This window comes from Buchananella sp. 14KM1171 (assembly GCF_041380365.1).
Lineage (GTDB): Bacteria > Actinomycetota > Actinomycetes > Actinomycetales > Actinomycetaceae > Buchananella > Buchananella felis.
This window is the reverse complement of record NZ_CP159981.1, coordinates 1730146-1786848: the sequence shown is the minus strand read 5'-3', so window position 1 is coordinate 1786848 and position 56703 is coordinate 1730146. Positions and strand designations below refer to the sequence as shown.

Here is a 56703-nt window from a genome sequence, read left to right as displayed (position 1 = left end):
GATCTTGGTGATCACGAAGGCACCGGTGTGCCAGTTGAGGTTGGGCTCAGAGATCTGGGCCTCGTTGAAGACCTGCGGGTTGGCAACCGCGTCGCGGTGCTGCACCTGGGAGAACGGGGCCTGCCAGTCCGGGTAGGCGGCGGCGAAGGTGGCCACGACCTCGAACTCGTTGGCGCCCTGCTCGATGGACTCGATCTGGTCAAAGCCGTCGGTGGAGGGGACCACGAACTCCGGGTTGGAGCCGTTGGAGGCCTTCCAGGTGGCGACGTAGTCGGCAACCGTGATCGGGGTGCCGTCGTTCCAGATGGCCTTCGGGTTCAGCTTCAGGGTGACGACGGTCTTGCCGTCCTTGTCAGCAGCCTCAGCGGACTCAAGGAAGGTCGGGTTCGGGGTGAACACACCGGCGTCGGTCACGGTGAAGTTCTGCGGCAGAACGGGGTCGATCAGATCGCCCACGTCGCCGGTGTTGCCGTTCAGGTGAGCGCGGTTCCACTGCTCAACGTCAGCAGCGATGGCCATGCGCAGGGTGCCGCCATCCTTGAGCTCGGAAGCTTCCTTGGGGTTGATGTTGGAAGCCGGGTGGCCCTCAGACCCCGCAGCGCCACCCTCGGTGCTGCCGGAGCAGCCGGCCAGCAGCAGGGCACCGGCGGCCGCGAGAGCAAATACGCCCTTGTTGAGTCGCATGTGTTGCTTCTCCTTCGTTTTTTGGGACTACGCAGCGACGCTGCGCGTACGTAAGGCAAAGCCAACCACATCAGTTCTCGTTTGCTAAGACGCGGGTGCATAAAGATTCCAAACCGTGACCTTCGTCCGGGGTCACGAAGGGCGGGAACTTGTGAAGCGTTCCGCATGTTTATGCACATACGGGTCAGTTTCGGGCGGAGTTTCGGGCGCCACACCCGCGCGGCGCACGCGCCACTGCTCACCCGCCACCACCCCACTGAAGGACTGCTATCTACGTCACACCGCAAGGCGTGTCCCAGATGCTGAGAAAGACGGGAGGAGGTCAACGCCGCACCAACAGCAAGCCCTCCACCGACACCTGCACGCCAACGCGCCACCAAGGCCAGTCCACACCCCCACGCCAATGCGCCGCGCTCCCCCAGCCACACCACTGCACCCTCCGCAGCCACGACCGGTCCACGCCCGAGCCTCAATGCCGGCCGGTTGGGGCCCGAACAACGCCAAGCGGCCCAACACCCTGCATCTCACCCCAACAAAGCACGGCCAATCTCGACGTTTGCGGCTTCAACTCGACGAAGGGAGGTGAATCTAGACGTTTGCCTGGCCTGGAACGTCGAGTTGAACACCTCAACGTCGAGTTGAAGAGCCAAACGTCGAGTTTCAACAACCCAAGCACCAGCCCCCGCCGCCACGCTCCCCCAGCCACACCACTGCACCCTCCGCAGCCACGCCCGGTCCACGCCCGAGCCTCAATGTCGGCCGGTTGGGGCCCGAACAACGCCAAGCGGCCCAGCCCCCTGCATCTCACCCCAACGAAGCATGGCCAATCTCGACGTTTGCGGCTTCAACTCGACGAAAGGCAGCGAATCTCGACGTTCGCCTGACCCGAAACGTCGAGTTGAAGAGCCAAACGTCGAGTTGAAGAGCCAAACGTCGAGTTTCAACAACCCAAGCACCAGCCCACGCCCCACCCCCACACCAGCGTCCGCACACCCGCGCGCGCACAAAGGCGGGGCGGGGGATCTTCTCCCCCGCCCCGCCGAGCTTTCCCATCAGGGACCTAGATGACGGAGACAACCTCCGGGTAGTGGCAGGCCGTCTGGTGGTCTGCTTCCGCCTGCTGGCTCAGGTCCGGCATGGAGCCGAGGCACGCCTTGCGCTCCTCCTCGCCCAGCATGAGGAACTTCTGGCAGCGGGTGCGGAAGCGGCAGCCCGAGGGCGGGTTGGCCGGGGAGGGCAGGTCGCCCTTCAGCACGATCCGCTCACGCGAGCGCTCCTTCTCCGGGTCCGGGAGCGGAATGGCGGAGAGCAGTGCCTGCGTGTAGGGGTGGGTGGGGGCGTCGAACACGGAGTTGACGTCGCCGATCTCCACGATCCGGCCCAGGTACATGACCGCGACGCGGTCGCTGACGTGGCGGATCACGGACAGGTCGTGGCTGACGAACAGGTAGGACAAGCCCATCTTGGACTTCAGCTCTTCGAGCAGGTTGATCACACCGGCCTGGATGGAGACGTCCAGGGCGGAGACCGGCTCGTCCAGGATCAGCAGGCGCGGCTCGAGCGCCAGGGCGCGCGCGATACCGATGCGCTGACGCTGACCACCGGAGAAATTACGCGGGTAGCGGTTGACGTGGCTGGCCTCCAGGCCCACCAGCTCCATCAGCTCCTTGACGCGCGACTCGATCTTCTCCTTGGGCACGCCGTTGTAGCGCATGGGCTCGGCGATGATGTCGAAGATAGGCATGCGCGGGTCCAGGGACGCCATCGGGTCCTGGAACACCACCTGCACGTCGCGGCGCACCACGCGGCGCTCGGAGCGGGACACGTTGGCGGTGTCGCGTCCCAACACCACCACGGTGCCCTCTTGGACCTTGGTGAGGTTGAGGATCTCCAGCAGGGTGGTCGTCTTGCCACAGCCGGACTCGCCCACCAAGGCCAGGGTCTCGCCGGTGCGAACGTCGAACGAAAGCCCGTCCACGGCGTGCACGGTACCCACGCGGCGCTTGAACACGGCCCCCTTCATGAGCGGGAAGTGCTTCTTCAGCCCCTCCACCTTCAGCACCGTTTCGCGCTCCTCGCGCGGCACGTGCTCGATCTCCGACTCCGGGATCTCCGGCACGGGGTAGATGTCGGTGTAGGTCAGCGAGTTGTCGCCGATCTCCTTGGCGCGCCTACAGGCCACGGCGTGGCCCTCGCGGCCCAGCGCCGGCGTCAGCTCGGGCTCCTCGGTCAGGCACTCGTCGGTGGACATCGGGCAGCGCGCGGCAAACGGGCAGCCCGGGGGAAGAGCCAGCAGCGAGGGCGGGTTGCCCTCGACCGGGGTGAGGACTTCCTTGTTGCCGTCCAGGCGGGGCAGGGAGCCCAGCAGACCGATGGTGTAGGGCATCTGGGAGCGGTAGAACACGTCGCCCACGTCGCCGGTTTCCACCACGCGGCCCGCGTACATGACGGCCACACGGTCGGCGATGCCGGCCACGACACCCAGGTCGTGGGTGATCATGATGATCGCCGCACCGGTCTCCCGCTGGGCGGTGCGCAGCACGTCCAGGATCTGCGCCTGGATGGTCACGTCCAGTGCGGTGGTGGGCTCGTCGGCGATGATCAGCGACGGGTTGTTGGCGATCGCGATGGCGATGACGGCGCGCTGGCGCATACCGCCGGAGAACTCGTGCGGGAAGGCCTTGGCACGCACGTCGGGGTTGGGGATGCCAACCAGGTCCAGCAGCTCTACGGCTCGCTTCCAGGCGTCCTTGTCGCTGATCTCCTGGTGGACCTTCAGGGCCTCCACGATCTGGTCACCGACGGTGTAGACCGGGGTGAGCGCGGAGAGCGGGTCCTGGAAGATCATGCCCATCTGGGCGCCGCGCACGTGGGAGAGGTAGTTGTCGCTGCGGCCCAGTAGCTCGGTGCCGTGCAGCTTGACGGAGCCGGAGACCTGCGCGGTCTCGTCCAGCAGGCCCATGACGGACATGGAGGTGACGGACTTACCGGAGCCGGACTCACCTACGATGCCCAGCACCTCGCCGGGGTTGACGGTCAGGTTGACGCCACGGACGGCGTGAACAACGCCGTCCTCGGAGGGGAAACGGACGTTGAGGTCCTTGATCTCGAGCACCGGCACCCCCGGGGTGGGGGTAGGCAGCTCCAGCCGAGAGATGGTTGCGGCCTTCTTGCTCATGCGTTGCCTCCGGCAGACTTAGAGGACGGGTCGAGTGCGTCACGCACACCATCACCAACGAAGTTCACGCACACCAGGGCCAGCGTCAAGACGGCGGCCGGCGGCATGAAGAGCCACGGGTGGGTGGTGGCACGCGCCTGTCCGTAGGAGATCAGAGTACCGAGGGACACTTCCGGGGCCTGCACGCCGAAGCCGAAGTAGGACAGCGTGGTCTCGGCCAGCACTGCGGAGGCGACGCCCAGGGTGGCGTCGATGATCAGCAGCGAGGAGATGTTGGGCAGGATGTGCTTGGTGATGATGGAGAACGCGGGCACGGACATGTACTTGGCGGCCGTCACGTAGTCCAGGGTGCGCACGGACAGGGTCAGGGAGCGCACCACGCGGGAGGAGAGCATCCAGCCGAAGGCACCGAGCAGCAGGATCAGCATCCACACGCTGCCGCTGGCCTTTCCGGTGGAGTGGGCCAGCACGGCGATGATCAGGAAGGAGGGGATCACCAGCAGCAGGTCGACCACCCAGAGGGTGACGCGGTCGAACCAGCCGCCGAAGTATGCGGCGGAGGCGCCCACGAACGCGGCGATGGTGGTCTGGATGGCGGCGACGGCGAAACCGATGAGGAGCGACTTGCGCAGGCCCTCGATGGTCATGGCGAACATGTCGAAGCCGCCGGGGTCGGTGCCGAACCAGTGCTGGGCGCTGGGGGGCTTGAGGAAGGCGGTCTGGTCCGGGACGGTGTAGTCCCACTTGGACAGGTAGGGCGCGAACAGGGCGATCATGACGATGATGCCCAGGCCCACGGCGCCCACGAGGGCGGTCTTGTTGCGGCGGAATCGGCGCCACAGGATTACGCGGCGGGACAGACGCGCCGGGGAGTTCGCGTCGGCCTGCTTGCCGCTGCTGGCCTTCTTCTTGGCCGCAGCCTGGGCGACCACACTCTTCTTTTCAGTCATTTCAGCTCACCCTGACTCGCGGGTCGATGATGGCCACGAGCACATCTGAGAGGAAGGCACCGGTCAGCGTGGCGGTGCCGGAGAAGGCCACCACGGCAACCGTGCCGTGCACGTCGTGCTTTTGGATGGACTCAACGCCGTAGATGCCCATGCCGTGCCAGGCGTAGACGCGCTCCGTGATGGAGGCGCCCAGCACCATGGAGGTGATGGCGAAGGCGAAGTAGGTGCCCATCGGGATGAGCGCGGTACGCAGGGCGTGACGGCGAACGGCCACTCCCTTGCGCAGTCCCTTTGCGCGGGCCGTGCGCACGTAGTCGGCCCCCAGGGTGTCCAGCATGAGGTTGCGCTGGTAGCGCGAGTAGCTGGCGATACCGCCCAGCGACATGGAGATGGTGGGCAGGAGCAGGTGCTGGAGTCGGTCGACGATCGCCGCACCCGGGTAGTCACCTATCTCGCCGGTTTCGCCGGAGAACTCGAAGAACTGGGAGTCGAAGGTCTGGTTGAACCGCACCGCCAGGACCTGCAGGAGGATCGCGATAACCATCGCCGGGGTGGAGATGATGATCAGCGAGATGATGGAGATCACGCGGTCTGAGACCTTGTACTGGCGGGTTGCCGTCCACGCGCCTAGCGCCACGCCAACGCCCATGCCGAGGAAGGCGCCGAGCACCACGAGGCGCAGGGAGACGAACACGCGTCGTCCGATTTCCTCGTTAACGGAGCCACCGAAGGGGGACTTGCCCCAGTCCCAGTGCATCACTACGCCCCTGGCCCAGGTGACGAATCGTTCGAAGATCGGCACCTGGTCGCTGAGGTTGTAGTTCCGCAGCGAGGTCTCGATTGAGACTGGGTCCAGCGGCGGGTTGCGCAGCTCGTAGAGGGAGCGGGGCTCCAGCTGGCTGGCCGCCAGGAAATACGCCAAGGTCACGGCAATGAGCAGCAGGATCGCGTAGTTCACGATCCGCCTGGCTAGGTAAAAGAACATTTGCAGGACTTCCTGAGAGTGGGACGGCTCCCGTACGAGACATGCGTGCCCCGCGAGGACTGCCGGCTTGCTGGCCACCACTCCTCTAAGGACACACAAAGCTACGGGTCAGGCCCCGACGCTCGGGCAACCTTACCGCGCCACTTGTTTGGACTCATCCCGGCGGGTCCTTGCGAGGAACTTGCCGGGCTTTTGACCGGGGCGGGACGCATGATTATGCACCCACACGACACCCGATTTTGACAACCTTCTCCTTTCTTATTTTCCGAAGGGGGTGAATGTCAACCCCGTCCCACCCCTCGGCAAGGGACGCACCGTCTGCGCGTAAACAGTTTGGAAAATCAGGGTGGTCGACGCCCCGCCGGCCCCGTCCGCCAACGCGCCGCCCCCAGCGCGGCCGCATTGCCCCTTTCGCCACCGCGCTTGCGGGGATTGCGTGCCCCGGTTCCGCTAACCTGGCCGGGTGCACAACAGGGTGCATGTCAAGGGAAGAAGGGCCCGCGCAATGTCCCGGATCATCTACACGTACACAGACGAAGCCCCCGCTCTGGCCACCGCCTCTCTGCTCCCGATCGTGGAGGCCTTCCTGCGTCCCGCCGGCGTCGAGGTAGCGGTGAGGGACATCTCTCTGGCGGGCCGCATCGTGGCCGCGTTCCCGGACTACCTGAGCGCCGATCTGCGCGAGGACGACGCGCTGGCTGAGCTGGGCCGCCTGGCCAAGGAGCCGGACGCGAACATCATCAAGCTGCCCAACATCTCCGCCTCCGTCCCGCAGCTGAAGGCCGCCATCGCGGAGCTGCAGTCCAAGGGTTACGCCGTGCCGGACTACCCGGACGCGCCGGCCGATGGGGCGCAGGCTGAGATCAAGGCCCGCTACGACGCGGTCAAGGGCAGCGCCGTGAACCCGGTGCTGCGGGAGGGTAACTCTGACCGCCGCGCCCCGCGGGCCGTGAAGGACTACGCCCGCTCCCACCCGCACCGCATGGGGGCGTGGAGCCCGGAGTCGAAGACGAACGTGGCCACCATGACGGCGGAGGACTTCCGCGCCAACGAGGAGAGTGTGGTGCTGGCCCGGGACACCGCGTTGACGATCCGTTTCACCGGCACGGACGGCGCCCAGCGCACGCTGGCAGGCCCGATCGCTGCCGTGGCGGGCGAGGTGGTGGACGCCACCGTGATGCGCGCGGCCGCGCTGGATGAGTTCCTGCGCGCCCAGGTGGAGCGGGCCCGGGCCGAGGGGGTGCTGTTCTCGCTGCACCTGAAGGCCACGATGATGAAGGTGAGCGACCCGATCCTGTTCGGACACGCGGTGCGCGCTTTCTTCCCGGCTACCTTCGCCCGCTTCGGGGAGGACCTGCGGGCGGCCGGCCTGAGCGCCAACGACGGCCTGGGCACCATCCTGCCGGGCCTGGAGAAGCTGGAGAACGGCGCGGAGATCCGCGCCTCCTTTGAGGAGGAGCTGGCCAGCGGCCCGGCGCTGTCGATGGTGAACTCTGACAAGGGGATCACGAACCTGCACGTGCCGAGCGACGTGATCGTGGACGCCTCGATGCCCGCGATGATTCGCGGCGGCGGAAAGGCGTGGGGGCCGGACGGGCAGGAGGCGGACACGTTGGCCGTGATCCCGGACTCCAGCTACGCGGGCGTCTACCAGGCGGTTATCGACGACTGCCGCGCCCACGGCGCCTTTGACCCGACCACGATGGGCACGGTCCCGAACGTGGGCCTGATGGCGCAGAAGGCGGAGGAGTACGGCTCCCACCCCACCACCTTCCAGATCGACGCCGACGGCTTGGTTGAGGTGGTGGACGACGCTGGCGCCGTCCTGCTCTCTCACGCGGTCAGCGGCGGGGACATCTGGCGCTCTTGCCGCACCAAGGACGCGGCGATCCGTGACTGGGTGGCTTTGGCGGTGCGGCGGGCGCGCGCGACCGGCGCACCGGCCGTGTTCTGGCTGGACCCCGAGCGTGCGCACGACCGCGAGGTGGAGAAGCTGGCCCGCACCTACCTGGCGGAGCACGACACCGACGGGCTGGAGATTCACTTCCTCTCCCCCGTGGAGGCAACGAAGTTCTCCGTGGAGCGCATCCGGCAGGGCCTGGACACGATCTCGGTGACCGGCAACGTGCTGCGCGACTACTTGACCGACCTGTTCCCGATCCTGGAGCTGGGTACCTCGGCCAAGATGCTCTCCATCGTGCCGCTGATGAACGGCGGTGGCCTGTTCGAGACGGGCGCGGGCGGCTCGGCCCCCAAGCACGTGCAGCAGCTGGTGGCGGAAAACTACCTGCGGTGGGATTCGCTGGGTGAGTTCCTGGCTTTGGCGGAGTCGCTGCGCCAGGAGGCGGCCACGAGCGGCAACCAGCGCGCCGCCGTGCTGGCCGACGCGCTGGACGAGGCCACCGGGCGGGTGCTGAACGAGGAGCGCTCCCCCGCCCGCCGCCTGGGCAGCATCGACAACCGCGGCTCCCACCTGTGGCTGGCGGTCTACTGGGCCCAGGCGCTGGCAAACCAGCGCGAGGACGCCGAGCTGGCCGCCGTGTTCGCCCCGGTGGCCGCAGCCCTGAGCGAGCGCGCCGAGGAGTTCGCCGCGCAGCTCGTGGCGGCGCAGGGTAGACCGGTGGACCTGGGCGGCTACTACCGTCCCGATCCGGTCAAGACGGCCGAGGTCATGCGCCCGGTGACCGGCTTCAACGAGATCCTGGCCTCCCTCTAGGTTCCCGCCGGGCCGGGGCGGGAAGCGGCTTAGCCGCCTACGCCCCGGCCCAGAAGGCCGCCAGCGCCCGCGCCAGCGCGGGCCCGTCCTCCACGCCCGCCATCTCGCGAGCCGAGTGCATGGACAGCAGCGGCTGGCCCACGTCCACCGTGAGCATGCCCAGGCGGGTGGCGGTGATCGGGCCGATGGTGGAGCCGCACGGCACGGCGTTGTTGGAGACGAAGTCCTGGCTCTCCACCCCGGCCGCCTCGCAGGCCCGGCGCCACAGTGCCGTCCCGCGCGCGTCGCTGGCGTAGCGCTGGTTGGCGTTCAGCTTCAGCAGCGGACCGCCGTTGAGCAGGGGGCGCACCCCAGGGTCGTGCATGCCCGCGTAGTTGGGGTGCACCGCGTGTCCGGCGTCGGCGCTCACGCAGGCCGAGCGGGACAGGGCGGCGCGGGCGGCAGCGTCGTCCCACCCGAAGCAGGCGGACAGGCGGGTCAGGACGTCGGCCAGGAAGGGGCCGGCGGCACCCGAGCGCGTCTCGGAGCCCACCTCCTCGTGGTCGAAGGCGGCCAGCACCAGCACGTCGCCCTGCGCCGCGCCGCTCTCTCCCCGCGCGGCGGCCAGGAAGGCGCTCAGGGAGGCGAAGACGGAGGAGAGGTTGTCCAGGCGGCTGGAGGCGAAGAACTCGCCGCTCAGCCCGAAGCGGGCCGGGACCTCGGTGGCGTAGGTGAGCACGTCGAATCCGCCCAGCTCGGCTGGCGCGATCCCGGCCAGCTCGCACAGGTGCTCCTCCAGCTGGCGCGGCCCGGCCACGCCGACCGTGAAGATGGGCAGCATGTGGCCCTGCTTGTCCAGGTGCAGGTTCTGGTCCACGGAGCGATCCAGGTGGGGGGCCAGCTGGGCGGTGCGTGCGATCGGCCCGGTGCGCACCAGGTGGGAGCGGCCGTCCTTGGTGACCAGGCGGCCGGCCAGCCCCACCTCCCGGTCCAGCCAGGAGTTCAGCAGGGGGCCGCCGTAGACCTCCGCGTTGACCATGCCGTAGCCCTCGCGGTCCAGCGCCCCGGCGGGCTTGAGCTTCAGCGCGGGCGAGTCCGTGTGGGAGCCGACCACGCGAAAACCGGTGCGCTCACCGACCTCGGCGGGGAGAATCCAGGCGATCACGGCGCCGTCGCGGACAGTCAGGCCGCGCGCGGGCAGGCCGCTTCCCTTCCACGGCTCCTCCTCCACCAGGCGCACGAATCCGGCGGCCTCTAGCGCGCTCGCAACCTGCTGGGCGGCGTGGTAGCTGGAGGGGCTGGCCTGAACGAAGGCCGACAACTCATCACAGTAATTAGATGCATCTATATGGAAGGACATACCTGCCATTGTGGCACTGCCGCCGCCGCGCCACCCGGTGGCACAATCGCAGCGTGATCGAAAAGCGCCCGTTTCGCCGCGGCAGCGGCCCCTACACCCTCGACTATCGCGGCTGGGACCAGGACCGCGTGGTGGTGCTCCGCCTCCGCCTCGACAGCCATGGCCCGCACGACGCTGCCGCCGTGGCCGCCGCGTTCAACACCTGGCTCAGCGAATCCACCTTCCCAATGGACGACGCCCCTCACGTCAGCAAGCAAGGTGCACCTTCCTCCGGGGAGGCAGGGGAACCACGCGAACGCGCGTGCGGCGGGTGCCGCCTGACGTGGTTCTTCCACGGCGATTCGATCACCGTTTCCCTCTGCTCTGGCGGCGAGGACGGCCTGGATTCCACCTACTGGTGCAGCCAGGAAATAGTGGAGGCGGCGCGCTCGGCGGCGGGCGGAGTGCAGGTGAGCTGGCAGGAGTGGCGCGGCAGGCAGTTCGGGCAACTGGAGGAGATCTACTTCCGCGCCCCTGGGAGCTAGGCCCGCGCACTTACTGACGCCCTTACCCGGGCGACCTATTGGGTTGCCCACACTTTCCCCAAGAGCGATTCATCAAGCACCTCACCTTAGGTTAGGTTGCCCTCGGTTAGGGCGCGTCTGTTCCCAGGCGCGCCTTAGTTCTTGAAGGAAGGATTCTTAAGTGAACAACGCCCTGCGGCGACTCACTCTGGCGGCCGGTTTCTCCCTGCTGGCTGCGGCGGCGCTGAGCCCGGCGGCCCACGCGACCGAGGCCACCGTGACCGTTGACAACGTCACCTACACCTATGACCCCGCCGCCCCCGCTGCCGGTGCTAAGGTGACCGGTTACACCCGAGGCGTCTCCAAGGAACTGGAGATCCCGGCCAGCATCACGGCGGAAGGCGCCCAGTACGCCGTCACCTCCGTCGGGCAGGGGGCGTTCGAGTTTGCCTCCCTCAGCTCGCTGACCCTGCCGGCCAGCGTGACCACGGTTGGGGACAACGCCTTCAAGTACGCCGGTTTGAAGACCGTCTCGCTCCCCGCCGGGCTGACCAGTGTTGGCGCGCGCGCCTTCGCCAACAACAAGCTGACCGCGCTGGAGCTGCCCGTCGGCCTCACCACGCTGAAGACTGAGGCTTTTGCCTCCAACAGCCTGACCAGCCTGACCGTGCCTGCCACCGTCACCGAGCTGGGCCAGGGCGCCTTCCAGTACAACGACCTCGCCGAGGTCTCGCTGCCGCAGACGCTCGCGCAGATCCCGGCCAGGGCCTTCAAGAACAACAAGCTCACCGCCCTGGCTCTCCCGGCCGGCCTGACCGAGCTGGGCGAGAGCGCCTTTGAGTCCAACAAGATTGGGGCGCTCGCCATTCCGCAGGGCGTAACCGCCCTGGCGGCCAACGTCTTTAGCGGCAACTCGCTCACCAGCGTCACGCTGCCCGCCGGCCTGGAGTCGATCGGCGAGAAGAGCTTCTACAGCAACCAGCTCACCGCTGTGGACCTGCCGGCCTCGCTGCGCACGGTCGGGAAGTCCGCCTTCTCCTCCAACTCCCTGCAGACCGTGACCATCAACGGCCCCGGCCTGCAGATCTACGTTTCCACCGGCTTCCTGAAGTCCAACTCCTCCTTCGACAACCCGGCCGACGGCGTAGTGCTCAAGTTCCCCGCCAAGTACGGTGCGGACGTGTTCGAGGGCGGCTACACCACCCCCAAGTGGAACGGCTACACCACCGAGGCATTCGGACAGGCTCCCCCGGCCACCTCGCCGCAGCCCAACCCCAGCGCCAGCGCCTCGGCGTCCGCCTCGGCCGGCGCCTCCGCCTCCGTGAGTGCCAGCGCCGGTGGCGCACCGTCGGTCTCGGCAAGCGCGTCGGCCAGCGCGGCAACGTCGTCCACCCCGAGCGCATCGGCCACGCCGGCGCAGACCGAGACGACCATCGACAACGTCATCTACGCCATCGACCCGCAGGCCCCCACGGCGGGTGCCAAGGTGGTCGGGCACGTGCGCGCCGGCATGCCCAAGTCCATTGCGATCCTGGACAAGGTCAACATCGGCGGCACCGAGTACCCGGTCAAGACCATCGGTGAGAGCGCCCTGCACCGCTCCGGCATCACGGCGGTCACCATCCCCGCCTCGGTCACCGAGATCCAGGAACGCGCCTTCTACATGACCTCACTGGCCGACGTGACGATCCCAGACTCCGTCACCGTCATCGGCAAGCAGGCCTTCGCCTACGCGGACACCAAGACCCTCACGCTCTCCCGGCACGTCGCGGAGATCGGCGAGTCCGCCTTCGCCAACAACAAGCTGACCGCGCTCACCCTGCCCGCCTCCCTGCGGACGCTCGGCGCCCAGGCCTTCGCCTCCAACAAGCTCACTTCCCTGGAGGTTCCCGCCACCCTGGAGACCATGGGCGTGGGCGCGTTCCAGCGCAACCAGCTCACCTCCCTGACGTTCGCCGACTCGATCAAGCACATTCCGGCCGACGCTTTCGCCAACAACCGCCTCACCGAGGTGGAGCTGCCCGCCGGCCTGCTCACCCTGGGCGCCGGCGCGTTCATCAGCAACCAGCTCACCAACGTGACCGTGCCCGCCGGGGTGACCGCCCTGCCGGAAAAGGTGTTCTTCAGCAACGCCATCACCTCGGTGCAGTTGCCCGCCCAGTTGGTTTCCATCGGCGAGAGCGCGCTGGCGAACAACCGCCTCGCGGACGTGGACATTCCCGCCACCGTCACCTCCGTTGCCAAGCGCGCGTTCGCCGGCAACTCCCGCCTGAAGACCATCACGGTCAACGGCCCGGCCATGGAGATCGAGGACGCCAGCGGCTACAAGCGCTTCAACGGCGCCTTCGGCGACCCGAACGACGGCATGGTCATCAAGTTCCCGGTCCAGTTCGGCGCGGACCAGGTGGCGGGCGGCTACACCACCCCCACCTGGAAGGGCTACAAGACCGAAGCCATCGGAGCCGCCCCCTCCGCTTCGGCCAGCGCGTCGGCCTCGGCCAGCGCGTCCGCAAGCGCGTCTGCGTCCGTCAGCGCGTCGGCCTCGGCGAGCGCGTCGGTTAGCGCGTCTGCGTCCGTCAGCGCGTCTGCCTCGGCAAGCGCGTCGGCCAGCGCGGCAACGTCGTCCACCCCGTCGGTTTCCACCTCCGCCAGCGCCTCGGCAAGCGCGTCGGTTAGCGCGTCTGCCTCCGCGAGCGCATCGGTTAGCGCGTCGGCCTCCCCGAAGGCCACGGAGGCGACCCTGGAGAACATCACCTACTCCTTTGACCCGGCCGACCCCGCTGCGGGCGCCAAGATCACCGGCCACGTGCGCTACGCGCTGCCGAAGAACCTGGTGATCCCGGCCCAGATCGAGGTCGAGGGCGTGAGGTACGCGGTCAAGGTGATCGGTGCCAGCGCCTTCCAGTCCGGCCGCCTGGAGGCCGTGACCATCCCGGACACCGTGGTGACGATTGAGGACGCCGCCTTCTACAGCAACTCGATCGACCACATCGTGATCCCGGACTCGGTGACCTCCATCGGCAAGAACTCGTTCATCAACAACTTCGCCTCCACGCTGAAGCTGTCCGCCAACCTGACCACCATCCCGGTGGCCGCGTTCGTGAACAACAAGCTGACCCAGGTGGAGCTGCCTGCCTCCCTGAAGACGGTGGGGCCGGCCGCGTTCGCCTCCAACCTGCTCACCAGCGTCTCCCTGCCGGAGGGCGTGACCTGGGTGGGGCCCGGCGCATTCCAGGCCAACAAGATCGCCCGGCTGGAGCTGCCGAGCACGCTGAGCTCGATCGCCTCCAACGCCTTCAAGACCAACGAGCTGACCCAGGTCACCCTGCCGGCGGCCCTGAAGTCCATGGGCGACGGCGCCTTCTCCGGGAACAAGCTCACGAGCGTGGTGGTCCCGGCCGGCGTTACCGAGCTCAAGCCCTACGTGTTCTCCTCCAACGCGCTGAAGACCGTAGAGCTGCCCGCCGGCCTGACCACGATCGGCGAGTACGCCTTCGACGGTAACCAGCTCACCGAGGTGGCCCTGCCTGCTGCCGTGGCGAGTGTTGGTAAGCGCGCGTTCAGCGACAACAACCTGAGCACCGTCACCGTGGCCGGCCCGGCCTTCACAATCCACGAGCCCAAGGGCTTCCTGAAGAGCTTCGGCTCCTTCGGGGACCCGAGCGACGGCGTGGTCATCAAGTTCCCGCCGCAGTTCGGCGCGGGCGCGGTCGAGGGCGGTTACACCACCCCGACGTGGAAGGGCTACAAGACCGAGGCCATCGGTGCCGCTCCTTCCGCCTCGGCCTCCGCGAGCGCGTCGGCCAGCGCCTCGGCAAGCGCGTCGGCCAGCGCTAGTGTGTCGGCCAGCGCGTCTGCCTCGGTGTCCGCGAGCGCGTCCGTGAGCGCTGCGCCCTCTGCTTCGAGCTCCGCTTCGGCCAGCGCCAGCGCCTCGGCAAGCGCCTCCGCCACGCCGGTCCCGTCGGTGTCCGCTGCCCCGTCGGTGTCCGCTGCACCGTCCGCTTCGGCCACCGCTTCGGCCTCCGCAGGGACGACGCTCAGCCCGGCCCCGTCCGCCACGCCGGCGCCCTCTGCCAAGGCGACCGTGGTGGAGGTCGCGGGCAGCGACCGCTACCAGACCTCCTACCAGGCGGCCGCAGCCGGTGACTTCACCTCCGGCGCGGCGGTGCTGGTCTCGGGCGAGTCCTTCGCCGACGCGCTGGCGGCCGGCCCACTGGCCGCAGCCCTGGACGCCCCGCTGCTGCTTACGCCGCGCGGTGGTCTCACCGCCGCGCTGTCCAAGGCCCTGGACGGCAAGCAAAACGTCTACGTGGTGGGCGGCACGGGCGTTATCTCTGAGCAACTGGTCCGTCAGCTCCGCTCCGGCGGGAAGCAGGTCACCCGGGTCTCTGGCCCGGACCGCTTCCAGACGGCCGTCTCGGTCGCTCAGGCCGCCGCCGCCATCGCTCCGGCCAAGCGCGTGATCGTCGCGGACGGCAGCAACTTCGCTGACGGCCTCGCGGCCGGATCGCTGGCCAAGGCCGCAAACGCCGTGGTGGTGCTCTCTAACGGCCCCAAGCTGCCGCAGAGCACGGCCACCTACCTGCGCGACTCCAAGCTGGAGGTCCACACGGCCGGTGGCGCCGCCACCGCCGCAGTCCGCGCCGCCGGCTGGGGCGCGCAGGCCGTCACGGCCCACGTGGGTGCCGACCGCTACGCCACCGCCACGGCGCTGGCTCAGGCGCTCGCCCCCAACGCCGCTGCGGTGGTGCTGACCACCGGCGTAAGCTTCCCCGACGCCCTGGCGGGCGCGGCCCTGGCGGCCAAGCACGGCGGTGTCCTGGTGCTCACCAGCCCCGACTCGCTGCCGGCTAGCACCAACGCCTGGCTGAAGGAGGCCAAGCCGGCCAAGGTGTTCATCCTGGGTGGCCCCTCCTCCGTGGCCAGCCCGGTGCGGGCGGCGGTGGCTGCCCTGATGAGGTAGCCCAGCTGGCCCAAAAAGCTGTGGGGCGGCGAACCATCCGGTTCGCCGCCCCACACCGTTGCCCCGCGAAAACAGCGGGCGAAAGCGGATCAGTCGTCCTCGAAGTCGTCCTCGGTCAGCGTGGAGGGGTCCCACACCAGCCCGGGACGCCCGTAACCGGCCTCCTCGATCTCGGCCTTCGCCTGGGACAGGTAGGGCTCCTCCAGGCGTTCGGTGAAGAGCACGCCCTGCAGGTGGTCGAACTCGTGCTGCCAGATGCGCGCCAGCCAGCCGCGCGCGTCCAGGCGCACCGGCGCACCGGTCACGTCCTGCCCCTCCAGCACCACGTCGTTGTAGCGACGCACCGGGTAGTAGATTCCCGGGATGGACAGGCAGCCCTCGGCGTCCAGGTCCTCGTCCAGCTCGCCCTGACGCAGATCAGAGAGCACCAGGCGCGGGTTGATGATGACCCCCACGCGCTTTTCCGCGTCCTCGGGCAGCTCCAGGTCCGGGAAGAACTCCTCGTCGTAGTCGGCCACCCCCTCGTAGCGCCACACGAATACCTGCTTGCCCACGCCCACCTGCGGGGCCGCCAGGCCCACGCCGTGGGCGGCGTCCATGGTCTCCACCATGTCCGCCACGAACTTCTCCAGGTCCGCGTCGAACTCCGTCACCTGGTCGGCCACGGTGTGCAGCACCGGCTCACCCAACACCGTGATCGGCAAAATAGCCATTTGTTTCCTTTCCCCGCGCCCCGCACTCGCTAGGGGGCGCCTCAAACGATTCCGTTGGTAAGTCCGGGCGGCCGCTTACTCAGACACGCCCACTGCGGCGTCGTCGGCCACCACCTCGACGTCAAAAACCTTGGTCGCACCATCCGGGCCCTTCAAGGTCACCCGCGTGGTGCCCTCCTTCAGGCCCACCACGCCCGGGGCGTACACCGTGCCGCCTTCCTCCTTGCCGGCACGGAACTCCGCGATCTGCGGGTCCTCCACCTCACCGCTCCACGCGGTCACGTCCTCCACGTCCAAAACCAGCGGCAGGTTCAGGGAGACGGTGACCTTCTTGTTCTCCACTTCGTCGGGCGAGCCGATCGCGGGCGGCACCGCCGGCACCACGCTCGCAGCCGCGCTGGTCGAAGCGGCAGCGGTGGCATCCGCGTCGCCGGACTTCGAGCTGCAGCCGCCCAGCAGCAGGCCGGCGCTGACACCAACGGCCAGCAAAGTCACGGGAACAAGGCGCTTGGTTCGCATTGCAGGTCCTTTCCGTCAAAGCCAGCGTCGACACTAGCGCGAAAAGCTGCGCCCCACCTGAATGCGCCGCTAGCTTCCCGCGCCGGCCAGGAGGGCCGGGATGACGTGCTCGCGCAGCAACGGCGCCAGGTCCGCAGGAAGCGGGTTGGCACCCAAGTCCTGCCAGCGCAACTCGGCGATCTCCGCCGCCGGGCTCGGGGTCTGCCTACTGGGGTGGGTGAAGATGGTGGACGCCACGCGCCGACCGGGCTCGTTGGCGGCCGCCGCGTCGAAACGGCCCAACAGTTCCAGTCCCGCCGGGTCCAGCACCAAGCCGAGTTCCTCTCTCACCTCACGCAGGGCGGCCGCAGCGCCGTCCTCGCCGGGCTCCCACTTGCCGCCCGGCAGCATGAAACGCCCGGTCCCCCGTTTGCGCACGGTCAAGAGTTGCCCGGCGGCGTTACGCAACACCACCCCGCTGACCACGATCGGTTCGTTCTCCACGGTCCCAAGGCTAGCGCCCGCCTCGCTGCGGCCCCGTCGGCTCCCCCTCCGCCTGCGGCCCGTGCCCTTCCTGACCAGGGCTTCTCCCCACCCTCGCCCTCCTCAACCGACGCGGCGCTACCCTTTGCCCCATGCAGATCGTTCCCGTCCAGACTTCCGATTCCGCCCGCTTGGGCCAGTACGTCTCCCTGCTGAGCACCGCGCTGCTGGAGAGCGGCGAGGAGACCGCCGCGCTCAACGTGGAGGACATGGTGGCCCGCATCCAGCGGCCCGTCTCCGGCTGGGAGGAGCGCTTCTGGCTGGCCTTCCCCGCCGGCGCCAACCCAGCCGAGCCCGGCGTCGAGCCGATCGGTTTCGCCATCGCCTCCTGGTCCATCGGCGCCGCCAACGCGGACGCGGCGAACCTCAACTTGTGGGTGAGCGCCGCGCACCGAGGCCGGGGAATCGGCACGGCGCTGCTGGAGCACGTCGTCAGCGAGCTGCCCGCCCACCTGACCCGATTCTTCTCGTACGTCGCGGCTGACATGAGTGGCGGCCCGATCGCGTCCAGCGACCTGCCCAGCCCGCGCTTTGCCCGCGACAGCGGATTTCGGGTCACCGAGCTGTGCCATCTGCGCCGCCACCCCTGGCCCATCGACGCCACCCTGCTGGAGAGCCTGGACCCCTCCACCGTCGATATGGATGGACGACGCCGCCTCGGCGCCTATTCGATTGAGACATACGTGGACGGCGTACCGGCCGACCTGCAGGACAGCTTCGCGCGCCTGCTTGGTCTGGTGGAGGCGGAAGCCCCGCACGGCGACGTGGATTTGGAGCCGGAGGAGATCACGGCGGAGATTTACCGCCAGGGACTGGAGCGTACCCGCACTGCCAAGGCCACCCGGGTGGAGAGCGTGGCCGTCCTCACCCACCCCGACGGCAGCCGCGAGGCCGTGGGCATGTCCTCCTACACCGCACCGGCGCAGGCCGACGCACTGATCGAGGTCAACGCCACCATCGTGGATCGCGCTCACCGGGGCCACCGCCTGGGCTGGGCCATCAAGTGCGCGGTGGAGCGCCGCCTGCTGGAGCTGAACCTGCCCCACAAGCAGGTCAACTCCTGCAACGCGGACTCCAACCAGGCGATGCTGGCGATCAACCACGCCCTCGGTTTCCGCGAGGTGCTGCAGATCGCGGACCTCTTCGGGGAGCGCGCAACGGTCTCGGAGCGGCTGGCGGAACGTCGGGCACGTCACCAGGCGGCCAACCAGGAGAGCCAGTGACGCTGATCCACCACGTCGACTACTGGCTGGCCGACTCCGCCAACGAGCTACCGGCCTGGCGTTGGCTGCTCTCCCAGGTGGGGCTGGCGTGCCTGTCCCGGTGGGAGGGCGGCGAGACGTGGGGCGAGGCCGGCGGTGCCTACCTGACGCTCACCGCCAGCCCCAACACCACTTCCTCCGCCCACGACCGCAGGCGGCCCGGCGTCAACCACATCGCCTTTGTGGTCGGCGACGCGCGGCGCGTGGACCGGCTCATGGCTGAGGCTCCCGGTGCCGGTTGGCGGCCGCTCTACCAAGAGCGCTACCCGCACGCGGGCGGGCCGCAGCACTACGCGGGCTGGCTAGAAAACACGGCCGGCTACAAGGTGGAGCTGGTGTCCGTCGAGGGCGCGGGCGAGCCCGCGCGGGACCGGACGACATGAGCGGCAGTCTCATCGCCCTGCTAATCCTGGCCCTGCTCACCGTCCTGGACTGGCTACACGACCCGCGCAAACTGCGCGTCGGCCTCCTACTGTTCGTGACCCTGCTATACGGGGCGGCGCTAGCGCTGCGGCTGTTCATTTCGTCGGCGCAGGCAGCCATGGGCGTGTACTTAGCCGAGCTGTCCACTTGGCTAGCGTTATTGATCATTTTGGCCACAGTGCTTGGCGTGGCGGCGCTGGGTATAGCGCTCGTACTCAACGGGGTAACGCTGCTGAAGGCGGAAGGCTTCGCTCCCGCGCACACGCTCTCCCTGCTGCTCGGGATGGGAATCCTGGGCTACCTGGGGGCGGGGATCTACACCGTTTTCACCGGCCGGCAATTGGCGTTTGCCTTCCTTCTGCTAATCGCCCTCCCCCTCGGCTGGTTTGGCTACGGGCTCGTCGCCTACGTGGGATACTCCGCCGTCTACGGCGCCTACACGCGTCGCTTTGGCGGCCCGGTTGACGCCGTGGTGGTCCTTGGGGCGGGCGTGCCAGACGGGGAGGTGCGGCCGCTGCTCGCCTCCCGCATCCGGCGCGGAATCGAATGGATGGACCGTGACCACGACCGGGGAGGCCGCGCCGTTCTAGTGATGTCCGGCGGCCAGGGAAGCGACGAACCCATCCCGGAGGGACAGGCCATGGCACAGTGGGCTGTCACGCGGGGCGTCGACCCCGGCTGGATCCTCATCGAAGCGGCCTCCACCACGACGGAAGAAAACCTGCGCTACTCCGCGCTGGAGCTGCGCCGGCGCACGCTCACCGGCCCCGTGGCGATAGTGACCTCCAGCTACCACGCCTTCCGGGCCGCCACCCTCATGCGGTCCCTAGCCATACCCGGCTACGCGATCGGCGCCAGGACCGCGCGCTACTACGTGCCATCCGCCATGCTGCGCGAGTACGTGGCCATCCTGCGCGACCACAAGGCCATAAACATCATCGCCCTGCTGTTCCTCTCCATGCCGGTGCTGATAATGACGGCCGTCCACCTGACGCGCTAGCACCGGACGGGCCGGTGGCGGCGGTTGGCGGGCCACTGGAGGGCGGTTGACGGGCCGGTGGCGGCGGTTGGCGGTAGAGGGTTGGGGTGAGCCGGTGGCGGCGGTGTTTTAGGCGCCCAGTCCCGCCCAGATGCCGGCAGCGACGATAGCGATGATCGTGGCAGTCGCCAGCAGGCTGAGGACCACAGGCTTCCACCCCAGCTTGATGAGGGAGCGGATGTGAACGCCCATTCCCAGGGCAAACATCGCGGCGGCCAGAAGGAAGAGCTGAGCCTGCTTGGCATATTGCAGCGCGGTGGGCGGTAGCCAACCGGTGGTGGCCAGCGCTATGGCGGCCACGAATCCGACGACGAACAGTGGGACCAGCGGCGGCCGCTTGCCGCCCGGCGTGGCTGCCTGGCTGCGCCTTTGTTCCAGCGAGGTCAGGGCGATCATCGGGGCCAGGAGCACCACGCGGGCCAGCTTGATGGGTACCGCGATGGCGAGCATTGCCTCTCCCCCGGCTATCCCCGCTGCGGCCACCACCTGCGCCACCTCGTGGGTGGCCCCGCCGATGAAGGTGCCGCCGCTGCCGGCACCGAGGTCAAGGGCGGTGACCACCGCCACCGACAGCGGGATCATGGTGGTGCCGAACAGGACCACCATCGCCACCGCGGTAGCTACCTTTTCCTGGCTGGCCCGCACCACGCCCTGCATTCCCGCCACCGCAGCTGCCCCGCAGATGGAAAAGCCCGCCGCGATCAGGTGCGTCAGCTCGCGGTCCACGCCCAGCCACCTGCCCAGCAGGGTGGTCACGGCGAAGGTGCCGCCCACAGCGAGCGCCACGATGACCAGGACCCCGGCTCCCAGCTTGAGCAGTCCCGGTAGGGAGAGCTGGAGGCCAAGCAGCACCACGCCGGCGCGCAGCATGGTCCTTGCCGCCACAGCCAGCCCCGGCTGCAGCGCGACCGGCACGGGCAGTAGGTTTCGCAGCGCCACGCCCGCCACGATCGCTACCAGCAGGGGACTGACCGCACCCAGGTGCGGGGCGGCCCACATGCACGCCAGGGCCACCGCGCTGGCCAGGGCTATCCCCGGCAGGGCCCGGGGCTGTAGCAAGGAAACGGGCTGGGGCTGCGTAGCGGGTTCAGGCACGGCGGCAATTATCCCTCCCCAAACAACCGTGTCGGTGGGGCGCCCCGTTAACGGGGCGCCCCACCGACACAGTTTGGCGCTACCGGACTTGTCTACGCGGGGCCCTGGTCTCGCGCGGCTCGTGCCGGAGCAAACGGGGGGCTTTTGCCTACTTGTGCAGCTTCTCTCGGATCACGATGTCAACCATGCGGAGGTTCATGACCGCGAACTTGAACAGCTGCGTGATGCGGCAGCGGCGCATGCGCAGGTTGCCCTTGGTGGGCAGCGGGGCCCGAGCGATTCGCTGCTGCATCTCCGGGTCGAGCTCGTCGACACTCACGCGGTGTGCCATTTTGGTTTCCTTTCCTGTGTCTGACGCTCTTACTCGGGGATGATGGTCCAGCCGATGCGGCCCTTGGCCTTGTGCAGGAACATGTAGTGCAGCAGCACCTTGATCCAGTGGCCAAACAGGCCGATCTCACCACGGGTGTGGTACGGGTGGCGGCCGGTGAGCGGGTACTTCCGCTCGTCGGGCACCACGGGGAACATGATCATCGCGGCGGCGGAGCCCTTGCCCATGGAGGCACCGGTGGAGGCGACGCAGGAGGCGCCCATGTGGGCCATGGAGGCCTGACGTGCCGGGCGGCCACGGCCCTTGATGCGGTCGATGATGGTGTCAGCCACCGCACGGCCGATCGTGCCGGAGGGCTGGCCGGTGCGCGGCGGGGCCGGCGCGATCAGGGTGCCGTTGACACTCTTGCGCGGCTTGGAAATCGCGTGCGGCGGGGCGAAGGCGATACCCACGGCGAACATGTTCTCGTAGGTCGGGTTCTGGTAGGTGTGCGGCCAGTCGTCCGCGCTCCACTCCTCGTAGGAGGTCTTGGAGTAGTCCGCATCCACCTTCATGAAGCCGGAGGGCGCGAACACCACGTCGGTGATGTCGTTGCCGTCCTTGTCGTATGCCTTCATGGGCTGACCACTGAACGGGGGCAGCAGCATCGCGAAGTCGAAGTCGAGGTCGTGCTCCTCGCCGTCCAGCGTCTCGTAGGTGAGCTGCCCCTTTTCCACCTTCTTCACGGCGGCACCGGAGATGGCCTTGACGCCACGCTCACGGAACAGGGACTCCGTCCACAGCTGCGAGGTGGTCATGAAGCCGTTCTGCTTGAACCGCATGCCGCCCACACCGAAGTCACCCAGCTCGGTCTCGTTGGTCAGGTAGACCACCTCGCACAGGTCACGCACCCCGGCCTCGCGCAGCTCGAACTCCACGTTAAAGGTGTACTCAAACGCGGCGCCCTGGCAGGTGCAGGTGCCGTTACCCATGCCGATCACCAGGCGTTGGGGCGTGCCTCCCCTGGCGGCCTCGACGATCTTGGCGAACTCCTTCGCGGTCTCCTCCGCGTGTGCGGCGGTGCAGACGGACAGGGAGTTGCCCTGGTCCGGGCCCAGGCCCGGCGTGGCCTCGAACTTCAGCTTCGGACCGGTGGCGTTGATCAGGTAGTCGTAGGACAGGCGCTCCACCTCACCGGCACGCTCCTTGGAGGTGTACTCGAACTCCACCTGCGGAGCCGGGTTCTCCTTGGTGCCCTCAGGGTGCAGGGCGACAGCCTTGGCCTGAACGTAGGTGATCCCACGCTTCGCATACAGGGGCGCCAGCGGGAAAAGCACCTTCTCCTTAGGCATTCGACCGGTGCCCACCCAGATGTTGGACGGGATCCAGTTCCACTGCGAGTTCGGGGTGATGACAACTACCTCGTGCTTGCGAGACAGCTTGCGGCGTAAATGCATCGCGGCCGTGTGCCCTGAAACGCCAGCTCCAAGAACCACAACACGTGCCATTAGAGGCTCCTCAGATAACTTGATTGCATCAGCATCCTTGCTGATCAGGATTACCTTAACCCTACCACCCATGAAATGGGTCACTTGAAGGGGCGGGACTTTTGAACTAGCCCCGGGGAGCCGTCAAGACCGAGCAGATCCCCTCCGCCTGGGACCATAGTCCCACCTTCCGATAGGGCGCCCCTATTCACCCTAGGAGCGGCAGCAAATCACGCAGGCTCGCCACAACAAGGGCGCCGGGGGCGTCGTCGGGCAAAGTAACCGTCAATCCAGGCCGCACCAAGAGGGCGGCCACCATGCCGGCGGATCGGGCCGCCACCACGTCGATTGGGCGGTCCCCCACACAAAGGACGTCGGCGGGGGCGATCCCATGCCGCTCCACCAGCAGGAGGTTCATGGCGGGATCGGGTTTGCGCGCAAAACCGTCGGGCGCGCACACCATGTCATCCACGGACAGACCGAGCGCCGAGAGCAGGTGGGTGGCGCTGACACGGTCGCGGTGGGTCGCCACGAGGTTCAGGCCGCCCAACTCGGCAACGCGCGCCATTACCTCCCGGGCGCCATCCATCACGGGGGCGGGGTCGTCGTGCCAGCGCTCCTTCAGTCGCTCGTAGGCCTCCAGGAGGCACGCCGGAGCAGTCCCAGTCTCCGCCGCCAGCGCCTCAATCGCATGCGCGATCGATCGGCGCGTGAGCCCGGCGACGTGCCGCAGGCACTCAGCCTCACAATTGCCGTAGGCGGCCTCGCAGAGAACCCGGTCCACGTCCGGGTAGGTGTTGATCAGGGTGCCACCCATATCCCAGATGATGTGATGCATGACACCATTGTGGCCGCTGGGGCTCCCGCATGCGACGAAATGGGCCACCACACACTCAGGCAAGTACCAAAGCAATGGGAAAGGCGGCCACAGAGTGCGAGCGCGCGCAAACGACTGGGGGCTTAGTGCACCTCTCGTAGGGTTGGCCCACCGATCGTGGGCTTAGTGAACCTCTTGCGGGCCTACCCGAGCGGGTAACCCCTCAATCGGTGCACCAACCCCGCAATAGCTGCAACAAAGGCTCAAAAGGTCGGCAAACCCCTCAGCCGTTTGCGCAAGCGAACCAACTGCGACTGGTCTCGCAGATGCTGGACCCCGCCATTCGCGGGGAAGTCAACGGCCTGGTGTGGGAGCCCGGCACGCGCACGTGGGCCCGGCAGGGAACCTAGCGCGGCCCCAAGCCCCCATGACGCCGGTGGCCGCAGCGCGTCGAGGCTCCCGCCCCGCCCGCTGCGGCCACCGATTCTTCACCGCCTTGCTCAGTGAGCGGCGCGGTAGAGCTCCTCTAGGGTGTTGCCCACCTCTTCGTCGATGTTGCGCCAGTAGGCGAAGACGCGAGAGAGCACCGGCTCCTGCACTCCCTCCAGGGAGCCCAGCACGGTCTGGATCAGGCGGGCGCGCTGCTCGTCGTTGTAGACCTTGCGCACCAGGGTGTGGGCCTGACCAAAGTCGTCGTCCTCGGAGTGCAGCGCGTAGGCGGCGCGCACCATGGCGCCGTCGGACTCCCAGCCGTTCTCCACCACCATCTCCTCGGCCTGGTAGGCGCGGCCGTAGGAGTTGGGGGCGTACACCGGGGCGGCACCGGAGTGGTGGTACTGCATGTGCCCCTCCTTGTCGTAGGAGTTCACGGGGCACACCGGGGCGTTGACCGGCAGCTGGTTGTAGTTGGTGCCGATGCGGTGACGCTGGGCGTCGGGGTAGGAGAAGATGCGGGCCAGCAGCATCTTGTCCGGGGAGACACCGGTGCCGGGCACGGTGTTGGACGGGGAGAACGCCGCCTGCTCGATCTGCGCGAAGTGGTTGACCGGGTTCTCGTTCAGGGTCAGCTTGCCCACCTCGATGCGCGGGTAGTCGGCCAGCGGCCACACCTTGGTCAGGTCGAAGGGGTTGAAGCGGTAGGTCTTGGCGTCCTCGTAGGGCATGACCTGCACGTAGAGGGTCCAGGACGGGAAGTTGCCTTCCTTGATGGAGTTGAACAGGTCGCGGCGGTGGAAGTCGGCGTCCTTACCAGCCAGCTCGACGGCCTCCTGCGCGGTCATGTTCTCCACGCCCTGGTCGGTGAGGAAGTGGTACTTGACCCAGAAACGCTCCCCTGCGGCGTTGACCCACATGTAGGTGTGGGAGGAGTAGCCGTTCATGTGGCGCCAGGTGCGCGGCAGGCCGCGGTCTCCCATGAGGTAGGCGACCTGGTGGGCGCTCTCCGGGGAGTGGGTCCAGAAGTCCCACTGCATGTTGGCGTCGCGCAGGCCGGAGTCGGGCAGGCGCTTCTGGGAGTGGATGAAGTCGGGGAACTTCATGGGGTCGCGCAGGAAGAAGATCGGGGTGTTGTTGCCGACGATGTCGAAGTTGCCCTGCTCGGAGTAGAAGCGCACGGCGAAGCCGCGCACGTCGCGCCAGGTGTCCGGGGAACCCAGCTCGCCGGCCACGGTGGAGAAGCGGTGGAGCACGCGGGTGGTCTTGCCGGGCTGGAACAGGTCGGCCTTGGTGTAGGCGGACACGTCACCGGTGACGACGAACTCGCCGAAGGCGCCCGATCCCTTGGCGTGCGGGGAGCGCTCGGGCACGCGCTCGCGGTCGAAGCGGGCGAGCTTCTGCACCAGGTTGACGTCGTGCAGCAGCAGGGGGCCGTTGGGACCGACGCTCATGGAGTACGAGTCGGACTGGCGCGGCTCGCCGCTCTCGGTGGTGGACGGGACGGTGGGGTCAAAGTTAGACACTGGGGTGTTCCTTGCAGGCTCGTGTGGGCAGCACAAAGCAACCCACTGGGGGACGGTGCGGCTGGGGCCGCTGCGATTGGGGGTGGGGCGCCGGCGGTGGGCGCCGTGAAGTTAACTGGGGGTCAGTTCTCCTGCTTGGCCAGGGATTCCTGGCATTGCGGGCAGATTCCCCGGTAGACGACGTCGGCCATGTTGATGGCAAATCCCTTGTCGTCCGCCGGGTAGGCGCATGGCGGAGCGCCGACCACGCAGACCGCGTCTTCGTACCGGCCGCAGGAGGTGCACCACAGGTGGTGGTGATTGTCCTCGCGTTCCAGTTCGTAGCGCGCCCCGCCGCCTTCCACCGCGTTTCGGCGCACTAGCCCGGCCAGGGTGAGGGCGGAGAGGACGTCGTAGACGGCTTGCTTGGAGACCGCTCCTAGCTGGTCCCTTGCGTGCCCTACCACTACGTCTGCGGTGGCGTGGGGGTGGCGTTCCAGGATTTCCAGTACCGCCAACCTGGGAGCCGTGACCCGTAGGCCGGCCTCCTTGAGGGCTGCGCGATACTTTTCTGACGTCATGCCACCATGCTAGACCCTAATCTTGACCGAGTCAATATTAGAAGTGGATCAAGTCAGCGTGGGGGCCGCCACCGCCCGCAGGGGCGAGAGGAGCGCTGGCTCGACTCCGCCCCCGACTCCGCGAAGGCATCTCCACCCGCAGGGGCCAGAGACAAGCCATCCGCAAACCGGCTTAACCCGACACGAACCCCAGCTCAACCGCAGGATAAGCACTATCCTGACATCCACCCCCCGTTTCCACACCCCTAGCACTGCCCCACCCCACTTATCCACAATCGAGGCTTGGAGCCAACATGGGCATCACGATTCAGCTCCAGTGGGACAACCCCCACACCGACGGGCTCAGGCGGCAAGACCGCCGCTCCGGCCCCTTCCTCGCCTACGTCCCCTCCCCGCTGGCAAAGGCGGCGCTCACCCTGCCCACCGAGCTGTCGCTTGCCGCTGCCGAGGTTGAGCGGCGCATCCACCGCCTACGGCAGAGCCCCCTACTCAACTCGACCAGCCGCTTTCTGCTGCGCAGCGAGGCCATCGCGTCCTCCCGGATCGAGGGGCTCACGCCCGCCCCGCAACAGGTTGCCCTCGCCGAGTTGGCGCAGAGCGAGCCAGTCCAGAAAGTCAACGAGTCGGCACGCCTAGCCGCCAACAACGTCAAGGTGGTTAGGGCCGCAGTGGAGGAGATCGCCGCTGCTCCGCTCATCACGCTGGAGCACCTGCTCTCGCTTCAGCGCAACCTGCTGCCCGACTCCCCGGAGTTACACGGCGTACGTCAGAAACAGAACTGGGTGGGCGGATCCGCCTATCACCCGCTCGACGCAGACTTCGTACCCCCGCCCCCGGAATACGTGGGGCCCCTGTTGGAGGACTTGCTGCTCTACGCCAACGGCGCCAACCACTCTCCCGTGGTCCAGGCCGCCCTGGTCCACGCACAGTTCGAGACGATTCACCCGTTCGCCGACGGCAACGGCCGGGTGGGGCGCGCCCTGATTCACGCGGTACTCGCCCGGCGCGGCCTGGTGGCGGGAATGGTTTTGCCCGTCAGCCCGGTGCTGGCCACGCTGAGCCGGCGCTACGTCGCCGCCCTGACGGCGTTTCGCGCCATCCCGGCCGGCGCCTCGCCCGCCCCCGCACACGACGACGCCGCCCACTCCGGTCGGCTCCAGTGGATCGCCTTCTTCCTGGAGGCCTGCACCGCCGCCTGCGAGCAGGCGGAGATGATCGAGGCGGAGTTGGCCGACGTCGCCGCCGACTGGAAAGAAAAGCTGGCCGCCCTGCCAGGCAGCGGTGGCCGCGAGCGCGCGCTGCGAAAGGACAGCGCCGCGCTGCGCATCCTGGAGGGCCTAGCGGCCACGCCCGCCCTGACTGCTAGTTCCGTCTCAAGCGCCTACGGGCTGTCCTTGAACGCCGCGCGGGGTGGGCTGGAGACGCTGGAGGCGGCTGGGATCCTCACCACTGTCTCGATCGGGCCGGGCAGGCGGGCCTACCTCTCCCCGGCCGTCCTGGACACGCACGCGTGGGCCGAGCGCCGCCTGGCCAGCACACAGTTCGACACCCGCACCTCCCCGCCCGTCGGCGGGGCTCCCGCGCCGCCACGCACCTAGAGGTAGCGGGCGTGCAGGGGGTAACGCGCACCTAGAGGTAGCGGGCGCGCAGCTCCTCCTGGCTGAGAGCGGACAGGTCCGCCAGAGTCACGTCGAAGACGGTGCGGGCGCCCACCTCGCCGCGCGCAGCCATGCGCGCGGCGGCCCGGCCCATCGCGACCACCACCGAGCCCGTGAAGCCCGGGTTCGAGCCCAGCTCCAGCTCGAAGCCCACGTTCGCCGCCACCCCCGGGGCAGTCTCGCCCCGGCGCAGCACCGTGCCACCGTGCGGGATACCACCGTGCTCGGCGGCCAGCTCCTCTGCGGAGACGAACGTGACGGTGGTGTCATAGTCCGCGAAGTAGTTGGGCATCTGCACGATCTCTTGCTCGATGCGCTCCAGGTCCGCGCCCGGCGCTGCGACCACGTAGCAGTCACGCCGGTGGGTGGTGCGGGGCGTGAGGGTAACGTCGTCCCCACGCTTGAACGCTTCCACGGTTTCCTCCACCGGCAGGGTGTACTGCTTTGCGTCCAGCACGCCCTCGATGCGGCGGATCGCGTCGGAGTGCCCCTGTGAGACGCCCGGCCCCCAGAAGGTGGTGGAGGCGCCGTCGGGCAGCACCGCCTCGCCCAGCACGCGCAGCATGGAGAACAAGCCGGGGTCCCAGCCGGTGGAGATCAGGGCGAGGTTACCGGCCGCGCGGGCGGCAACGTCGACGGCCTCAAAGTACTGCGGGATCTTGGCGTGGGTGTCAAAGGAGTCCACGGTGGTGAAGAAGGCTGCCGCAGCCGGGCCCTGCTCCTCCAGGTCGGTGGCCGAGCCGCCGCAGTTGAGGCAGACGTCCACCTTGCCCACCCAGTCGGCCATCTGGTCCACGTGCGCCACGGGCGCCCCAAGAGTCTGCACGCTCGCTGGGTCTCGCCGAGAGAAGACCACCACCAGTTCCATGTCGTCGTTCTTGGCGATGGCGGCCTCCGCACCGCGGCCGAGGTTGCCGTATCCGTTAATTGCGACCCTGATCATGAGACCTCCTGGGGGACGACGTTCCGCCCGCAATTATCCGCCCGCAGGCCAGTCTGTGAGCGGCCGCGTCTCATTTTCTGGGAACCGGGGGTGCTACTCGAAGCGAACATGCTCCATCACGCGCCTGGCGGTCTCCAGGTCCACGCGCATGCGCGAGCGGAACGAGACGATCGCCTCCGGGATGCGCCCCTGGGCCACCAGCTCCCGCTCGTGAGCCGAGACCCCGGAACCGTCCACACCCTCAACCGCGTCACGCAGCTTTACCTTCAGACGGTCGATCTCCATTCGCTGACGAGCCGACTCAGCCTCCAGGCGCTTTACCTCCTGACGCAAAGAGTCGATCTCCCGCGCCTGTGCAAACCACTTGCCCATGCCCACCCCGTTTCAGCTCGGCTGCGCTGACACTAGCCCTTCTGCTCCGCCTCCGGGGCGGCGGAGGCGAACACGAACTCCAGCTGGATCTCCGGGTCGATCCCGCGCACGATGCTCTCGTAGAAGTTGCGGCACTGGTACTCCAGCAACTCCATGCTGTCCGTGATGTGCTTTTCCTTCTCCGTGTCGTTCAGCACCCGGGTGATGAGCGCGGGCAGGTCCACGTCCGGGGTGATGAAGGAAATGATGCCGTTGTCCTCCACGATCGTCTTGAATTCGGCGTCGCTGTGCCCCAAGAATTCAAACGCCGGGATGGAGAGTTTGAACCGCTTGTCCCCGGTCTTCTCTACCTTCACATCCCCGCCATCAATGCCGAGCATGGCCGAGTAGTCGTACTGCAGGAAGTGGTTCTTGGCGCTGCCCGGGATGGACATGCCCAGGAAGGAGGCGTCCACTTTCTCCGTGGCGATTCCCTGCACGCCCAGGCGCAACAGGACCACATCATCCTCCAGGGTCAGGGACTGCACCACGCGCTCGTCGGCGCTCTGGCGGTTGAAGTACGGGAAAAGCTGAGTAGCACCAAAGACCGCGAGCCCCAATACGACCAGGCTCGCAACGATGCTGATGATCTTTGCCTTTACCGACCACTTGCGCCAGTGCATGGGGGGCCTTCTTTCTAACGAATCTTTTCTCCGGTGGAAACCGCAGATATTGTGCCACGCGAACTTAAGCACTCGGCTCTACGACCATTTTATAACCACCCCTCACGGATACGGGTACCCGGGAGGGCGTTGAGGTGGTTAAACGCGAAGAGGTCGGTGCAGCGGCGGTGGTGGGCGGCGGCGCGCTGCCCCCGAGCGCACAAAAGTGCGGTCGGGGTACAAAAGTATGGTCGGGGGCGTGGCACCGAGCGGTCGGATGTACCCCGTTGCAGCATTTGCGAGCTCGGGGGCGAGCCGGTCCACGTAGTACCGGCACCCCATCCGCACAACGACCGGTGGGGCCCCGGTCTCCCGGGGCCCCACCGCCCTACACATTGCCCTGGCGACCGTCAGAACCTTGTGGGGTTGGCCGTCTGGCCTGCCCGCTGAGTAATCACGAGCCAGCCGGTTCGCGCTTGCCCAGGCGCACCTTCTTGACCTCCTTAGCGGTCTCGAAGTCGGACTCCTTGAAGCCGAACAGGTAGGTAGCGGTGAAGGAAACCAGCAGGGTGGCGATGGAGGCGATCCAGAAGCCGGTGAAGCTACCGTCCAGTCCGGCTGGGTTCACGAAGGACGGGAAACCAACGAACGCGCCAGTGAAGCCCCACATGTTGACGTTGAACAGGCCGGTGAGCAGGCCACCCACGGCACCACCCAGAGAGGCGGTGATGAACACGCGACCGTACTTGAGGTTCAGACCGTACATAGCGGGCTCGGTGATACCGCAGAAGGCAGAGATTGTGGCCGGGCCGGCCAGTGCCTTGATCTTGGAGTTCTTGGTCTTGAGCCAGATGGCCAGGGCGCCACCACCTTGAGCGATCATCGTGGCGGAGATGATGGCGTTCAGCGGGGAGAAGCCGTCGATGGCGATCTGGGCCGCCACCAGCGGGATTACCGCCCAGTGCAAGCCGAAGATGACTAGGCACTGGTAGAGGCCACCGATGATCAGGCCAGCGACCGGGTAGTTGAAGGACAAGATGGAGTTGATGCCGTTGGCTAGGCCGCCGGAGATGAACATGATGATCGGGCCGAACACCACCAGCACCAGGGTGACCGTCCACGCCAACCACGCAGACGTCCCCCGGGATGTCCACGCCCACCTGGCGGAAGGTGGCGATCATGTCCGCGGCGATCTCGTCGGAGGAGCAGATGATTCCTTGCGGCAGTTCCTCGCTGGCCAGCAACATCTCGGCGGCGGCGCGGCCCGGCTCGCGGCTGAAGGGGGCGCGCACAAAGCGCGGCGTCAGGCCCGCTCGCTCCATCGCCTGCTTGTAACCCAGGCCACGCCGGTGGGTAGCCACACCGTAGGTGCCCTCGTGGTCAAGGCAGCCCACGTAGGCGATCGAGGTCAGGCCGGGGCCGTGGGCAGGCGGGGGCGAGGTCAGTCAGAGGCCAGCTGCGGGTCAGACCGCAAATCAGACTACAAATCAGACTGCAAGCCAGACTCAAAATCTGGTGCACACTCAAACCGCAGACTCAAAGTTTTGCAGTATCACTTGCAGTCTCTTGCAGTGTGAGGCGGCGACAAACATACGAGCGGCGAAGGAATCGCCGATGCGGCCCACCAGAGCCTCAGCGAAATCTGACGAAGCGCAACGATTCCCGGGCAGGTCGCGCCCCAGGCGGCTTCCGCATTGCCCGACCGCACCAGACTGAGAAAAACACTACAAATGACACTCAAACTTTCACAGTCTTAGTTGTAGTCTTGTCACATGGAGTGGGACGAGCAAGATCTACACCGGGTCCTTACCGAGCTGCGCCTGCGACGCGGCGACACAACTTCTGTTGAAGTCAAGCGCGCGGCAGGCGGCGTCCCACGTATGCCAGAAACACTGTGTGCATTCGCGAATATGCCAAATGGAGGCACTGCCGTCCTCGGTGTCGACGAAGCCGACGGACGTTTTGAAGCGGTAGGTGTACACGACGTAGCGAACCTGGAGGCTGGCCTAGTTGCTCAGGCTCGTTCCGCAGTGACACCTTCTCCTCATCTCGAGTTCCAGACCTTTGAGGTGGATGGGAAGACCGTAGAGGTAGTTCACGTTTCGCCCCTTCGCCTCACGGACAAGCCTGCATTTACTGGGGGACGCGCTTATCTGAGGCAAGCCGACGGCGATTACGCCATGCAGCCCCATGAGCTCCGCATGATCGAGGTTGCCAAGCTGCACGTGGACGAGCAGGTTGACTACGACATCGCGCCTGTCCAGGGCCACAGCCAAGAAGACCTCGATGCGAACCTGGTTACCAGCTATGTAGAGGCTGTTCGCACCCATGCCCGTCGGCTGCGTGACATGACTGATGAACAAATCCTTCGCGCGACCAACGTCTTGACAGCCTCCGGCGAGCCGACCGTTGCCGGACTGTACGCGTTGGGCCACTATCCGCAAGGGCGTTTCCCGGCCCTCACCGTCACTGCCGCTGTGCAGTTGCCGGGCGGCGAGGGTAGCGCACGCAACCGCAATTTGGAGGACTTCACTGGCCCTCTTCCAGTCTTGCTGAGCGACTCGCTCGGATGGGTGGAGGAGAATCTGGCTTCCATCAACCGTTACCGCCCCGATGGCCACATGGAGGAAGTCCCCGAGCTGCCCTTGAACGCTGTGCGCGAGCTGATCGCCAACGCCCTAGTACATCGGGATCTTGGACCAAACACCTTGGGAATGGGCAAGCAGGTCCAGATCAGGATCACGCCAAAGAACCTGTTCATTCAAAGCCCCGGCGGACTGAAGGGTGTTTCACTTTCGCAGCTGGAGAGTGTGGAGCACGCCCAGGCAGCCGTAAACCAACGGCTCTACCAAATCGCCAAACGCCTCACGACACTTGACGGTGGCTCGGTCATCGAAGGGGAGGGCGGGGGCATACGTGAGGTGTTCCGCTCAGCCCAGGAGCGCGGGCTTCACCGGCCACAGCTAATCGACACTGGCGTGCAGTTCAAGGCGTTACTTTGGCGCCCACTGGAAGGGGAAACGGATGAGGGGGCCCCGAGCGAGCCACACCGGGTCACTTTGTTGCCCGGCGAGAAGAACGTTGATCCTCTAGAGGTATCTGCACAGGCAGGTGCCTCGAGTACGACCGCACCGCTTTACCTGGCTAGCTCCGCGCCGACTGTGAATGAACCGGTAGTGCTCTCAGCGCTGGTCAGGAATCCCGGCCCGCATACGATCCACGAGCTCGCGGCGGCCACGGGCTTGACCCTCGGCCAGCTGCGCTACGCATTGGCTAAACCTCTGCGCGAGGGAATCGTTGTCATGGAAGGAGGCCAAGGCCTGAAGTCCACCAGGTACAGCGTCAAATCCCCGACCAATATGGGCCGCTGAGTGCGCTTTCTCCCCGAAGGGCTCGATGACACCACCACCGACGGTGTGGCGAACTGGGTCAAGCGACCTGCAGCGGCGTGATGAAATCGATCTGGTCCCCGGCAAGGTCCCTGGCCAGATCGAGCTCGTACTGGCTCTGAAGGTTGGTCCAGAACTCCGCCGTGGTGCCGAAGTACTTTGCCAGGCGCAAGGCGGTGTCCGCCGTGATCCCCCTCTTGCCGTGCACGATCTCGTTGATGCGACGCGGAGGCACACCGATGGAAACAGCAAGCCTGTTCTGGGTGATCCCAAGACCGGTAATGAAGTCCTCCATGAGCACCTCGCCCGGGTGGATCGGAGGAATCAGGTCAGTGGTAGTCAACGATCTCCACCTCCTCTGGACCAGCGGCGGTCCACACGAAGCAGATGCGCCACTGGTCGTTGATTCTGATGCTGTGCTGCCCGGATCGATCGCCCTTTAGGGCTTCGAGCCGGTTTCCGGGCGGAACCCGTAGGTCGTCAAGAGAGGCAGCAGCCCCTACTTGCCGCAACTTACGCAGTGCGACTCGCTGGATCCTGGGATCTAGCGATGGGACACGCTCCCGTCGCCACAATCGCTCGGTGTCCTTGTTGCCGAACGATCTGATCACAGCAGAATACTATACCGGATCTCGTTAATAACGCTAGGCGTTAAGCCGGAACTCGACCGAGTTCCGAAATCGTTGAGCATCTTGGGGTCAGGATCCAGCAGGCAGGATCAGATGTGAAAGCGCACCTCGGTCAGCTGAGGATCCGCAGGCATGTCCGGGTAGTGGGCGCGGAGACCCCCCTGGTATTCGGTATCCAAGTCCGACAGACGAATGGGGTGCACGTCGTCGATCACACCCGGCATTGTCACGAAGCCGAGATGCTCCGCGTCCTCGAAGACAAAGGTAGTCGGACCCAACGGCACCGGGTCCCGCCAACGAATGGTCCTCGTCTTGCGGCCAGCTCGAATGTCGTCGAGATAACGACGGCTGAACCGTACAAAACGAGCCGGATCTTCGTCCGGCTGTACATAGGAATACGGCAGCAACTCACGCACCGAGACAGAACGAATTCCATCCTCGCCTGGCACCAGCACACAGATGTCAGGGTGCTGATCCAGCATCACCTGCCGACAACGCCCGCACGGAGAGATGACGCCACGGCCACCATCCCCCACAGCGACCATCGTCGCCAACCGCCCCGCGTGGGCGCCAGCGGCCATGCCAAGAACTACGAGTTCAGCGCACGGGCCCCCAGTGAAGTGATGGTTGTTCACCCCGACGTAGATGTTGCCGTTGAGATCCATCGCCGCCGCGGCGACCGTGTGATTCGGGTCATCACCCAGCGTCGACGCAAGTTCCATAGCTTTGGCGATCACCGCATCGTCGTTCGCCCAGCCCGTGAGAGTTGTCACGGGTTCAATCTTGCACGACAGGTGTATGCCTCGCCAGATCATTTCCGCACCGTGGCGAAGGCAGGATGATCACACGTTAAACCGGAACTCCACCACGTCTCCGTCAACCATCACGTAGTCCTTGCCTTCGATGCGGACCTTGCCGCGGGCCTTGGCTTCGGCCATGGAGCCGGCGTCCATGAGGTCGTCGAACGCCACGACTTCGGCCTTGATGAAGCCGCGCTCGAAGTCGGTGTGGATGACGCCGGCGGCCTGGGGGGCGGTCCAGCCCTTGCGGATGGTCCAGGCGCGGGCTTCCTTGGGGCCGGCGGTGAGGTAGGTCTGCAGGCCTAGGGTGTCGAAGCCGACGCGCGCCAGCTTGTCCAGGCCCGGCTCGTCCTGCCCGGCCTCGGCCAGCATCTCGGCGGCCTCCTCGGGCTCCAGCTCGACCAGCTCGGACTCGAACTTGGCGTCCAGGAAGATGGCCTCGGCGGGGGCCACCAGTTCACGCAGTTCGGCCTGCATTGCCTCGTCGGCCAGGCCGGCGTCGTCGGTGTTGAAGACGTAGATGAACGGCTTGGTGGTCATGAGCTGGAAGGTGGCCAGGTGGGCGCGGTCCAGGCCGGCCTTGTCGGCTACGGCGCTGAGTACTTCGCCCTTTTCCAGCAGTTCCAGGGCGGCCTTGGCGGTCTCGAGGACGGCGGGCTCTGTCTTCTTGCCGCGCACCTCCTTTTCGAGGCGGGGGATGGCCTTTTCGAGGGTCTGGATGTCGGCGAGCACGAGCTCGGTGGTGATGGTCTCGATGTCGTCCTTCGGGGAGACCTTGCCGTCCACGTGCACCACGTCGGGGTCGGCGAATGCGCGCGTGACCTGGCAGATGGCGTCGGCCTCGCGGATGTTGGCCAGGAACTGGTTGCCTAGGCCCTCGCCCTCGGAGGCGCCGCGCACGATTCCCGCGATGTCCACGAAGGAGACGGTGGCGGGGACTTCTCGCTCGGAGCCGAAGACTTCGGCGAGCTTGCCCAGGCGCGGGTCCGGCAGCGGCACCACGCCGACGTTGGGCTCGATGGTGGCGAACGGGTAGTTCGCGGCGAGCACGGTGGCGCGGGTGAGGGCGTTAAAGAGGGTGGACTTGCCGACGTTGGGCAGACCAGCAATACCAATAGTTAGGGCCATGCCGGCGAGTTTACCGGCCCGCCCGCGCGGCTTGGGTTGCCGTCCACCCGGCTTTGCGCCACATTGCCCACTCCCTTGCCCGTTCTTTTGGCTCTGTTGGACGACGCTGCCGCCCGCTGCCACTCTCCCACCGCCGCCCTGCGCGCCGCTTTCATGGCCGACGCCGCCACCCACCACTGCCCCGCCTGCCTCCGCTTCAAATGTTGGTCCCTGCTGATTAGGTATCCCCATGGAGTTCTGGGAAGTTGCTTTGATGTTGGTGCTCGCGGCCTTGGCGGGGGCGGGCGGCTGGTTCCTGGGCCGTGGTCAGGGCCGGGCGAGCGCTGCGCAGGAGAGTCACGATGCGGTGGCCCGGGCGCAGCAGGAGGCCACAGTGGCTAGCGCGGAGGCGGCGCGAGCCACCGGGGCGTTGGCGGACGCGAACGCCCGCGCCGAGGAGCTGATCGCTGCGGAGAAGCGCAACGCCGAGCTGCTGGTACGGGCCGAGCGCGAGCGATCCGAGGGGCTGATTAGGGCGGCGCAGGAGCGGGCGGCCGGGGCCGTGGAGTCCGAGCGGGCGCGCGCTAAGACCCTGGAGCAGCAACTCCACGCCCAGCGCGAGCAGGCCAGCAAGAACACCGAGGTCCTGCGCCAGCTCACCCCGGTGCGGGAGGTGCTGGACGGCCTGGCCCGCAAGGTGGAGAGCGGGGAGAAGGAGCGCTCCACCCAGTTCGCGGCGCTCAACACCCAGCTGGAGGCGGCAGCCCGCACGGACGCGGAGTTGCTCACCGCCACCCGTTCCCTGGACGGGGTGCTGCGCGCCGCGCGCTCGCGCGGCCTGTGGGGTGAGACCACGCTGCGCCGGGTGATCGAGGCCTCCGGGATGCTGCGGCACGTGGACTTTGATGAGCAGCGCGCCATCCCTGGCTCCGCCCAGCGCCCGGACGTGACAGTGCACCTGCCCGGCGGCGCCCACCTGGCCATCGACGCCAAGGTGCCGCTGGACGCCTACCTAGAAAGCCAGGACGCCGGCACCGGCGCGCCCGTCGACCTCGCTGCGCACGCCCAAGCCGTGCGCTCGCACGTCAGTGCCCTGGCCAAGCGCAACTACCCCGGGGCGCTCGGTGACGGCCCGCAGGCCACCATCCTGTTCCTGCCCGCCGAGCCCCTGCTGTCCGGCGCGCTGGAGGCCGACTCCACGCTCCTTTCCATGGCTCTGGAGAGCGGCATCATCCTGGCCACCCCGGCCAGCCTGCTGGCCGTGCTGAAGGCGGTGGCTGCCGTGTGGAGCCAGGAGGCCGCACGAGAGGACGCCGAGCGCCTGCTGGAGGTGGGGCGCACGCTCTACGACCGCCTGGGCACGGTGGCCTCACACATGACCGAACTGGGCAAGCACCTGGACAAGACCGTGGCCAGCTACAACAAGGTGGTGGGCTCCTACGAGGGCCGCCTGCTCGTCACGGCCCGGGAGGTCGCCACGCTCTCCTCCAAGGAACTGGCGGTGCCGGAGCTGCTGCCGGACTCCGTTCAGGTGCGCGGCTTCACCAAGCCGGAGCTCACCGGCCAGTAGCGCCCTTCCCCAAAACTAAGGTGTGGGCCGCGAGCGCACCCGCTCGCGGCCCACACCCAGCCCGGCCCTGCGAGACCCCAGGCAACCTCGGCGCCACTCCTCCGCCCGGGGCGGGCCCCGGGCCCGGCCCCGCAAGCCCCAGGGCTACTTCAGGTCGATCATTCCGAACAGGTCCTTCGGGTCCTCCGGGTCCGCGATCAGGTCCAGCTCCTCGTAGAAGTCCGTTCCCTCCACGGCCTGCTCCAGGTAGCGCAGCGCGCAGAAGTCCTCCACCGCGAAGCCCACAGAGTCAAAGATCGTCACCTGGTCGGCGCTGGTGCGGCCCTCGCGCCGTCCCGTGATGACCTCCCACAGTTCGGTGACCGGGAAGTCGGCCGGCTTGGCCTGGATCTCCCCCTCGATGCGGGTCTGCTCCGTGTACTCCACGAACACCGGCCCCAGGTCCAAGATCCGTTCGTCCAGCTCGGTCTTGCCGGGGCAGTCACCGCCCACGCCGGTCACGTGGGTGCCGGGAGCAACGTCGTCCACGCTCAGTACGGTGGCATTGCGTTTATCCGCAGTGCAGGTGATGATCGCGTTACAGCCCGCCACCGCAGCGGCCGCGCTCTCAGCAATCCGCACCTCGATGCCCAGCTTGGCTAGGTTCGCCCGCATCTTGGAGCTGGCGGCCGGGTCCACGTCGAACACCGTCACGCTCTCCACCTGGCGCACCGCGCGCATGCCGAGCACCTGGAACTCAGACTGCGAACCTGCCCCCACCATGCCCAGCCGCAGTGGACCAGCCGGGGCCAGGTACTTCGCGGCCAAGCCCGTAGTTGCGGCGGTGCGCAACGCGGTCAGCAGAGTCATCTCCGCCTCGAAACGGGGGTAGCCGTTGTGGACATCGGCCAGCACACCAAATGCGGTGACGGTCTGGAAACCACGCGCCGGGTTGGAGGGGTGGCCGTTGACGAACTTAAAGCCGTAGCTCACCCCGTCGGTGGTGGGCATCAGCTCGATCACGCCCTCTGCGGTGTGGGAGGCCACGCGGGGCCGCAACTCGAACTGCTCCCAGCGGGCGAAGTCCTTCTCCAGGGCATCCACCAAGCCTGCAATCGCCGCCTCGGGACCGACGGCTGCCAGCCAGCGACGCATGTTCTCCACGTTGACGAAACGCATCTCACCCTCCCACCCAAACCGGGACTTATGGCCTGTGAGGCACAGCATACGGACGAGCATTGTGCATACTCAACGCCAATTTCGCGCTAGTTTCGCCCATCACTGCTACTAATTGCGCTCCTTGAGGATACGTTTTGCCCATGCGCTCCTTGGACTCACTTGACCGCAAGCTCATCGCCGCGCTCCGGGCCAACGCGCGCGCCCCGCTGGCCGAACTCGCCCGCGAGCTGCAAGTCACCCGCTCCACCGTCACCCGGCGCCTGGAGGCACTACAGCGGGACGGCATCATTCAAGGCTTCTCCGTGCTCCTGCGCACCGATGTGGACGACACCCTCATCCGCGCCATCTCCCACCTAGCTATAGAAGGCCCCCACGTGGACCGCGCAATCCAGCAGCTACGCGGCATGCCGCAGGTGGTGGGTCTGTACTCCACCAACGGCGAATGGGACCTAGTGGCACAGTTGGCCGCAGAAAGTCTCACAACAGTTGACGTGGTCCTGTCTCAGATCCGCAAGATCCCGGGCGTGACCCGCTCGGAAACTAGCCTGCTACTGCGCTCCGTGCTGGCCTGAAAACGGCGCGGCCACGGTGCTGGGCGGCGGCGCGTGGACGACGTCGGCCACCCACGCCCAAATCGTCGCGGCCGGCGGGCGGGGCGGCCAAAGCGCACCCCACTCGTCCCGGATGGCTGCGGCCGCGCACTAGTAGTGTTTCTGCCATCTGCCCCCGCACAGAGGAGAAGAAAATGGCCAAGGCTGCGAAGCGAGTTGGAATCCTCACCGCAGGCGGGGACAGCCCCGGCCTGAACGCCGCCATTCGCGGCTTCGGCAAGGCGGCGATCGGGCACCACGGGATGGAGCTGATCGGCTTCCGCGACGGCATTCGCGGACTGGCAGAGAACCGGACGGTGAAGCTGGACTCGGCCTCGCTCAGCGGGATCCTCACCGTGGGCGGCACGATGCTGGGCACGTCCCGGGACAAGGTCCACCGCATGGTGGTGGACGGCGAGGTGCGGGACATGATCCCGACGATCCAGGAGAACTACGAGTCCAACAACCTGGACGCTCTGGTGTGCATCGGCGGCGGCGGCACCGCGAAGAACGCCTACAGGCTGGCCAAAGCGGGGCTGAACGTCATCCACCTGCCCAAGACGATCGACAACGACATCGCGCACACGGACACCTCTTTCGGTTTCTCCACCGCGCTCGGCATCGCCACCGACGCGATCGACCGCCTGCACTCCACGGCGCACTCCCACCACCGCATCATCGTCGTGGAGATCATGGGACACCGGGCCGGCTGGCTGGCCCTGGGCGCGGGCATCGCGGGCGGCGCAGACATCATCCTGCTGCCGGAGATCCCCTACTCGATCGACTCCGTGGTGGAGTCCATCAAGCGCCGGGCCGAGCGGGGCCACATGTTCTCCGTCATCGCGATCGCGGAGGGCGCCCTGGACCAGGCCGACCACGCCGAGCTCGCCGCAGCCGAGGCGCTGCGCCGCTCCGCGACCACCCCGGAGGCCCGCGAGGCCGCCAAGAAGCACCGCGCCTCCGTGATCGCCTCCCACCGGGGCAACGCATTCAAGCTCGCCGGGATCCTGGAGGAGGCCACCGGGCTGGAGTCGCGCGTGACCGTGCTGGGCTACGTGCAGCGCGGCGGCACCCCGGATGCCAACGACCGCATGCTCGGCACCCTGCTGGGCGGAGCGGGTGCCGACCTGGTGGCTGAGGGCGTCACTGGAGTGACCGTGGCCTCCCAGGGGCAGGCCGCCGTGCCGGTCGCTCTGGCGGACGTGGCCGGCAACCTCAAGACCGTGCCCCTGGACCACCCCTGGATCCTGGCCGCGCGACACGTGGGCACGGGCCTGGGAGACTGACCACCACGGGGCTGGAGCTGGGCGGGGGCGGGAAGCGGCAAGTGGACTTCCCGCCCCCGCCTGCTTTGCGCCGCTTTCCCGGCTCTTCGCGGGTGAAGATGGGGGTTGTGGTGGGTGCTGGCGCGTTGCCCCCGAGCGCACAAGCGTGCGGTCGGGGTACATGCGACCGACCGGTGCCATGGCACCAAGCGGTCGCATGTACCCCGATGCAACATTTGCGAGGTTGGGGTGAGTCGGGGCCGCAGTCGCGCGCACGCCTCTCGCCCCGGGAAGCGGGAAGCGCCGTCGAGGAGCGCAGCACGGACACCACCCGCTCCCTGGTCGAGTCCGTACCGGGGAGCGGGGAGTGCGGACGGGGAGCGCAGGCGGGGAGCGCAGACAGGAAGCGCCGGTCCCCGCCCCAAATGCCCCAGCCAGGGCAGCTCTTCTTTCCGCGCGTGCGCGGGGCTCCTCCGACCGGCCCCTCGGTGTCACCCCCGGCACAGTGACTTTCCGCGCGTGCGCGGGGGGCTCCACTGGGGCGGTCGGCGGTGAGCGAGCCAACCGCGAACGCCACACCGGATCACTTCGGCCTTACCCATCGCGGAGTAACGGGCGGCTACCGGCCAGGAGCCTTGCGCAAACGATTGCGCCTTTATTGCAGTCATTGAGCCGTTGTTGCAGCTCTCCTGGCCTTGGGCGACCTATTGCGCCTTTAATCGGCCCCGTAGCGCTACAAGAGCTGCAATAAAGCTTAAACCGCTACAACAAGGGCTCAACAGGAACCACAAGGGCTCTGAACCGTCCTGGGTTTGGTTCCGGTGGTCAGCCTGAAAGGATTGACCTATGCCGAAGCGTTTCTCCCCAGAGTTCAAGTCGCGTGCTGTTCGTATTGTCAGCGACCGTCTGGCATCGGAGCAGACAGTCTCCCTCACCAGTGTTCTACGCGAGGTAGCCGTCAATCTCGGGGTGGGGTATGAGACGATGCGCCGCTGGTATCGCGATCCCAGCCTGAGACAGGATCTTGAACATGCCCCACTAGAAGCCGAGGTGGCCCGCCTGCGGCGAGAAAACGCTCAGCTCCGCCAGGTCAACGAGATCCTGAAGGCAGCCTCGGCTTTTTTCGCCAAAGAACTCGACCCCCGGTACCCGAAATGATCGCTTTCATCGACGCGGGCCGGGCCAGGTTCGGCGTTGAACGCATCTGCAAAGTTCTATCCGAACACCGCCAAGGCGGCTTCATCACTGCCCGAGGGTATCGCAAGGCCAAGAACCGTACGCCCTGGCAGCGCTGCTTGCGAGATGCCGCTTTGATCCCCGTCATCGAGCGCATCCACCGAGAGAACTACTCGGTGTACGGGGTGCGCAAGATGTGGCATGCCCTCAAACGCGAAGGCTACGACGTAGGGCGCGATCAAGTAGCCAGGCTGATGAGACTTGCCGGGCTCAGGGGCGTTGTACGTGGACGCAAGGCAGTAACAACCAGGAGCGCTCCTGGGACCGATACACGCCCAGATCTGGTTGAACGCCACTTCGCACGCAGTGCCCCTAACCAGTTGTGGGTGGCCGACATTACGTACGTTCGCACCCGCAGCGGGTTCGTTTACACCGCCTTCGTAACAGATGCCTTCAGCCGCAAGATCGCTGGCTGGGCAGTGAGTAACACACTCAACGCCCAGGCTCTACCCCTGCAAGCCCTGGAACAAGCTATCGCTACTGCCAAGGGCAGTGTCGAGGGATTGGTCCACCACAGCGATCACGGCAGCCAGTACGTCTGTGTCGCCTACCATGAACGCCTGGTCGAAGCAGGAATTGATGCCTCTACCGGCACTGTGGGAGATTCCTACGACAACGCACTGGCCGAAACCGTCAACGGCTTGTACAAGAGCGAGTTGATCTACTCCCAGCACTGGGCCGGACTGACCGAAGTCGAATGGGCGACCCTATGCTGGGTGAACTGGTGGAACAACACCCGCCTGCACAGCGAACTGGGCTATGCCACACCCCAAGAAACCGAAGACCGCTACTACCAACACCACACCCACCAAATGAGCACCGCCTAGGAACCAAACCCAGGACGGTTCACTCAACCGTTTGCGCGACGACCATCCTGGGTGCTACGTCACTCTAAGGGGAGCTACTCCACCCACACCGACAGCAACAGCCTCATCCTCGAAGAGCCCCGTTTCTTCTGTCCAGACTTACCGATGCACGGCCCTCCGCCGGTAGCAAGAACACACGGCGCGATAGCCTCGACTTATCAGAAAGGCAATTAGATGACACAGAAAGGTGCAAGCGATCACATTGATTGGTCACACCCTTGTGACTTTCGTTAAAGCAGCGCCCATAAACCGGTGAATTCCTCCACCAAATCTCCAAATCCTTTTCTCTTCGGCGTAAGCTGCCGCGCGTCCGAGGGGCACCCAGTCTCTCGCCTACCTTCCCGGAGTTCCATATGGTTTCCAAGCGTGCAATTGCGGCTGCAGCGGCGTCGACCGTCGCCACCGTTTCGCTTGCGGTTGCTACCTCCGCCCCCGCCTGGGCACAGGTAGCGCTTTCCTCTAAGTACCCGCCGCGCTGCTCGGTCGGTTCGATTTTCACCGAAGTGGGTAAGCCCGTTTCCGTGCCAATCTTGGCAGTGGACAACGAGGGCACATCGATCCCGGAGAAGGTCACGTTTGTAGGGGACCTGCCCGCCACGGTCACGTGGGACCCGGCCACCTCCATGCTTTCCACCGACGCCACCGCCGAGGTTAATCTGACCACGGTGCGAGTGCAGGTGACCCTGGACGACTACACGACGTTCTGCGAGGGCACCGTCTACGTCGACCCGGCCGCTCCGGAGGGCTCCGGCGAGGAGACGATCACCCCCATGTTCCCCCCGATGATGACGGAATCTCCCTCCCAGCCCAGGGAGCCCGGAGCGCCCACCGAGCCCGCGCACCCCAGCGAGCCCAGAGAGCCCGGAGAGCCCACCGAACCGGCACTCCCGATCGAGCCGGACGTGCCCGGCCCGACCGAGACCGACCCGCCGTTGCCACTGCCGGATCCGACCGAGCCCATCGGACCGGCGGCACCTTACCCGATCGAGACCGCCATTCCCGCTCCGTACCCGATCGAGACCGCCATCCCGGATCCGAACCCGATCGAGACCGCCATCCCGGATCCGAACCCGATCGAAACCAGCATCCCGGCTCCGAACCCGCAGCCGTCGAGTGGCGCTAGCCAGTCTGCTTCCGCCGCCCCCTCCACCAGCACCGGCGCCACCACCGCGCCCAGCACCTCCGCCTCCGCCTCGACCTCCGCCTCCGCTTCGGCCTCCACCTCGCCCTCCGCTTCGGCACAGCCCTCCAGCGGCGCAGACGACTCCACCGCCTCTGCGGCCCCCTCCACCAGCACCGGCGCCACGACTGCGCCCGGAGGGGCTCCCACGCCTCCGCCCACGATGGGGTCCTCTGCCAGCCCCGATCCGACCCCGAGCGAGGCGGCCTCGGCCTCAACGTCGGCTGCCCCGAGCGCGCCCGCTTCGGCCAGCGCCTCGGCTCCGGCCCCTGCTTCCCCGTCCTCGTCCGTTCCTGCGACCGTGGTGGTGGCCAAGCCGACTTCGGTGCCCTCTAGCCAGCCCACGGCCAAGCCCGCTGTCAAGCAGCTGGCAAAGACCGGTGCCGCTGCCGATAGCGTTGCCCTGTTTGCAGCGCTGACGCTCGCGGCGGGTGGGGCCCTTCTGGCGGTAAGGCGCCGCGAGAACGCTCGCTGAGCACCACCGGGGCCGGCCGCGGCTAGGCGGCTAGCCCGCCCCCAAAAGCAGTGTCGGGTGGTTTTCCGTGACTCTCACGGAAAACCACCCGACAGTTGTTTGGCGCTCCTGCGGCTCTAGGCCACGTGCCCGGGCCCGGCTTCGCGTCGGCCCTTGTCCGGCTCCTTGCCGGCGCCCTTCAAGTCCGCGCGCAGGTTCTTGGGCAGGGTGAAGGTGATCCGCTCGGTGGCGGTGCGCACCTCTTCCAGGTTGTCGTAGCCGCGCCGCTGGAGCTCCTCGATCAGCTCTCGCACCAGGATCTCCGGCACTGAGGCGCCAGAGGTCACGCCCACGGTCTTCACGTCCTGGAACCAGGCGTCTTCGACCTCGTCGGCCTTGTCGATGCGCTCGGCCCGGCCGGCTCCGGCCTCGCGGGCCACCTCCACCAGGCGCACGGAGTTGGAGGAGTTGGCGCTGCCCACCACGATCATTAGGTCGCAGCGCGGGGCGATCTCCTTGACGGCCACCTGCCGGTTTTGGGTGGCGTAGCAGATGTCGTCGGAGGGCGGGTCCACCAGGTTCGGGAAGCGCTCGCGCAGCCGGTTGACGGTCTGCAGGGTCTCGTCCACGGACAGGGTGGTCTGGCTGATCCACACCACCTTGTCGGGGTCGCGCACCTCCACGGAGTCCACCTCGTCGGGGGTGCCGACCACCTGGATGTGCTCGGGCGCCTCGCCCTGGGTGCCCTCCACCTCCTCGTGGCCCTCGTGTCCCACCAGGATGATGTCGTAGTCGTCCTTGGCGAAACGCACGGCCTCGCGGTGCACCTTGGTCACCAGCGGACAGGTGGCGTCGATGGTTTCCAGCTGGCGGCGCTCGGCCTCGGCGTGCACTGCGGGGGAGACGCCGTGGGCGCTGAACACCACCCGGGCGCCCTCCGGCACCTGGTCGGTTTCGTTGACGAAGATGGCGCCACGCTTGGAGAGCACCTCCACCACGTACTTGTTGTGGACGATCTCCTTGCGCACGTAGATCGGCGGGCCGTAGTGCTCCAGTGCCTTCTCTACGGCGTCCACGGCGCGGTCCACGCCGGCGCAGTATCCGCGCGGCGCGGCCAACAGAATCGTCCCGGCCATTTTTCCCCTGTCTTTGCTGCCACCGCGTTGGTGGTTCAAGGTAACGTTACCCGGCAGAAAACAACTCTCGCATCGTGAGGCCCCGTCTTGAGCATCACCCCGCGCCCGCTGCCGGAACGCGCCGCGCAGACTACTGCGGACAACCCGTGGCCGCTGCGTCTGTTGAACGCCAAGATCGAGGAATATGTGGCCAAGATGGCCCCTGTTTGGGTGGAGGGGCAGATCGTTCAGCTCAACCGCCGCCCTGGGGCGGGGATGGCTTTCCTCACGCTGAGGGATTTGGATCAGGATTCCTCGATCACGGTGTCGATTTACGCGCGGGACCTTTCGCCTTCTCTGGCGGACGGCGCGCGGGTGGTGGTGAACGCTAAGGCGACGTTCTGGCCCAAGCGGGGCTCGCTGCAGTTGCACGCAAGCGAGATCCGCGCGGTGGGGCTGGGGGACCTGTTGGCCCGCATCGAGCAGCTGCGGCAGGTGTTGGCGGCGGAGGGTTTGTTCGATCCGCGCCGCAAGCGTCCTTTGCCGTTCTTGCCGCGCAAGGTGGGCCTCATCTGCGGGCGGGAGTCGAAGGCAGAGCACGACGTGGTGGTGAACGCCACCGCGCGTTGGCCCGGCCTGGCGTTGGAGATTCGCGAGGTCGCGGTGCAGGGCGAGCGCTGCGTCCCGGAGGTGAGCGCGGCCCTGGCGGAGCTGGACGCGGACCAGAGCGTGGACGTGATCATCATTGCGCGTGGTGGTGGCAGCGTGGAGGACCTGCTGCCGTTCTCGAACGAGCACCTGGTTCGCGCGGTGGCGGCGGCCCGCACCCCGGTGGTTTCGGCGATCGGCCACGAGACGGACTGCCCCCTGTTGGATTTGGTGGCCGACGTTCGTGCCTCCACCCCCACTGACGCGGCCCGCCGCGTGGTGCCGTCGCTGTCTGAGCTGACCGTCGAACTGGATGCGCTGACTTCTTCCCTGCGTGCCGCTTTTTCTGCCCGCCTGACGCGGGAGCGGGAGGGGCTGCTGGAACTAACTTCCCGCCCGGTCTTGGCCTCTCCCGCGCAGCTGGTGGAGCGGCAGCGCGAGGGGCTGGATTCTGCCTTGGCCCGTCTGCGTGGGGCCGCTAACCGCGCCGTACTGGAGGCCCGTGCTGACTTGAGCGCGTTGTCGGCCTCCCTGCACGCCCTCTCCCCCGCCGCGACGATGGAGCGCGGCTATGCACTCTTGGCTCTCTCTAACGGCACGCTGGTGCGGTCCCAGGCGGACGTGCCTGCGGGCACCCTGGTCGAGGGTTTCTTGGCCGACGGCCGCTTCGTGGCGAAGATCGTTGGCTCCACTCCCACTAGTCCGGCCCCGAAAGGACTTGAATAATGGCTCCTTCTCCCGAGATCGCCGCCGAGGTGGCCCAGCTTTCCTACGAGCAGGCGCGCGCCGAATTGGTGGAATTGGTGCGTAAATTGGAGGGCGGCCAGGTGCCCCTTGCTGAGACAATTGGGCTCTGGGAACGTGGTGAGGCCCTCGCGGCGCACTGCCGTTCCTGGCTGGACGACGCTCAGACCAGGCTAGAGGCCGCTACCGCCGGCCAGCAGGCGTAGGCCTAGAGAAAGAGGTGGCTATCGTGACGCAGGCTCCGTACGCGCTCGTGGTTGGCGAGGCGCTTATCGACATCGTCGAGGCCCAGGGCACCAGCAAGGAGATCCCGGGCGGCTCTCCCGCCAACGTGGCTTTGACTCTCTCCCGGCTGGGGCACGAGTCTCTGCTGCACACGTGGCTCGGTGATGACGCGCGCGGCAAGGCGATCGACCAGCACCTGGGTGCTTCCGGGGTGCGGTTGACGCCGTCTTCGTTCGGCGCGGAGCGCACTTCGACGGCCCTGGCCAAGATCGGTTCCACGGGCGCGGCCACTTACGTGTTTGACGTCGAGTGGGCGCCGGTTCCCCTGCCCGCCGGCGCCGAGCCGCCGGTGCTGGTTCACACCGGTTCCATCGCGGCGGTCCTTGCCCCCGGGGCGGACGTAGTGGAGCGGATCCTTGCCGACCACCGCGCCACCTCCACGATTACATACGACCCCAATGCCAGGCCGCAGTTGATGGGCGACGCTGCCTCGGCCCGCCTTACCGTTGAGCGTCTGGTTGCGCTCGCTGACCTGGTCAAGGTGAGCGACGAGGACCTGGCGTGGCTGCTTGGTGTTCCGATGGACACCGCCGAGCAGGTGGAGAGCGCGGCCCGGCAGTGGCTGGAGTTGGGGCCCGCGATCGTGGTGGTCACGCGCGGCAAGCACGGCGCGCTGGCGGTGGCCGCTTCGGGGGCTTGCGTGCAGGTGCCGGCCAACCCGGCGGTGAAGGTGCTCGACACGGTTGGGGCCGGTGACTCCTTCATGGGTGGCTTGAACTCTGCCCTTTGGCGCGAGGGCCTGCTGGGGGCGGAGAACCGCGCCGCGCTGCGCCAGGTGGACCAGACGCAGCTTGCCTCGATCGTGGAGCTGGCCGCCGCCGTTGCGGACATTACCGTTTCGCGCGCGGGCGCGAACCCGCCCACGGCCGCCGAGCTGGACGCTGCCTTGGCAGCGCAGGCGGGCTAGGGGCATGTCGGAGGCTGCTGACCGTACCAAGTCCCGCCCTGCCGAGGTTTGGGACGCTCTGCTAGCGGGAAACCGGCGCTTCACTGCTGGCCAGGGCGGGCAACGCGACTTCGGTGACGCCGGGGAACTGGCAGCCGAGCAGCACCCGGTGGCGGCGGTGCTGGCGTGCTCTGACTCTCGCGTGCCCGTGGAGGTAGCGCTGGACCAGGACCCCGGGCAGGTGTTCACCGTGCGCACGGCCGGGCACGCCCTATCTGAGGTGGTGCTCGGTTCCTTGGAGTACGCGGTCACGGCCCTGCAGGTTCCCCTGCTGGTGGTGCTGGGCCACCAACGCTGTGGGGCGCTGGAGGCCGCCCTGGCCCTGGCCAAGGGGCAGGAGGCGCCGGGCAACATCGCTCACGTGGCGCGTTGCGTGCTGGATTCCCTGTCCTTCGAGCCCCCCGCCTGGGCGGCCGTACCCGATGGGGAGCTCAGCGCGGGCCACGCTCACGTACGCGGGACCCTGTTCAGGATCCTGGAGGAGTCCCCGGCGTTGCGCGCGCAGGTGGAGAGCGGCGCGCTGGCGATCGTGGGGGCGCACTATTCGCTGCAGTCGGGTCGGGTGCACGAGGTCCCGGCCTCCCGCCACGGCTTCTGACCCCGCTGGTCATCTAATGACCTCCCTACCGGCCGCCTCCGGGCGGCCGGTGCCGCGTGGACCGGCCGGCCCACGCGGGGGCTACTTGCCGCGTCGCCGTTCGCGCAGCGAGTAGTCGCGCAGGGCGCGCAGGAAGTCCACGTGCCTGAAGTCGGGCCAGTAGACCTCGCAGAAGTAGTACTCGGAGTAGACGGTCTGCCAGAGCAGGAAGCCGGACAGGCGCTGCTCGCCGGAGGTGCGGATCACCAGGTCGGGGTCCGGCTGGCCGCGGGTGTAGAGGTTTTCGGCGATGTCTTCGACGGTCAGGCTGGCTGCAGCGTCGGCCAGGCTGACTCCGGCGGCGGCGCGCTGCTCTAGGTGGGCGCGCACGGCGTCGGCGATCTCCTGCCTGCCGCCGTAGGAGACCGCGATGTTCACGGTCATGGCCTCCCCGGGGTCGCGGCCGGCCAGCTGCGCAGTGGCCTCCTCCACGCTGTGCAGGCGCTCCACCACCCACTCCGGCAGCAGGTCCATGTTGCCGACGATAGAGACGGGCCAGCGCCGCTGGGCACCGATGGACTCCACCGCATCGCAGATGATCTCCAACAGCGGGGCCAGCTCCTCGGCGGAGCGGTGCAGGTTGTCGGTGGAGAGCATCCAGAGGGTGACCACCTGGACGTCGGCCTCGTCGGCCCAGTCCAGGAACTCCAACACGTTGGCCGCGCCCTGGCGGTGCCCGTGGGAGGCGGCGGCGCCGACCTGCTTGGCCCAGCGGCGGTTTCCGTCCAGGATCACGCCGATGTGGGCGGGCTTGGGAGCGTCGGCCAGCTGCCTGCGCAGGCGAGCGACGTAAATGCGGTAAAGGAGATCCTTGACGCCCATCGGCTGCTACTTCCCTTGTCCGGCGGCCCTTGAAACAAACTCTTACCACATGGGGCTGCGGGCTGCCTGGAGGCGCGGGCGGGGCGGGGAAGCCCAAAACCTACGCCACCGTAACTTGGTCGTAAACTTAAACCTACGCAACCGTAAGTTAGGAGGGGATAGATGGCCCCGAAGCAGAAGACGCGCCCACGCAGCAGTTCCTCTGACCGCCTGCTCAGCAAGGAGAGCTTCGTCGAAACGATCAAGCCACGCCTACGCGGCTGGATCCACGCCGGCACTACTCCGCTCGCACTGGCCGCCTCGATCGTCCTGGTGGCGCTCGCCCCCACGGCCGGCCTGAAGTGGGCCAGCGCGGTGTTCCTGGCCTCGTCTCTGCTGCTGTTTGGTATCTCCACGGTCTACCACCGCTTCAACTGGGGCCGGGTAGGCACCGCGATCCTGCGGCGCCTGGACCACTCCAACATCTTCCTGCTCATCGCCGGCACCTACACGCCCCTGTCCGTGGCCCTGCTGGAGCCGCGCGACGCCAAGGCCCTGCTGGCCGTCGTGTGGGGCGGCGCGCTGGTGGGAATCCTGGGGCGCGTCTTCTTCTCGTACGCCCCCCGCTGGATCTACACCCCCCTTTACGTGGTGCTCGGCTGGGTTGCCCTCTGGTATTTGCCGCAGTTTTGGACGACGGGCGGGCCGGCCATCGTGTGGCTGGTTCTCTCCGGCGGCATCGCCTACACGCTCGGGGCGCTGGTCTACGCGTTGAAGTGGCCGGACCTGTGGCCCCGCTGGTTCGGTTTTCACGAGGTTTTTCACACCTTCACGGTGGCCGGCTGGGTGACTCACTGCGTGGCAGCTTTCCTGGCGGTGCTGGGCTCCCGCTAAGCCGCCCCTCCGCCTCCCCGTCCGGGACAGCTACGGGCCCGCCGATTTCATCCGCGCATCCACATACCGCGAGCGAAGCGGCGCCGTGTTGATACTATGCCGTTTCAGGCAATGCCCTGATCTGCCCCGCAGCGCTGCTGCGGGGCAGCCCGCATAAAAGGAGACGTAATCGTGAGCAAGTCCGTGTGGCTCACCCAGGAGGCCTTTGACCGCCTCTCTGCAGAGCTTGAGCACGCCAAGACCGTGCTGCGAGTCGAGATCGCTAACCGCATCGAGGCCGCCCGTCAGGAGGGTGACCTCAAGGAGAACGGCGGCTACCACGCCGCCCGGGACGAGCAGGCGATGAACGAGACGCGAATCGCCCAGCTGGAGGACATCCTGCGCAACGCCGAGGTCGGCGAAACCCCGCCGGACGACGGCGTGGTCGAGCCCGGCATGGTGATCGAGGCCAGCATCGGCGGGATGGAGAGGACCTTCCTGCTGGGGGCGCGCGAGGCCGCCCCGGGGGTGGAGATCGACGTGTTCTCCCCCGAGTCGCCGCTCGGCAAGGCCATCAACGGGCGCTCGCGTGGCGAGACCGTCAGCTACACCGCGCCGAACGGCAAGAAGATCTCCGTGGAGATCAAGGAGGTTCGCCCCTACCAGGGCTGAATTAACGCCCCCGGGCCGAGCTGCTCGGGGGCGAAAGCGGTGGTGGGACCAGATCTTTCGATCTGGCCCCACCACCCTTGTTTCCGGGACAGCCCGGGCGCACAGCGCCCTAACCGCTACTCCGCCACCGAGCCGCTCTCGGGCCCGCCGCTGCCTGCGGCGGCCACCTGGGCTTCTTCATGGTCTGGCGCCTGCTCCTCTCGGCTCGCCTTGGCAGCCCCACCGTTCTTCGGCTTGCCCACGGGCTCGCGCCGCACGGGAGCAGCCCCGCCGCGCTTCTTCACGCTGAAGGGGGCGGCCAGGTACTCGTCCAGCGCCCCGGGCGGCCCACCGGGCCGATCCGGGTCGGTGCGCAGTGCCGGGAACTTGTCGAAGCCGCCCAGGTACATGAGTGAGGTATTCAGGAAGGCCACCACGGGCACCACGAACAGCGCCCCGACGATCCCCCACAGGTAGGTGCCGGCGGCCACCGCCAGCAGCACCGCCACCGGGTGCAGGGAGACCGCGTTGCCCATGAGGAAGGGCTGGAGCAGGTTGCCCTCGATGTTCTGCACCGCCAGGACGATCAGCATCATCACCAGCGCGGTGGTGGGGCCCTGGTCCACCAACGCCACCAGCACGGCTATCGCGCCCGTGAAGAACGCGCCCACCATGGGCACGAAGGAGCCGACGAACACCAGGATGCCGATGGGCAGCCACATGGGGATGCCCAGGAACAGGGCGCCGAGCGCGATTCCCACCGCGTCCACGAAGGCCACTAGCACCTGGGTTCTGGCGTACGCCCCCAGGGTGACCCAGCCGCGGATGCCGGCCTCGTTGGCGGTGTGGCGGGCGCCCGGCGGGAGCAGCAGCAGTACCCAGAACCAGATGCTGCGTCCCTCCTTGAGGAAGAAGAACATGAGAAACAGGGCGATCAGCGCGCCGGCGGCGAAGTTGGTGATGCTGGAGACTCCCACCAGGGCGCCGGAGGCGATGGAGGAGGTGTTGTTCTTGAAGAACGCCTGCACCTGCTGCCAGATCTCGAAGAGGTAGGTGGTCAGGCGCCCGGAGTCGATGCCCCACGGGTCCTCCCGCAGCCACGCCAGCAGCGTGTAGAAGCCGGCCTCGGCCCGGTCTGCCACCTGCCCGAAGTCGTTGACGATCTGGGCGCTGGCCACCGTCATCAGGCCGCCGATCATTCCCAGCAGCGCCAGCACGGAGGCTAGCGCGGCCAGGCCACGGCTGAACTTGGCGCGCTTGCGCAGCATGCGCGCGAAGGGCTCCATGAGGGCGGTCAGCAGCATCGCCACCGTCAGCGGGATGACGATGACGGAGATCTTGGAGATCGCCCACCCAACCACCAGGAGTCCGGCCAGGAAGGTCAGGCCCCGGATCGACCAGGCCGACGCCACGCGCAGCCCCCAGGCCACCGATTCGTCGGGATTGCCGTTGGGCCGCTCCATGCCCTCCACGGGCACGGGCTCTTGCGAGAGCTGGGTAGCGGTTCGTGTGGGACGCAGCAACTGCGAGGGCCACATTCTTGAAAAAATGGAACCTTCCATGGGCACCTTCCTTAGCCTGCCCAAAGCCTAAACGCTCACCGCCAGCGGCGCGCACGGCTTGGGGCAGCGTGGGCAAAACTGGCAGCGCTTTGCGGGCCGCCGCATAATGGCCGCCATGAACTTCGTGTCTCTGCAGCCAGAATCCGCCAGCCTGCACACCGTGCTCGGCACGCCGCTGACCGGCCCGTGCCCGGCAGGAAACGAAGAGATCTTTCTGGCCCTGGGGTGTTTCTGGGGGGCTGAGAAGCTCTTTTGGACCACCCCGGGAGTGACCGGCACGTCCGTGGGCTACATGGGTGGCTCCGCGCCCCACCCCACCTACCGCCAGGTCTGCACCGGCACCACCGGGCACGCGGAGACCGTGCGAGTGGTCTTCGACCCGGCCAAGCTGCCCCTTGCCGAGCTGCTGCGCGTCTTTTGGGAGAACCATGACCCGACGCAGGGCGACCGGCAGGGCAACGACGTTGGCCCCCAGTACCGGTCGGCTATCTTCGTGACCTCCCCGGAGCAGTTGGAGGCCGCCCAGGCCAGCCGCGCCCAGTTCGCCGCCGCGCTCGCCCAGGCGGGCTACGGCGAGGTGACCACCCAGATCCAGGAGGCCGGCCAGTTCTGGCTGGCGGAGGACTATCACCAGCAGTACCTGGACAAGAACCCCGGCGGTTACTGCCCGGTGCACGCCACCGGCGTGAAGTGCAACCCGGCCTGATCCCGGCCTAGCGCCGCCTGGCGCTCGTTCGCGGCGGCGGGTGGAACGTCGGCCACCCTCAGTGGGGAGGTGGTGTACGACGCTCCGCCCGCCGCCCTTCGCGCTAGCTCTCTGCGAAGAGCGGCGGAATCGTGGCCGGGGCGAGCGCGGTGGCCGGGGCTTGCGCCTGGATCAGCGTGGCGGCGCCGTTTTGCCACGCCCACACCGTGGTGCCGGGCGCGGGGACGCGGATGTCCCTGGCCTTGCCCATGTGGTTGACGATGACCTGGCCGGACGGCAGGTCCACCAGGAGCACCGCGAAGAAGGTCTTGCGGTAGCGGCGCATCGCGATGTCGCGGATGGTGCCGACCTGCGGGGGAAGCGTCGCGTTGCGGACACCGGCACCAACCGCGCCGACGCTCCGGCGAAGCGCGCGCCGGGCGAAGCGCCAGACCAGGACGGTGTCAGCCACCAGCACCAGCCAGATGAGGGCCAGCGCGAGCCTGCCCTGCCCGGTCTGCGCCCAGGCAGAGAGGTCTTGCAGCGGGCCCCACTGCGCGAGGGTGGAGGCCCAGGCCCCGGGCGCCGGGGCGACGGGGCCGACTACGGCGAGGGCCGCCACCGCCGTGAAGGCGAGCGCCAGGAGGGTGGTCAGCACCGCGAAGCCGACCACCAGCGCTGCGGATCGGGAGTGGGCGCCGACGCGGCCCTGGAGTTGCTGCGGGTTCTGGCTAACCAGGTGGAGCTTGGCGTTGTCGTCCGCAGCCCGGGCGGCGGCGAAGAAGTCTGCTGGGAGGCGCTGCATCATGGCTCCAGCCTAGGAAGGGTTCGCCTGGCCGCAGAACGAGGGTGGGGCGAGCACTTCACAGTGCCCGCCCCACCATCTGGGTAACCGGTCGTCAGCGCGCGGAGAAGCTCTCGCAGTGCGCGGTGGAACCGGACAGGGTGATCGCCTTGGCGCCGCAGAGCAGGGACTCGTTGTGCGTGCACTCGGTGCGCTGGCAGGCGCCCACGTGCGCAGAGGCAACGGGCAGGCCGCCCCGGGTGTTCAGGGCGATGAAGGTGGTGCAGTTGCTGTCCTTGGCGCCGACCGTGATGGCGGCAGCCTTGCAGCCGTGGTTGTCGTTGAAGGCGCAGTCAACAGCCGCGCAGTCAGAGATGGTGGTGAACTCAGCCATTTCAGTACCTTTCCGTGTCGAACTTGTTGATCACAAGCTAGCGCGCGGTTTTGCGGGGGCGGCCCGGCCGACGCCGGAGGCGGCGCCCGGCCCCGGCCTGGGCGTTTAGGCCCACCTTCGTCATATTCGCGCGGTTCGCGATTTAGAAAAGCTGGGCGTCACGTCCCCCGGCGCGCGGTTGCAACGGAGGGCATTTCGGGACGGTGGGACCGGCGGCACGGACCCTTCGGGGACGGGGGCGCGGCGGGCAGGTAAGCCATGGCTAAGACCCGATTTCCGGGGCGGTTCGGGGCACGCCCCAATAACGCAAATAATGCAACACGGGCGCCGCGCGAAAATTCGCGGGGGCGCCCGCAGGTGCCTGGGGCCCTGGGCGCGCGGGCGACCACCTCGCAGCCCTCCCCTCAATCGGCGCACGCCCAGGGAGGCGGCGCCGACGGGAACGTCGCCCCCACCGCTCAACCGAACCCGCGCGGGCGACCACCTCGCAGCCTCGTCCCGGCCGGCCGGAGCCGCCTCCCTCAGGGGCTGGCCCGGCCCTCGCCGGCCGCTACCTCGCAGCCCCCATCTGGCCTTCGTCGGCCCTCATGCCCACGGGCGGCGGGGCGCCGCAGGAAAAGCGTGGCCGGTGCGGGAGCGATTGCATCCCGCACCGGCCACGTCCGGAGAGTTTCCCTCCTACTTGTCCGGGTCGATGTCCCGCAGCTTGGTGTTCGCGTCCTCGGCGGAGCAGACCATGGCGATGAGACCCGCCATCATCTTCGCCTCGTCGTCCGAACCGATCGTCTCACCCTCGTCTGCGGCGATCTTCTTCATGACCTCCACCTGCTGCGCGGTGTCCATCTTCACGAAGTCACCACAGGTGGTGTCCAGGCCCTTGTTCTCGGCCTTGCTACACCCGGCCAAACCGAGGGCCAACACGCCAGCGATTGCGGCTGCCATTACCTTGCGCATTTCCGTCTCCTTCCACGTGCGGACGCTACACATGAAGCATATCCAATATGTCTCCGATCACACACGAATTGAGCCAGCCTATATTCAGAGAATCGTTCTCTCTTGACCAATCTCAACCCATCAACGGGTTTTGCGCTCAAAAAGGCTGTAACAGTGAACGACGGTCGTCAACGCGGTGGGAGCGGGTGCCCGAGCGCAAAGGCCCCGTTGCCGCCGCCACTCAGCGCCGTCCGGGAATGGTGGCGCTGGCCGCCTCCGCAGGACCCGGGTGGCGCCGGCACCCGCCCGGCGCCGAATCTCGACGTTTGCCGGTTCATCTCGACGTTTGCCGGTTCAACTCGACGTTTGCCGGTTCATCTCGACGTTCGCCGGTTCAACTCGACGTTCGCGGGGCTCAAACGTCGAGATTCAAGCCTGATCGTCGAGTCGAAGACCCGAACGTCTAGTTTCACGGGGGCACACGCAGCGCCCGGCCCCGGAGAAGTCCACGGGCCGAACCGCAGCGCAGCGCCGCACCCCCTGGCGCAGCGCCGCACCCCCGGCGCGGGCCGAACCGCAGCGCAGCGCCGCACCCCCTGGCGCAGCGCCGCACCCCCGGCGCGGGCCGATCCGCAGCGCGGCGCCGCACCCCCGGCGCGGCGACGCGCCCCAATCATCCAGATTCCAGCAATGCGCGGGGAGATCGGCCTCTCCTGCCCGCAGCCAACCCGGTATCGGGCACGGCGCACAAACGAGGGTGGGGAAGCACTGAACTGCTCCCCCACCCCAATAGAGTCGGAAACTCGACCGCCGCGCCCTGCACGCACCCCAGCGGGGCTACGCAGGGCGAGGTATCAAATGGAGAACGCGCCCCGTCCGGCCCGCGCGGACCGCGTTACGCCGCTCCAGGTTTCGCGTGAACCGCGCACCTCCACCCGGCGCTTGCGCGGGGCGGCTGCGTTTAGAGGTCCTTGATCTTGGTGTTCGCGTCGGCTTCCTTGCACATGTCGGCAAGGAGGGACACGTAGAGCTTCATGTCCTCCTCGGTGCCATCAAGCACCTCGCCGGCCTGCTCGGCTCCCTTCTTGAGCACCTCGATCTGCTGCGCGGTATCCATCTTCAGGTAGTCCCCGCACGTGGTGTCTTGTCCCTTGTTCGCGGCGCTTTCCCCGCAGGCAGCCAGGCCCAACGCCAAAGCTCCTGCCATCACCGCCGCCATAACCTTGCGCATTTCCGGCTCCTTCCTCCAGCGGTCGCAAGACACTCAGCATATCCCCACGTGATGCAGCACACACATAAATTGGCGGAGCCTATTTCCACTCACTCGCTCACGCCCGCGCGCGAAAAAGCGGTTGGCCCCGCCCCCAAAAAAGGGAGCGGGGCCAACCGCGCAGCTTAGCTACAAAGATCAGGCGATGATCTTGGTAACGCGGCCGGAGCCAACGGTGCGGCCACCCTCACGGATGGCGAAGCCGAGGCCCTCCTCCATGGCGATGGGCTGGATCAGCTCAACGCTCATCTCGGTGGTGTCGCCGGGCATGACCATCTCGGTGCCCTCGGGCAGGGTGATCACGCCGGTCACGTCCGTGGTACGGAAGTAGAACTGCGGACGGTAGTTGGAGTAGAACGGGTTGTGACGGCCGCCCTCGTCCTTGGACAGGATGTAGACCTGGCCCTCGAACTTGGTGTGCGGGGTGATGGAACCCGGCTTGCAGACGACCTGACCGCGCTCGACGTCCTCGCGCTTGGTGCCGCGCAGCAGCA

At 67.3% G+C, this 56703-nt stretch carries 51 protein-coding genes and 1 pseudogene (2 of these 52 cut by a window edge); 20 read left to right on the top strand and 32 right to left on the bottom strand.

The features are described 5' to 3' along the window. The 4 genes from ABYF38_RS06890 to ABYF38_RS06875 form a co-directional block, all read right to left on the bottom strand. Positions 1-684, bottom strand: the 5' portion of a protein-coding gene (locus ABYF38_RS06890) for an ABC transporter family substrate-binding protein (RefSeq protein ID WP_371151648.1). It extends 990 nt beyond the left edge of the window; 684 of the gene's 1674 nt are visible here — the first part of the coding sequence; the start codon lies at positions 682-684; its stop codon lies off the left edge, out of view. Positions 685-1744: 1060 nt separating this feature from the next. Further along, complete coding sequence (locus tag ABYF38_RS06885) at positions 1745-3862, bottom strand: dipeptide ABC transporter ATP-binding protein (RefSeq protein ID WP_371151647.1); 2118 nt, start codon at positions 3860-3862, stop codon at positions 1745-1747. Next, the gene (locus ABYF38_RS06880) at positions 3859-4812 is read right to left on the bottom strand and encodes an ABC transporter permease (protein WP_371151646.1); all 954 of its coding nucleotides are present in this window, start codon (positions 4810-4812) and stop codon (positions 3859-3861) included. The genes ABYF38_RS06885 and ABYF38_RS06880 overlap by 4 nt, the downstream gene beginning before the upstream one ends. Before the next feature lies 1 nt (position 4813). After that, positions 4814-5797: an ABC transporter permease gene (locus tag ABYF38_RS06875; RefSeq protein ID WP_371151645.1), complete on the bottom strand. Its 984-nt coding sequence runs from the start codon at positions 5795-5797 to the stop codon at positions 4814-4816. Positions 5798-6302: 505 nt separating this feature from the next. Between ABYF38_RS06875 and ABYF38_RS06870 the strand changes: the two genes are divergently transcribed. Continuing rightward, positions 6303-8513, top strand: coding sequence for an NADP-dependent isocitrate dehydrogenase (locus ABYF38_RS06870; protein ID WP_371151644.1), 2211 nt, complete (start codon positions 6303-6305; stop codon positions 8511-8513). A gap of 37 nt (positions 8514-8550) precedes the next feature. Here the strand turns inward: ABYF38_RS06870 and ABYF38_RS06865 are convergent, their stop codons facing one another. Further along, positions 8551-9861 (bottom strand): M18 family aminopeptidase, encoded by a 1311-nt coding sequence (locus ABYF38_RS06865; protein ID WP_371151643.1) that lies wholly within the window; start codon positions 9859-9861, stop codon positions 8551-8553. A 44-nt stretch (positions 9862-9905) separates the two neighbouring features. Here ABYF38_RS06865 and ABYF38_RS06860 point away from each other — a divergent pair, with 44 nt between their 5' ends. After that, entirely contained in the window at positions 9906-10376 is a 471-nt protein-coding gene (locus ABYF38_RS06860; RefSeq protein ID WP_371151642.1) for a hypothetical protein, read from the top strand. Positions 10377-10536: 160 nt separating this feature from the next. Further along, positions 10537-15318, top strand: a complete 4782-nt coding sequence (locus ABYF38_RS06855) for a leucine-rich repeat protein (protein ID WP_371151641.1) — start codon at positions 10537-10539, stop codon at positions 15316-15318. A gap of 89 nt (positions 15319-15407) precedes the next feature. On the opposite strand, the gene def is transcribed toward ABYF38_RS06855, so the two are convergent. From def to ABYF38_RS06840, 3 genes are all read right to left on the bottom strand, one after another. Next, positions 15408-16031, bottom strand: a complete 624-nt coding sequence (gene def, locus ABYF38_RS06850) for a peptide deformylase (RefSeq protein WP_371151640.1) — start codon at positions 16029-16031, stop codon at positions 15408-15410. Between the two features lie 75 nt (positions 16032-16106). Then, entirely contained in the window at positions 16107-16550 is a 444-nt protein-coding gene (locus ABYF38_RS06845; protein ID WP_371151639.1) for a hypothetical protein, read from the bottom strand. Between the two features lie 69 nt (positions 16551-16619). Further along, entirely contained in the window at positions 16620-17033 is a 414-nt protein-coding gene (locus ABYF38_RS06840) for an NUDIX hydrolase (protein ID WP_371151638.1), read from the bottom strand. A 131-nt stretch (positions 17034-17164) separates the two neighbouring features. Between ABYF38_RS06840 and ABYF38_RS06835 the strand changes: the two genes are divergently transcribed. The 3 genes from ABYF38_RS06835 to ABYF38_RS06825 are packed head-to-tail and all read left to right on the top strand — an operon-like array spanning position 17165 to position 19757. Next, positions 17165-18295 (top strand): GNAT family N-acetyltransferase, encoded by a 1131-nt coding sequence (locus tag ABYF38_RS06835; RefSeq protein ID WP_371151637.1) that lies wholly within the window; start codon positions 17165-17167, stop codon positions 18293-18295. Beyond that, positions 18292-18717 carry a glyoxalase gene (locus tag ABYF38_RS06830; RefSeq protein WP_371151636.1) on the top strand — a complete coding sequence of 142 codons (426 nt, stop codon included), beginning with the start codon at positions 18292-18294 and terminating at the stop codon, positions 18715-18717. Before ABYF38_RS06835 ends, ABYF38_RS06830 begins: the two co-directional genes overlap by 4 nt. Further along, positions 18714-19757, top strand: coding sequence for a YdcF family protein (locus ABYF38_RS06825; protein ID WP_371151635.1), 1044 nt, complete (start codon positions 18714-18716; stop codon positions 19755-19757). The genes ABYF38_RS06830 and ABYF38_RS06825 overlap by 4 nt, the downstream gene beginning before the upstream one ends. 108 nt (positions 19758-19865) lie before the next feature. Here the strand turns inward: ABYF38_RS06825 and ABYF38_RS06820 are convergent, their stop codons facing one another. The 6 genes from ABYF38_RS06820 to ABYF38_RS06795 form a co-directional block, all read right to left on the bottom strand. Next, positions 19866-20891 (bottom strand): YeiH family protein, encoded by a 1026-nt coding sequence (locus ABYF38_RS06820; protein WP_371151634.1) that lies wholly within the window; start codon positions 20889-20891, stop codon positions 19866-19868. A 148-nt stretch (positions 20892-21039) separates the two neighbouring features. Further along, positions 21040-21222, bottom strand: coding sequence for a hypothetical protein (locus ABYF38_RS06815; protein ID WP_371151633.1), 183 nt, complete (start codon positions 21220-21222; stop codon positions 21040-21042). Between the two features lie 29 nt (positions 21223-21251). Continuing rightward, positions 21252-22709, bottom strand: a complete 1458-nt coding sequence (locus tag ABYF38_RS06810; RefSeq protein ID WP_371151632.1) for an NAD(P)/FAD-dependent oxidoreductase — start codon at positions 22707-22709, stop codon at positions 21252-21254. Positions 22710-22896: 187 nt separating this feature from the next. Then, positions 22897-23526 (bottom strand): HAD family hydrolase, encoded by a 630-nt coding sequence (locus ABYF38_RS06805; RefSeq protein WP_371151631.1) that lies wholly within the window; start codon positions 23524-23526, stop codon positions 22897-22899. A 479-nt stretch (positions 23527-24005) separates the two neighbouring features. Continuing rightward, positions 24006-25463 carry a catalase gene (locus tag ABYF38_RS06800; protein WP_371151630.1) on the bottom strand — a complete coding sequence of 486 codons (1458 nt, stop codon included), beginning with the start codon at positions 25461-25463 and terminating at the stop codon, positions 24006-24008. A gap of 122 nt (positions 25464-25585) precedes the next feature. After that, positions 25586-26023: a Fur family transcriptional regulator gene (locus ABYF38_RS06795; protein WP_371151629.1), complete on the bottom strand. Its 438-nt coding sequence runs from the start codon at positions 26021-26023 to the stop codon at positions 25586-25588. 293 nt (positions 26024-26316) lie between these two features. Between ABYF38_RS06795 and ABYF38_RS06790 the strand changes: the two genes are divergently transcribed. After that, positions 26317-27621, top strand: a complete 1305-nt coding sequence (locus tag ABYF38_RS06790) for a Fic family protein (RefSeq protein ID WP_371151628.1) — start codon at positions 26317-26319, stop codon at positions 27619-27621. A gap of 31 nt (positions 27622-27652) precedes the next feature. On the opposite strand, the gene ABYF38_RS06785 is transcribed toward ABYF38_RS06790, so the two are convergent. The 5 genes and pseudogenes from ABYF38_RS06785 to ABYF38_RS06765 all read right to left on the bottom strand — a co-directional run. Continuing rightward, a complete protein-coding gene (locus ABYF38_RS06785) occupies positions 27653-28624 on the bottom strand; it encodes a diaminopimelate dehydrogenase (protein WP_371151627.1) in 972 nt (323 codons plus the stop codon). A 93-nt stretch (positions 28625-28717) separates the two neighbouring features. Beyond that, positions 28718-28996, bottom strand: a complete 279-nt coding sequence (locus tag ABYF38_RS06780) for a hypothetical protein (RefSeq protein ID WP_371151626.1) — start codon at positions 28994-28996, stop codon at positions 28718-28720. Positions 28997-29028: 32 nt separating this feature from the next. Then, on the bottom strand, positions 29029-29658 hold the full coding sequence (locus ABYF38_RS06775) for a hypothetical protein (RefSeq protein ID WP_371151625.1): 630 nt from the start codon (positions 29656-29658) through the stop codon (positions 29029-29031). A 433-nt stretch (positions 29659-30091) separates the two neighbouring features. Then, the gene (locus tag ABYF38_RS06770; RefSeq protein ID WP_371151624.1) at positions 30092-30763 is read right to left on the bottom strand and encodes a PTS transporter subunit EIIC; all 672 of its coding nucleotides are present in this window, start codon (positions 30761-30763) and stop codon (positions 30092-30094) included. A 25-nt stretch (positions 30764-30788) separates the two neighbouring features. Next, positions 30789-30998, bottom strand: a pseudogene (locus ABYF38_RS06765) (substrate-binding domain-containing protein); the annotation flags it as partial. Positions 30999-31409: 411 nt separating this feature from the next. Here ABYF38_RS06765 and ABYF38_RS06760 point away from each other — a divergent pair. Next, a complete protein-coding gene (locus ABYF38_RS06760; protein WP_371151623.1) occupies positions 31410-33008 on the top strand; it encodes an ATP-binding protein in 1599 nt (532 codons plus the stop codon). Positions 33009-33066: 58 nt separating this feature from the next. Here ABYF38_RS06760 and ABYF38_RS06755 read toward each other — a convergent pair whose 3' ends face one another. The 4 genes from ABYF38_RS06755 to ychF all read right to left on the bottom strand — a co-directional run bounded on the left by ABYF38_RS06755 (position 33067) and on the right by ychF (position 35583). Continuing rightward, positions 33067-33369: a HigA family addiction module antitoxin gene (locus tag ABYF38_RS06755; protein WP_371151622.1), complete on the bottom strand. Its 303-nt coding sequence runs from the start codon at positions 33367-33369 to the stop codon at positions 33067-33069. Then, positions 33356-33637: a type II toxin-antitoxin system RelE/ParE family toxin gene (locus ABYF38_RS06750; protein ID WP_371151621.1), complete on the bottom strand. Its 282-nt coding sequence runs from the start codon at positions 33635-33637 to the stop codon at positions 33356-33358. The genes ABYF38_RS06755 and ABYF38_RS06750 overlap by 14 nt, the downstream gene beginning before the upstream one ends. A 107-nt stretch (positions 33638-33744) precedes the next feature. Then, positions 33745-34428 carry a hypothetical protein gene (locus ABYF38_RS06745; protein ID WP_371151620.1) on the bottom strand — a complete coding sequence of 228 codons (684 nt, stop codon included), beginning with the start codon at positions 34426-34428 and terminating at the stop codon, positions 33745-33747. A gap of 69 nt (positions 34429-34497) precedes the next feature. Next, entirely contained in the window at positions 34498-35583 is a 1086-nt protein-coding gene (gene ychF, locus ABYF38_RS06740) for a redox-regulated ATPase YchF (protein WP_371151619.1), read from the bottom strand. A gap of 229 nt (positions 35584-35812) precedes the next feature. Between ychF and ABYF38_RS06735 the strand changes: the two genes are divergently transcribed. Continuing rightward, positions 35813-37132, top strand: coding sequence for a DNA recombination protein RmuC (locus ABYF38_RS06735; protein WP_371151618.1), 1320 nt, complete (start codon positions 35813-35815; stop codon positions 37130-37132). A gap of 144 nt (positions 37133-37276) precedes the next feature. Here ABYF38_RS06735 and ABYF38_RS06730 read toward each other — a convergent pair whose 3' ends face one another. After that, the gene (locus ABYF38_RS06730) at positions 37277-38290 is read right to left on the bottom strand and encodes an ornithine cyclodeaminase (protein WP_371151617.1); all 1014 of its coding nucleotides are present in this window, start codon (positions 38288-38290) and stop codon (positions 37277-37279) included. A gap of 140 nt (positions 38291-38430) precedes the next feature. Here ABYF38_RS06730 and ABYF38_RS06725 point away from each other — a divergent pair, with 140 nt between their 5' ends. From ABYF38_RS06725 to ABYF38_RS06710, 4 genes are all read left to right on the top strand, one after another. After that, a complete protein-coding gene (locus tag ABYF38_RS06725) occupies positions 38431-38862 on the top strand; it encodes an Lrp/AsnC family transcriptional regulator (protein WP_371151616.1) in 432 nt (143 codons plus the stop codon). Between the two features lie 173 nt (positions 38863-39035). Further along, positions 39036-40166, top strand: a complete 1131-nt coding sequence (locus tag ABYF38_RS06720; protein WP_371151615.1) for a 6-phosphofructokinase — start codon at positions 39036-39038, stop codon at positions 40164-40166. Between the two features lie 825 nt (positions 40167-40991). Beyond that, positions 40992-42208, top strand: a protein-coding gene (locus ABYF38_RS06715; RefSeq protein ID WP_371151614.1) for an IS3 family transposase whose coding sequence is annotated in 2 segments (ribosomal slippage) — positions 40992-41262 and positions 41262-42208 — 1218 coding nt in all. Because the reading frame shifts where the segments join, the coding sequence is not laid out codon by codon here. Between the two features lie 542 nt (positions 42209-42750). Continuing rightward, entirely contained in the window at positions 42751-43902 is a 1152-nt protein-coding gene (locus tag ABYF38_RS06710) for an LPXTG cell wall anchor domain-containing protein (RefSeq protein ID WP_371151613.1), read from the top strand. 116 nt (positions 43903-44018) lie between these two features. Here the strand turns inward: ABYF38_RS06710 and ABYF38_RS06705 are convergent, their stop codons facing one another. After that, entirely contained in the window at positions 44019-45017 is a 999-nt protein-coding gene (locus tag ABYF38_RS06705; RefSeq protein ID WP_371151612.1) for a 4-hydroxy-3-methylbut-2-enyl diphosphate reductase, read from the bottom strand. A 93-nt stretch (positions 45018-45110) separates the two neighbouring features. Between ABYF38_RS06705 and xseA the strand changes: the two genes are divergently transcribed. From xseA to ABYF38_RS06685, 4 genes are read left to right on the top strand one after another with little or no spacing between them, the layout of a single operon-like run. Then, a complete protein-coding gene (gene xseA / locus ABYF38_RS06700) occupies positions 45111-46370 on the top strand; it encodes an exodeoxyribonuclease VII large subunit (protein ID WP_371153012.1) in 1260 nt (419 codons plus the stop codon). Further along, entirely contained in the window at positions 46370-46594 is a 225-nt protein-coding gene (locus ABYF38_RS06695) for an exodeoxyribonuclease VII small subunit (protein ID WP_371151611.1), read from the top strand. Before xseA ends, ABYF38_RS06695 begins: the two co-directional genes overlap by 1 nt. A 23-nt stretch (positions 46595-46617) precedes the next feature. After that, complete coding sequence (locus ABYF38_RS06690; RefSeq protein WP_371151610.1) at positions 46618-47580, top strand: carbohydrate kinase family protein; 963 nt, start codon at positions 46618-46620, stop codon at positions 47578-47580. A 4-nt stretch (positions 47581-47584) separates the two neighbouring features. Next, positions 47585-48217 (top strand): carbonic anhydrase, encoded by a 633-nt coding sequence (locus tag ABYF38_RS06685; protein WP_371151609.1) that lies wholly within the window; start codon positions 47585-47587, stop codon positions 48215-48217. An 81-nt stretch (positions 48218-48298) separates the two neighbouring features. Here ABYF38_RS06685 and ABYF38_RS06680 read toward each other — a convergent pair whose 3' ends face one another. Continuing rightward, the gene (locus tag ABYF38_RS06680) at positions 48299-49078 is read right to left on the bottom strand and encodes an isoprenyl transferase (RefSeq protein WP_371151608.1); all 780 of its coding nucleotides are present in this window, start codon (positions 49076-49078) and stop codon (positions 48299-48301) included. Positions 49079-49240: 162 nt separating this feature from the next. On the opposite strand from ABYF38_RS06680, the gene trhA reads away from it, so the two are divergent. Both trhA and greA read left to right on the top strand, forming a co-directional pair. Then, entirely contained in the window at positions 49241-49951 is a 711-nt protein-coding gene (trhA, locus tag ABYF38_RS06675) for a PAQR family membrane homeostasis protein TrhA (RefSeq protein WP_371151607.1), read from the top strand. Positions 49952-50122: 171 nt separating this feature from the next. Next, complete coding sequence (gene greA / locus ABYF38_RS06670; protein WP_371151606.1) at positions 50123-50602, top strand: transcription elongation factor GreA; 480 nt, start codon at positions 50123-50125, stop codon at positions 50600-50602. A 116-nt stretch (positions 50603-50718) separates the two neighbouring features. Here greA and ABYF38_RS06665 read toward each other — a convergent pair whose 3' ends face one another. Then, entirely contained in the window at positions 50719-52143 is a 1425-nt protein-coding gene (locus tag ABYF38_RS06665) for an AI-2E family transporter (protein ID WP_371151605.1), read from the bottom strand. A gap of 115 nt (positions 52144-52258) precedes the next feature. Here ABYF38_RS06665 and msrA point away from each other — a divergent pair, with 115 nt between their 5' ends. Continuing rightward, entirely contained in the window at positions 52259-52849 is a 591-nt protein-coding gene (gene msrA / locus ABYF38_RS06660) for a peptide-methionine (S)-S-oxide reductase MsrA (protein WP_371151604.1), read from the top strand. A gap of 103 nt (positions 52850-52952) precedes the next feature. Here msrA and ABYF38_RS06655 read toward each other — a convergent pair whose 3' ends face one another. From ABYF38_RS06655 to tuf, 5 genes are all read right to left on the bottom strand, one after another. Next, entirely contained in the window at positions 52953-53636 is a 684-nt protein-coding gene (locus tag ABYF38_RS06655) for a hypothetical protein (protein WP_371151603.1), read from the bottom strand. 91 nt (positions 53637-53727) lie between these two features. Further along, positions 53728-54006: a DUF1540 domain-containing protein gene (locus tag ABYF38_RS06650; protein WP_371151602.1), complete on the bottom strand. Its 279-nt coding sequence runs from the start codon at positions 54004-54006 to the stop codon at positions 53728-53730. Between the two features lie 678 nt (positions 54007-54684). Next, positions 54685-54960, bottom strand: coding sequence for a hypothetical protein (locus ABYF38_RS06645; RefSeq protein WP_371151601.1), 276 nt, complete (start codon positions 54958-54960; stop codon positions 54685-54687). 940 nt (positions 54961-55900) lie between these two features. Continuing rightward, entirely contained in the window at positions 55901-56170 is a 270-nt protein-coding gene (locus tag ABYF38_RS06640) for a hypothetical protein (RefSeq protein WP_371151600.1), read from the bottom strand. Between the two features lie 177 nt (positions 56171-56347). After that, a protein-coding gene (gene tuf / locus ABYF38_RS06635; RefSeq protein ID WP_371151599.1) for an elongation factor Tu crosses the window boundary here: on the bottom strand, positions 56348-56703 show its final stretch. It continues 835 nt past the right edge of the window; 356 of the gene's 1191 nt are visible here — the last part of the coding sequence; its start codon lies off the right edge, out of view; the stop codon is at positions 56348-56350.

Excerpts from the sequence above, each read along its gene's own strand:
- ABYF38_RS06885 (WP_371151647.1), bottom strand. The coding sequence starts at position 3,862 with ATGAGCAAGAAGGCCGCAACCATCTCTCGGCTGGAGCTGCCTACCCCC.
- ABYF38_RS06880 (WP_371151646.1), bottom strand. The coding sequence starts at position 4,812 with ATGACTGAAAAGAAGAGTGTGGTCGCCCAGGCTGCGGCCAAGAAGAAG.
- ABYF38_RS06875 (WP_371151645.1), bottom strand. The coding sequence starts at position 5,797 with ATGTTCTTTTACCTAGCCAGGCGGATCGTGAACTACGCGATCCTGCTG.
- ABYF38_RS06870 (WP_371151644.1), top strand. The coding sequence starts at position 6,303 with ATGTCCCGGATCATCTACACGTACACAGACGAAGCCCCCGCTCTGGCC.
- ABYF38_RS06865 (WP_371151643.1), bottom strand. The coding sequence starts at position 9,861 with ATGGCAGGTATGTCCTTCCATATAGATGCATCTAATTACTGTGATGAG.
- def (WP_371151640.1), bottom strand. The coding sequence starts at position 16,031 with ATGGCTATTTTGCCGATCACGGTGTTGGGTGAGCCGGTGCTGCACACC.
- ABYF38_RS06845 (WP_371151639.1), bottom strand. The coding sequence starts at position 16,550 with ATGCGAACCAAGCGCCTTGTTCCCGTGACTTTGCTGGCCGTTGGTGTC.
- ABYF38_RS06835 (WP_371151637.1), top strand. The coding sequence starts at position 17,165 with ATGCAGATCGTTCCCGTCCAGACTTCCGATTCCGCCCGCTTGGGCCAG.
- ABYF38_RS06825 (WP_371151635.1), top strand. The coding sequence starts at position 18,714 with ATGAGCGGCAGTCTCATCGCCCTGCTAATCCTGGCCCTGCTCACCGTC.
- ABYF38_RS06815 (WP_371151633.1), bottom strand. The coding sequence starts at position 21,222 with ATGGCACACCGCGTGAGTGTCGACGAGCTCGACCCGGAGATGCAGCAG.
- ABYF38_RS06810 (WP_371151632.1), bottom strand. The coding sequence starts at position 22,709 with ATGGCACGTGTTGTGGTTCTTGGAGCTGGCGTTTCAGGGCACACGGCC.
- ABYF38_RS06805 (WP_371151631.1), bottom strand. The coding sequence starts at position 23,526 with ATGCATCACATCATCTGGGATATGGGTGGCACCCTGATCAACACCTAC.
- ABYF38_RS06795 (WP_371151629.1), bottom strand. The coding sequence starts at position 26,023 with ATGACGTCAGAAAAGTATCGCGCAGCCCTCAAGGAGGCCGGCCTACGG.
- ABYF38_RS06790 (WP_371151628.1), top strand. The coding sequence starts at position 26,317 with ATGGGCATCACGATTCAGCTCCAGTGGGACAACCCCCACACCGACGGG.
- ABYF38_RS06785 (WP_371151627.1), bottom strand. The coding sequence starts at position 28,624 with ATGATCAGGGTCGCAATTAACGGATACGGCAACCTCGGCCGCGGTGCG.
- ABYF38_RS06780 (WP_371151626.1), bottom strand. The coding sequence starts at position 28,996 with ATGGGCAAGTGGTTTGCACAGGCGCGGGAGATCGACTCTTTGCGTCAG.
- ABYF38_RS06775 (WP_371151625.1), bottom strand. The coding sequence starts at position 29,658 with ATGCACTGGCGCAAGTGGTCGGTAAAGGCAAAGATCATCAGCATCGTT.
- ABYF38_RS06760 (WP_371151623.1), top strand. The coding sequence starts at position 31,410 with ATGGAGTGGGACGAGCAAGATCTACACCGGGTCCTTACCGAGCTGCGC.
- ychF (WP_371151619.1), bottom strand. The coding sequence starts at position 35,583 with ATGGCCCTAACTATTGGTATTGCTGGTCTGCCCAACGTCGGCAAGTCC.
- ABYF38_RS06735 (WP_371151618.1), top strand. The coding sequence starts at position 35,813 with ATGGAGTTCTGGGAAGTTGCTTTGATGTTGGTGCTCGCGGCCTTGGCG.
- ABYF38_RS06730 (WP_371151617.1), bottom strand. The coding sequence starts at position 38,290 with ATGCGTTTCGTCAACGTGGAGAACATGCGTCGCTGGCTGGCAGCCGTC.
- ABYF38_RS06725 (WP_371151616.1), top strand. The coding sequence starts at position 38,431 with ATGCGCTCCTTGGACTCACTTGACCGCAAGCTCATCGCCGCGCTCCGG.
- ABYF38_RS06720 (WP_371151615.1), top strand. The coding sequence starts at position 39,036 with ATGGCCAAGGCTGCGAAGCGAGTTGGAATCCTCACCGCAGGCGGGGAC.
- ABYF38_RS06705 (WP_371151612.1), bottom strand. The coding sequence starts at position 45,017 with ATGGCCGGGACGATTCTGTTGGCCGCGCCGCGCGGATACTGCGCCGGC.
- ABYF38_RS06695 (WP_371151611.1), top strand. The coding sequence starts at position 46,370 with ATGGCTCCTTCTCCCGAGATCGCCGCCGAGGTGGCCCAGCTTTCCTAC.
- ABYF38_RS06685 (WP_371151609.1), top strand. The coding sequence starts at position 47,585 with ATGTCGGAGGCTGCTGACCGTACCAAGTCCCGCCCTGCCGAGGTTTGG.
- ABYF38_RS06680 (WP_371151608.1), bottom strand. The coding sequence starts at position 49,078 with ATGGGCGTCAAGGATCTCCTTTACCGCATTTACGTCGCTCGCCTGCGC.
- trhA (WP_371151607.1), top strand. The coding sequence starts at position 49,241 with ATGGCCCCGAAGCAGAAGACGCGCCCACGCAGCAGTTCCTCTGACCGC.
- ABYF38_RS06665 (WP_371151605.1), bottom strand. The coding sequence starts at position 52,143 with ATGGAAGGTTCCATTTTTTCAAGAATGTGGCCCTCGCAGTTGCTGCGT.
- msrA (WP_371151604.1), top strand. The coding sequence starts at position 52,259 with ATGAACTTCGTGTCTCTGCAGCCAGAATCCGCCAGCCTGCACACCGTG.
- ABYF38_RS06655 (WP_371151603.1), bottom strand. The coding sequence starts at position 53,636 with ATGATGCAGCGCCTCCCAGCAGACTTCTTCGCCGCCGCCCGGGCTGCG.
- ABYF38_RS06650 (WP_371151602.1), bottom strand. The coding sequence starts at position 54,006 with ATGGCTGAGTTCACCACCATCTCTGACTGCGCGGCTGTTGACTGCGCC.
- ABYF38_RS06645 (WP_371151601.1), bottom strand. The coding sequence starts at position 54,960 with ATGCGCAAGGTAATGGCAGCCGCAATCGCTGGCGTGTTGGCCCTCGGT.
- ABYF38_RS06640 (WP_371151600.1), bottom strand. The coding sequence starts at position 56,170 with ATGCGCAAGGTTATGGCGGCGGTGATGGCAGGAGCTTTGGCGTTGGGC.